The organism is Sandarakinorhabdus sp. (genome assembly GCF_032115815.1).
GTDB lineage: Bacteria > Pseudomonadota > Alphaproteobacteria > Sphingomonadales > Sphingomonadaceae > Sandarakinorhabdus.
In genome coordinates, this window is record NZ_JAUMBI010000120.1 from 1 (window position 1) to 47,335 (window position 47,335).

General features: G+C 64.1%; 48 protein-coding genes. 26 read left to right on the plus strand and 22 right to left on the minus strand.

Features of this window, described 5'->3' with window-relative positions:
• Positions 1 to 749, minus strand: a 749-nt coding sequence (locus RT662_RS07185) for an IS110 family transposase (RefSeq protein WP_313670028.1), incomplete at its 3' end; no start/stop codon positions are given.
• Positions 750 to 1,129: 380 nt separating this feature from the next.
• Between RT662_RS07185 and RT662_RS07190 the strand changes: the two genes are divergently transcribed.
• Entirely contained in the window at positions 1,130 to 1,882 is a 753-nt protein-coding gene (locus RT662_RS07190) for an SDR family oxidoreductase (protein WP_313670029.1), read from the plus strand.
• On the opposite strand, the gene RT662_RS07195 is transcribed toward RT662_RS07190, so the two are convergent.
• From RT662_RS07195 to RT662_RS07270, 16 genes are read right to left on the minus strand one after another with little or no spacing between them, the layout of a single operon-like run.
• Positions 1,883 to 3,427, minus strand: a complete 1,545-nt coding sequence (locus RT662_RS07195; protein WP_313670030.1) for a FadD3 family acyl-CoA ligase — start codon at positions 3,425 to 3,427, stop codon at positions 1,883 to 1,885.
• Positions 3,428 to 3,430: 3 nt separating this feature from the next.
• Positions 3,431 to 3,907, minus strand: a complete 477-nt coding sequence (locus tag RT662_RS07200; protein ID WP_313670031.1) for a MaoC family dehydratase — start codon at positions 3,905 to 3,907, stop codon at positions 3,431 to 3,433.
• Positions 3,904 to 4,689 (minus strand): SDR family oxidoreductase, encoded by a 786-nt coding sequence (locus RT662_RS07205; RefSeq protein WP_313670032.1) that lies wholly within the window; start codon positions 4,687 to 4,689, stop codon positions 3,904 to 3,906. Before RT662_RS07205 ends, RT662_RS07200 begins: the two co-directional genes overlap by 4 nt.
• Positions 4,686 to 5,864, minus strand: a complete 1,179-nt coding sequence (locus tag RT662_RS07210) for an acyl-CoA dehydrogenase family protein (RefSeq protein ID WP_313670033.1) — start codon at positions 5,862 to 5,864, stop codon at positions 4,686 to 4,688. The genes RT662_RS07205 and RT662_RS07210 overlap by 4 nt, the downstream gene beginning before the upstream one ends.
• Positions 5,861 to 6,913 (minus strand): acyl-CoA dehydrogenase family protein, encoded by a 1,053-nt coding sequence (locus RT662_RS07215; protein WP_313670034.1) that lies wholly within the window; start codon positions 6,911 to 6,913, stop codon positions 5,861 to 5,863. The genes RT662_RS07210 and RT662_RS07215 overlap by 4 nt, the downstream gene beginning before the upstream one ends.
• The gene (locus tag RT662_RS07220; protein WP_313670035.1) at positions 6,913 to 7,824 is read right to left on the minus strand and encodes an SDR family oxidoreductase; all 912 of its coding nucleotides are present in this window, start codon (positions 7,822 to 7,824) and stop codon (positions 6,913 to 6,915) included. Before RT662_RS07220 ends, RT662_RS07215 begins: the two co-directional genes overlap by 1 nt.
• A gap of 7 nt (positions 7,825 to 7,831) precedes the next feature.
• The gene (locus RT662_RS07225) at positions 7,832 to 8,983 is read right to left on the minus strand and encodes an acetyl-CoA C-acetyltransferase (RefSeq protein WP_313670036.1); all 1,152 of its coding nucleotides are present in this window, start codon (positions 8,981 to 8,983) and stop codon (positions 7,832 to 7,834) included.
• Positions 8,984 to 8,991: 8 nt separating this feature from the next.
• On the minus strand, positions 8,992 to 9,936 hold the full coding sequence (locus RT662_RS07230) for an acyl-CoA dehydrogenase (protein WP_313670037.1): 945 nt from the start codon (positions 9,934 to 9,936) through the stop codon (positions 8,992 to 8,994).
• Positions 9,936 to 11,099: an acyl-CoA dehydrogenase family protein gene (locus RT662_RS07235; protein ID WP_313670038.1), complete on the minus strand. Its 1,164-nt coding sequence runs from the start codon at positions 11,097 to 11,099 to the stop codon at positions 9,936 to 9,938. Before RT662_RS07235 ends, RT662_RS07230 begins: the two co-directional genes overlap by 1 nt.
• Positions 11,099 to 11,848, minus strand: a complete 750-nt coding sequence (locus RT662_RS07240) for an enoyl-CoA hydratase family protein (RefSeq protein ID WP_313670039.1) — start codon at positions 11,846 to 11,848, stop codon at positions 11,099 to 11,101. The genes RT662_RS07235 and RT662_RS07240 overlap by 1 nt, the downstream gene beginning before the upstream one ends.
• Before the next feature lie 3 nt (positions 11,849 to 11,851).
• A complete protein-coding gene (locus RT662_RS07245) occupies positions 11,852 to 12,919 on the minus strand; it encodes a nitronate monooxygenase (RefSeq protein WP_313670040.1) in 1,068 nt (355 codons plus the stop codon).
• A gap of 12 nt (positions 12,920 to 12,931) precedes the next feature.
• A complete protein-coding gene (locus tag RT662_RS07250) occupies positions 12,932 to 13,831 on the minus strand; it encodes an enoyl-CoA hydratase (RefSeq protein ID WP_313670041.1) in 900 nt (299 codons plus the stop codon).
• The gene (locus RT662_RS07255; RefSeq protein WP_313670042.1) at positions 13,828 to 14,613 is read right to left on the minus strand and encodes a ketoacid CoA transferase; all 786 of its coding nucleotides are present in this window, start codon (positions 14,611 to 14,613) and stop codon (positions 13,828 to 13,830) included. Before RT662_RS07255 ends, RT662_RS07250 begins: the two co-directional genes overlap by 4 nt.
• Positions 14,613 to 15,500, minus strand: coding sequence for a CoA-transferase (locus RT662_RS07260; protein WP_313670043.1), 888 nt, complete (start codon positions 15,498 to 15,500; stop codon positions 14,613 to 14,615). The genes RT662_RS07255 and RT662_RS07260 overlap by 1 nt, the downstream gene beginning before the upstream one ends.
• Complete coding sequence (locus tag RT662_RS07265) at positions 15,497 to 16,438, minus strand: VOC family protein (protein WP_313670044.1); 942 nt, start codon at positions 16,436 to 16,438, stop codon at positions 15,497 to 15,499. The genes RT662_RS07260 and RT662_RS07265 overlap by 4 nt, the downstream gene beginning before the upstream one ends.
• Positions 16,439 to 16,441: 3 nt before the next feature.
• Complete coding sequence (locus RT662_RS07270; protein ID WP_313670045.1) at positions 16,442 to 17,209, minus strand: SDR family oxidoreductase; 768 nt, start codon at positions 17,207 to 17,209, stop codon at positions 16,442 to 16,444.
• On the opposite strand from RT662_RS07270, the gene RT662_RS07275 reads away from it, so the two are divergent.
• Genes RT662_RS07275 through RT662_RS07315 form a run of 9 tightly spaced genes read left to right on the plus strand, consistent with a single transcriptional unit; the run spans position 17,210 to position 24,638 of the window.
• A complete protein-coding gene (locus RT662_RS07275) occupies positions 17,210 to 17,404 on the plus strand; it encodes a hypothetical protein (protein WP_313670046.1) in 195 nt (64 codons plus the stop codon). It begins immediately after the preceding gene.
• A gap of 29 nt (positions 17,405 to 17,433) precedes the next feature.
• Positions 17,434 to 18,645, plus strand: coding sequence for an acyl-CoA dehydrogenase family protein (locus RT662_RS07280; RefSeq protein WP_313670047.1), 1,212 nt, complete (start codon positions 17,434 to 17,436; stop codon positions 18,643 to 18,645).
• A 13-nt stretch (positions 18,646 to 18,658) separates the two neighbouring features.
• Positions 18,659 to 19,477, plus strand: a complete 819-nt coding sequence (locus RT662_RS07285; protein ID WP_313670048.1) for an alpha/beta hydrolase — start codon at positions 18,659 to 18,661, stop codon at positions 19,475 to 19,477.
• Positions 19,470 to 19,964 carry a flavin reductase family protein gene (locus RT662_RS07290; RefSeq protein WP_313670049.1) on the plus strand — a complete coding sequence of 165 codons (495 nt, stop codon included), beginning with the start codon at positions 19,470 to 19,472 and terminating at the stop codon, positions 19,962 to 19,964. Before RT662_RS07285 ends, RT662_RS07290 begins: the two co-directional genes overlap by 8 nt.
• A gap of 47 nt (positions 19,965 to 20,011) precedes the next feature.
• The gene (locus tag RT662_RS07295; protein WP_313670050.1) at positions 20,012 to 20,746 is read left to right on the plus strand and encodes a fumarylacetoacetate hydrolase family protein; all 735 of its coding nucleotides are present in this window, start codon (positions 20,012 to 20,014) and stop codon (positions 20,744 to 20,746) included.
• A gap of 11 nt (positions 20,747 to 20,757) precedes the next feature.
• The gene (locus RT662_RS07300) at positions 20,758 to 21,684 is read left to right on the plus strand and encodes an acetaldehyde dehydrogenase (acetylating) (protein ID WP_313670051.1); all 927 of its coding nucleotides are present in this window, start codon (positions 20,758 to 20,760) and stop codon (positions 21,682 to 21,684) included.
• Complete coding sequence (gene dmpG / locus RT662_RS07305) at positions 21,681 to 22,718, plus strand: 4-hydroxy-2-oxovalerate aldolase (RefSeq protein WP_313670052.1); 1,038 nt, start codon at positions 21,681 to 21,683, stop codon at positions 22,716 to 22,718. Before RT662_RS07300 ends, dmpG begins: the two co-directional genes overlap by 4 nt.
• Complete coding sequence (locus RT662_RS07310; RefSeq protein ID WP_313670053.1) at positions 22,715 to 24,184, plus strand: FAD-dependent oxidoreductase; 1,470 nt, start codon at positions 22,715 to 22,717, stop codon at positions 24,182 to 24,184. Before dmpG ends, RT662_RS07310 begins: the two co-directional genes overlap by 4 nt.
• Positions 24,177 to 24,638, plus strand: coding sequence for a nuclear transport factor 2 family protein (locus RT662_RS07315; RefSeq protein WP_313670054.1), 462 nt, complete (start codon positions 24,177 to 24,179; stop codon positions 24,636 to 24,638). The genes RT662_RS07310 and RT662_RS07315 overlap by 8 nt, the downstream gene beginning before the upstream one ends.
• Here the strand turns inward: RT662_RS07315 and RT662_RS07320 are convergent.
• Positions 24,635 to 25,372, minus strand: coding sequence for an SDR family NAD(P)-dependent oxidoreductase (locus RT662_RS07320; protein WP_313670055.1), 738 nt, complete (start codon positions 25,370 to 25,372; stop codon positions 24,635 to 24,637). The genes RT662_RS07315 and RT662_RS07320 overlap by 4 nt on opposite strands.
• 201 nt (positions 25,373 to 25,573) lie before the next feature.
• Here RT662_RS07320 and RT662_RS07325 point away from each other — a divergent pair, with 201 nt between their 5' ends.
• Positions 25,574 to 26,200, plus strand: a complete 627-nt coding sequence (locus RT662_RS07325) for a nuclear transport factor 2 family protein (protein ID WP_313670056.1) — start codon at positions 25,574 to 25,576, stop codon at positions 26,198 to 26,200.
• A 7-nt stretch (positions 26,201 to 26,207) separates the two neighbouring features.
• On the opposite strand, the gene RT662_RS07330 is transcribed toward RT662_RS07325, so the two are convergent.
• Both RT662_RS07330 and RT662_RS07335 read right to left on the minus strand, forming a co-directional pair.
• Entirely contained in the window at positions 26,208 to 27,899 is a 1,692-nt protein-coding gene (locus tag RT662_RS07330) for an FAD-dependent oxidoreductase (protein ID WP_313670057.1), read from the minus strand.
• Positions 27,896 to 28,606, minus strand: a complete 711-nt coding sequence (locus tag RT662_RS07335) for an SDR family oxidoreductase (RefSeq protein WP_313670076.1) — start codon at positions 28,604 to 28,606, stop codon at positions 27,896 to 27,898. The genes RT662_RS07330 and RT662_RS07335 overlap by 4 nt, the downstream gene beginning before the upstream one ends.
• Between RT662_RS07335 and RT662_RS07340 the strand changes: the two genes are divergently transcribed.
• The 9 genes from RT662_RS07340 (at position 28,568) to RT662_RS07380 (ending at position 36,840) form a co-directional block, all read left to right on the plus strand.
• Positions 28,568 to 28,774 carry a hypothetical protein gene (locus RT662_RS07340; protein ID WP_313670078.1) on the plus strand — a complete coding sequence of 69 codons (207 nt, stop codon included), beginning with the start codon at positions 28,568 to 28,570 and terminating at the stop codon, positions 28,772 to 28,774. The two genes, RT662_RS07335 and RT662_RS07340, sit on opposite strands and share 39 nt — an antisense overlap.
• A 45-nt stretch (positions 28,775 to 28,819) precedes the next feature.
• Complete coding sequence (locus RT662_RS07345) at positions 28,820 to 29,581, plus strand: SDR family oxidoreductase (RefSeq protein WP_313670058.1); 762 nt, start codon at positions 28,820 to 28,822, stop codon at positions 29,579 to 29,581.
• Between the two features lie 142 nt (positions 29,582 to 29,723).
• On the plus strand, positions 29,724 to 30,599 hold the full coding sequence (locus tag RT662_RS07350; protein ID WP_313670059.1) for an SDR family NAD(P)-dependent oxidoreductase: 876 nt from the start codon (positions 29,724 to 29,726) through the stop codon (positions 30,597 to 30,599).
• Between the two features lie 113 nt (positions 30,600 to 30,712).
• Positions 30,713 to 32,251 (plus strand): AMP-binding protein, encoded by a 1,539-nt coding sequence (locus RT662_RS07355; protein ID WP_313670060.1) that lies wholly within the window; start codon positions 30,713 to 30,715, stop codon positions 32,249 to 32,251.
• Between the two features lie 2 nt (positions 32,252 to 32,253).
• On the plus strand, positions 32,254 to 33,138 hold the full coding sequence (locus RT662_RS07360) for an amidohydrolase family protein (RefSeq protein ID WP_313670061.1): 885 nt from the start codon (positions 32,254 to 32,256) through the stop codon (positions 33,136 to 33,138).
• 13 nt (positions 33,139 to 33,151) lie between these two features.
• Positions 33,152 to 34,252: a Rieske 2Fe-2S domain-containing protein gene (locus RT662_RS07365; protein ID WP_313670062.1), complete on the plus strand. Its 1,101-nt coding sequence runs from the start codon at positions 33,152 to 33,154 to the stop codon at positions 34,250 to 34,252.
• Entirely contained in the window at positions 34,249 to 35,760 is a 1,512-nt protein-coding gene (locus RT662_RS07370) for an amidase family protein (protein ID WP_313670063.1), read from the plus strand. The genes RT662_RS07365 and RT662_RS07370 overlap by 4 nt, the downstream gene beginning before the upstream one ends.
• Positions 35,760 to 36,050 (plus strand): hypothetical protein, encoded by a 291-nt coding sequence (locus RT662_RS07375; protein WP_313670064.1) that lies wholly within the window; start codon positions 35,760 to 35,762, stop codon positions 36,048 to 36,050. The genes RT662_RS07370 and RT662_RS07375 overlap by 1 nt, the downstream gene beginning before the upstream one ends.
• Positions 36,051 to 36,102: 52 nt before the next feature.
• A complete protein-coding gene (locus tag RT662_RS07380; protein ID WP_313670065.1) occupies positions 36,103 to 36,840 on the plus strand; it encodes an SDR family oxidoreductase in 738 nt (245 codons plus the stop codon).
• A 2-nt stretch (positions 36,841 to 36,842) separates the two neighbouring features.
• Here the strand turns inward: RT662_RS07380 and RT662_RS07385 are convergent, their stop codons facing one another.
• Positions 36,843 to 37,598: an SDR family NAD(P)-dependent oxidoreductase gene (locus tag RT662_RS07385; RefSeq protein ID WP_409530143.1), complete on the minus strand. Its 756-nt coding sequence runs from the start codon at positions 37,596 to 37,598 to the stop codon at positions 36,843 to 36,845.
• 139 nt (positions 37,599 to 37,737) lie between these two features.
• Between RT662_RS07385 and RT662_RS07390 the strand changes: the two genes are divergently transcribed.
• The 6 genes from RT662_RS07390 to RT662_RS07415 all read left to right on the plus strand — a co-directional run bounded on the left by RT662_RS07390 (position 37,738) and on the right by RT662_RS07415 (position 45,969).
• Complete coding sequence (locus tag RT662_RS07390; RefSeq protein WP_313670066.1) at positions 37,738 to 38,310, plus strand: Lrp/AsnC family transcriptional regulator; 573 nt, start codon at positions 37,738 to 37,740, stop codon at positions 38,308 to 38,310.
• On the plus strand, positions 38,307 to 38,807 hold the full coding sequence (locus RT662_RS07395; RefSeq protein WP_313670067.1) for an Lrp/AsnC family transcriptional regulator: 501 nt from the start codon (positions 38,307 to 38,309) through the stop codon (positions 38,805 to 38,807). The genes RT662_RS07390 and RT662_RS07395 overlap by 4 nt, the downstream gene beginning before the upstream one ends.
• Positions 38,808 to 38,926: 119 nt before the next feature.
• On the plus strand, positions 38,927 to 40,006 hold the full coding sequence (locus RT662_RS07400) for a Rieske 2Fe-2S domain-containing protein (RefSeq protein ID WP_313670068.1): 1,080 nt from the start codon (positions 38,927 to 38,929) through the stop codon (positions 40,004 to 40,006).
• A gap of 180 nt (positions 40,007 to 40,186) precedes the next feature.
• Positions 40,187 to 42,727, plus strand: coding sequence for a TonB-dependent receptor domain-containing protein (locus RT662_RS07405; protein ID WP_313670069.1), 2,541 nt, complete (start codon positions 40,187 to 40,189; stop codon positions 42,725 to 42,727).
• 9 nt (positions 42,728 to 42,736) lie between these two features.
• Entirely contained in the window at positions 42,737 to 43,852 is a 1,116-nt protein-coding gene (locus tag RT662_RS07410) for an alkene reductase (protein WP_313670070.1), read from the plus strand.
• Complete coding sequence (locus RT662_RS07415) at positions 43,849 to 45,969, plus strand: FAD-dependent oxidoreductase (RefSeq protein WP_313670071.1); 2,121 nt, start codon at positions 43,849 to 43,851, stop codon at positions 45,967 to 45,969. Before RT662_RS07410 ends, RT662_RS07415 begins: the two co-directional genes overlap by 4 nt.
• 32 nt (positions 45,970 to 46,001) lie before the next feature.
• On the opposite strand, the gene RT662_RS07420 is transcribed toward RT662_RS07415, so the two are convergent.
• A partial coding sequence (locus RT662_RS07420) for an alkyl sulfatase dimerization domain-containing protein (protein WP_313670072.1) occupies positions 46,002 to 47,335 on the minus strand: 1,334 nt, incomplete at its 5' end.

The window sequence follows — 47,335 nt, forward strand, 5'->3', positions numbered from 1 at the left end:
GCCGCAACAAAGGTCGTCGCGATCAGCGTGCCTACGCCAGGGACGGTCATCAACAGCTGCGCGCGTTCATCATGACGCGCATGCTGGATCACCTTGGTATCAAGCCGCCTGAACTGCTCGACCAAGATAGCCCGAGCCTTCAGCAAGGCGTCGGCAATGTCGGCAATGGCCGGGTTGCTGGAAACGAGATCACGTACGCGCGGCTCGAAGCTCTTGCGGGTGGTCGGCCCCACCTTGAGGCCAAAGCCCCGCAACACGCCGCGGATGCACATCTCGATATCGTGCCACTTCGACTGCAACGCCTTGCGCGCCGTCAGCAACACCCGGGTCTGCTGGGCGTCCTGCGACTTGCAGTGCACTGGCCGGAACCAGCCAAGCCGCAGCAGCTGCGCAATCCCCCCGGCGTCCTTGCGATCTGTCTTCACCGGCATCGACCGGAAAGCATCGCGCACTTGCCGCGTCTCCAGAAGCACGACCGGGAACTTGGCGGCGGTCAGCCCGGCGTACAGCCACTGCGACAGCGGACCAGCTTCCAGCCCAATGCGCTCCATCGGCAAGCCCAACTCGACAAACCAGGCAACCAGCGCATCCGGATCACTGGCCACCTTGGCTTCCTTCACCACTGTGCCAGCCGTGTCCATCACGCACACGTGCGACAGTTCCAACGAGACATCGATGCCAGTATAGTAGCCCACGGTGGCCTCCCCAGATGCTTGGCGCAGCACCATGCCGACGCCGTTCTCCATCATACCGGGAGGTCACCAACCCTTCACAGAGCCGAATACCGCCGGCCCGTTACCCCATCTAGATGGCCGCCCGTTGAACGTGGACATATGGGGTTCTGCCTATGGTAAAGCGTTGCTGGTGCGCTTTCCGCGCCGCCGTATCATGACATTGCAGGCGCTTGATCCCCATGCTGCTCTCTTTGGCCTCCGACGTCAGCGCCGAAGTCACAGGCTTGGTCTTCACTGTCGACGACGGTCAAACGCCCTGACAGCAAGCGGGCTGTCCCTTCTCGTAATTGCGTATCAAACCCGACATAGCCTTACGCGATACGCTCCTGAAATCGGACTGAAGAGATTGATACGCGCGCCCTTGATATATTTATGATACGCACTAAGCTTGATCTATGGCTTATGATTTTTCCACCAAGGTGGCATTAGTGACCGGCGCGGGCGGCGGTATTGGCCGCGCCACGGCGATTGCATTTGCGGCCTGTGGCGCGCGTGTGCTGGTATCAGATGTCAACGATGCCGGCGGCAACGAGACGGTGGCCATGATCGCGGCGGCTGGCGGCGAAGCACTCTACCAGCATTGCAATGTTGCCGATGCCGGCGACGTCAAGGCCATGGTGACGCGGGCGGTGGAGGCATGGGGGCGGCTGGATTTTGCCCACAACAATGCCGGCATCACCAATCTTGCGGCCAGCGAATATGACGATGCCGTGTGGGAGCGCAGCCTTGGCATCAACCTGACCGGCGTGATGCTGTGCATGCGCGAGGAGGCCGAGGTGATGCTGAAGGCCGGTGGCGGGGCCATCGTCAACACATCGTCGATCAACGGTTTGACCGGCAATGCCGCGCAGCCGGCCTATGTTGCCACCAAGCATGGCGTGGTCGGGCTGACGCGGCATGGCGCCCTGCGCTGGGCCAAGGCCGGCATCAGGGTCAATGCAGTGTGCCCAGGCGTCATCGAAACCCCGATGACGGCTCCGCTGACGGCCGACCCGGCAATGCGCAAGATCGTCGATGGCATGACTCCCATGGGCCGGATGGGCCGTGCCGAAGAGGTGGCAGCGGCCGTGCTGTTCCTGTGTTCGGATGCCGCCAGCTTCATTACCGGGCATCCGCTGGTGGTGGATGGCGGCGCCACTGTGCAGTAATCAGACAGCGAGGCGCCGCAGTTCGTCTTTGAGCACCTTGCCGGCGGCATTGACTGGAAGGCGGGCGACGATTTCGATGCGCCGGGGCACCTTGTAATTCGCCATTTCCGTCCGGCACCATTGGCCAAGCTCTCTTGCGGTCGCTGCGCTGCCGGCACGCAGCACCACGAAGGCGGTGCCCACTTCGCCCATGCGCTCGTCGGCCACCCCGATCACCGCCACCTCGGCCACGCCCGGATGCCGCAGCAGCAGCTTTTCCACCTCTGCCGGATAGACGTTGAAGCCGCCGGTGATGAACATGTCCTTCTTGCGATCGGTGATCGCAAGATAGCCGGCGTCATCAAGCCGGCCGACATCGCCGGTGTGCAGCCAGCCAGCGGCATCAAGGGCCTCGGCTGTGGCGACCGGATCATCCACATAGCCCAGCATGACGCCGGGGCCGCGCACCCAGATCTCGCCTGCTTCCCCCACGGGCAATGGTTGGCCTTCCTCATCGACGATAAGCAATTCGTTGCCGGCAACGGCAACGCCGCAAGTGGTGGCGATCCGGTCGGCCGGATCGCCGCGGCGGCAACCGGTGATGTTCGTGCATTCGGTCATGCCATAAGCGGTGATGATATCGGCCATGCCAAGCTCGGCCCTGATGCGCTCGATCAACACGGGCGGCACCACGGCAGCGCCCGTCGTGCCACCGCGTAGCGAAGAGAGATTGAACGGCGCCTTCTCATGCGCCGCCAGCAGCCCCTGGAAGATGGTGGGCGGACCGGGCAGGAAGCTGATGCGATGCTGTTCGATGGCAGCGATGACGGCGTCGACATCGAACATTGGCATAGGTACGATTACGGCGCCGGCCAGAATGCAGGCCACCCAGCCCGCCTTCATACCGAAACTGTGGAAGAAGGGATTGACGATCAGATAGCGTTCACCTGCTGACAGGCCGGTGTTTTCAATCCAGGTGCCAAACTGCGGAATGATGCGGCCATGGGTCATCAGTACGCCCTTGGGACTGCCGGTGGTGCCGCTGGTGAACATGATGTCGGAAATCGTGTCAGGCCCGATGCCGGCCATGGCGGCATCGATGGCGGTTTGCGCTATGGCGGCGCCGCTGGCGAGGAAGTCGTCCCATTCCCGATCAATGCATATCGTGTGGTCCAGTGACGGCAGCGCTTCGCCAGCCAGGAGTGCCGGATAATCCGTGCCGAGAAATTCGCCCATGGTTACCAGCAGCCGGGCCGAGGTGCGCCGCAGGATATCGGCCGCTTCGTGGCCTTTCAGCCGGGTGTTGAGCGGGACGATGGCGGCACCCACTGTCATGGCGCCAACTGCGGCCACGATCCATTCGCGACAGTTGGGCGCCCAGATGGCGACTCGATCACCAGCGCTGATGCCGGCGGCCATCATGGCGGCAGCGCCCGCCCGGCAGTGCCGCGACAGATCGGCAAAGCTCCAGCTCTCGCCGGCATCGATGACCGCAACCGCATCGCCCCAACGCGCACCGGCGGCGGCGACGGCATGGGGAATGGTCTGGGGCAATGGGCGCAGCATGGCTCAATCCACTGGGAAATAGCGGCTGATGGTATCGACCACGCAGGCGGGCCGCTCGGCATCCTCAATCTCCACCGTCACCCGCACGACAGACTGTATCCCGCCCTTTTCCGGGGTAGCTGCGATGATCTCGCCGCGCGCGCGGATGCGCTTGCCGACCCGCACCGGGTTCAGGAAGCGCAGCCGATCAGCCCCCACGTTTACGGCGTGCGCAAAGCCCTGCACCTCGAGCAGTTCGGGCAGCAGCGCATTGACGAGGCTGAGCGTCAGATAGCCGTGGGCAATGGTGCCACCAAAGGGGCCGTGGGCGGCGCGGACCGGATCGATGTGGATCCATTGGTGGTCGCGGGTGACGGCGGCAAAGCCATCGACCATGGGTTGATCAACCAGCAGCCATCCCGTTGGGCCAAGCTGGCTGCCGACGGCATCGAGCAGCGCGGCCGGTGTAGCGAACACCCGAGGGGGCGTGGTCTCGCTCATGCGCGCTGGCTCGACACCGAGATGACCTCGCCGGTCAGATAAGAGGCAAGGTCGCTTGCGAGGAAGATCATCACGTTCGCCACCTCCCACACCTCGGCGGGGCGACCGAACGCTTCGCGGGCGGCCAATTGGCCGAGCAGCTCGTCGCTTGTCACCTTGGCGAGGAACGGGTGCATGGCGATGGAGGGGGCCACGGCATTGATGCGCACGCCCTGGTCGGCCGCCTCCAGCGCGGAACAGCGGGTGAACGCCATCACGCCGGCCTTGGCAGCGGCATAATGGGCCTGGCCCTTTTGCGCACGCCAGCCAAGGACTGATGCGTTGTTGACAATGGCGCCGCACCCGCGTGCCTGCATGTTCGGCAGGAACGCGCGGGTCATACGGAACACGCTGGTCAAGGTCACATCCAGCACCCGGCTCCACTGCGCGTCCGTCATGTCCACGACTGGCACTTCGCCCCCAAGGCCAGCATTGTTGATCAGCACGTCGACATGGCCAAGCCCGGCTTGCGCGGCGGCATGGAGGGTCTGCACTTGATCTTCGACCGTCACATCACAAACACAGGTGAGCGGGGCCTGACCCGTTTCCCTCGTCAGGCGCTCAGCAGCCTCGCCCAGGCGTCGTTCGTGAATGTCGCTGATCAGCAGGCGGGCGCCTTCTTCGGCAGCGCGGCGCGCAACGGCATAGCCGATGCCGGTGCCGGCGGCAGCTGTGATCACCACGGTCTTGCCGGCCAGCAGTCCGCGCGCAGGTGGATAGGGCGGGCTGTTGGCGGCGCTCATGCCTGGCCCCGCGGCTCACGCGGCATGCCCAGCCCGCGTTCGGCAATGAGGTTGCGCTGGATCTGGTTGGTGCCGCCGTAAATGGTGTCGGCGCGCGAATAGAGGAACAGGTTGGGCAGCATATCCCATTCATAATCCGCGTACTCGCTGACTTCGCCGGCTTGCCCCAACACATCCATGGCCAGTTCGCCCAGGCCGCGGCGCCAGCTGGCCCACTGGATCTTGTAGGTCAGGGCAGCGCCGCCGATCGCCGAGTGGTCGGTTTGCGAGAGCATCCGGAGCGCGCCATAGCGCATCAACCTCAGCCCAATCTCGGCCTGGGCGATCCGTTGGCGGATCAGGGGATCGTGGGCGGCACCATTGGCCTTGGCGGCGGCGATGATGCCGTCCAGTTCGTTGCGAAACCCCATTTGCTGGCCCAGCGTGGACACGCCGCGTTCAAAGGCGAGCAGGCCCATGGCAATGCGCCAGCCATCGCCCACCGCACCGATCAGGCTGTCGGCCGGGCAGCGCGCATCGGTGAAGAAGGTTTCGTTGAACTCGGCATCGCCGTTGATCTGGCGGATGGGCCGCACCTCGATACCGGGCTGGTGCAGGTTCATCATCAGGAAGGTGAGACCCTTCGGCCCGGCCGAGCCTTCCTCGCTGCGGGTAACAACGAAGATCCAGTCCGAGATATGGGCAAGACTGGTCCAGATCTTTTGGCCATTGACCACCCATTCCCCGCCTTCCAGTCGGGCGCGGGTGCGCACGCTGGCGAGATCGGAGCCGGCATTGGGTTCGGAGAAACCCTGGCACCAGATTGTCTTGCCAGCGGCGATGCCGGGCAGGAAACGCTGTTTTTGCTTGTCGCTGCCAAAGGCCAGTATCGTGGGGCCGGCCAATTCAACGCCGATATGATTGACCCGGCCCGGCACGTCGGCCCGGGCATATTCCTCGGCAAAGATCACCTGCTGGGCCAGCGTGGCGTCACGTCCGCCCCAGGCCCTGGGCCAGCCGATGCAGGCCCAGCCATGCTCGGCCAGTTGCTGTTCCCACTCGCGCCGGCGCTCCGGCTTGGCGGTCAGCTTGGTGATGCCCTTGATGTCGGAAAATTCGCCAGCCATCTGGCCTTGCAGCCAGTCCGCACATTCGGCGCGAAACGCCTCGTCGGCGGCAGAGAAACCCAACTTCATGCCATGTCTCCCAGCACAATGCGTGCCACCTGCTCGCGGTGCCAGGCGCCGCTTCCCATCAAGGTCTGCAGCGAACGGGCACGCTTAAAGAAGAGGTGCGCATCGTGCTCCCAAGTGAAACCAATGCCGCCGTGCAACTGGATCATGTCGGCGGCGCATTTGAAGGCGGTGTCGGCGGCAAAGCTCTTGGCCGCGTGCAGGGCCAGCGATGCATCGTCACTGCCCTCGTCAATGGCGCAGGCCGCCCAATAGACCGCCGAACGGGCCTGCTCGTTGGCGATCATCATGTCCGCCAGACGGTGCTTGTAGGCCTGGAACGAGCCGATGGCCCGCCCGAACTGCACACGGTCTTTCGCATAGGCGACGGTGCGATCGAGCGCCGCCTGCGCGACGCCGAGGCCCTCTGCCGCCAGCACCACCCAGCCAGTGGCACGCGCTGCGGCGAGAGCCGCCGCACAGTCGGCCAGCGGCTCCGCTGCGACAGCGTCCAGCGTGATGGTCGCCAATGGCCGGGTCTGATCCATGGTAACGGGTGTGTGGGCCTTCACGCCGGTGTCTGCCGGCACCAGCCATGCCTGGTTGCCCTTGCTGACCAGAAACAAGCCTGCGTTGCCGCCATGGGGCACCATCGCGGCGCTGCCGGTGAGGGAAGCACCATCGGGCGCGACATTGGCATCAAGCGCCGCTGCCGCAAGGGTGTCAGCCCCAATCAGGCGGGGAAGCCAATGGGCTTGCTGGGCTTCGCTGCCACCCGCTGCAATGGCACGGGCAACAGCGGCGTGGCCCAGCAACGGCAATGCGGCCACCTGCGCGCCCGCGGCTTCGGCGACGATGGCCAGTTCAACCAGTCCCAATCCGGCACCGCCGTGATGCTCCGGCAAAGCCACGCCCGACAGGCCAAGTTCGCGACAGAAGCCGGACCACAGTGCGGCATCCATGCCATCGCCGGCCATCGCCGCCCGGGTGCGGGCCGATGTTGCCTGCTCGGCAAACCAGGTGCGTGCGGTTTCGCCGATCATCTGCTGCTCGGCGGTAAATGCAAACTCCATCAGGCCGTCCCCCATACTTTGCGCGGTGGCATGCGATTGGCCAGCAGGGTGGCAACGGCGTCGCCGACTTCAGCTGGCACCCAGCGAGTGCCCTTGTCGATGACCGGCCCTTCGCGCCAGCCATCCTCGATCATGATCTTCCCGCCCTCGAGTTCGAACACGCACCCCGAGACATGGGCCGAATGCGCCGATCCCAGCCAAACCACGGTAGGTGCGATGTTGGCCGGGTCCATGACGTCGAAACCCTGGCCTTCGGTTGCCATCTTCTCGGCAAAGGCCTGTTCCGTCATGCGGGTGCGGGCCGATGGCGCCAGCGCGTTGGCGGTGATGCCATACCTGGCCAGTTCCGCCGCCTGCACCAGGGTGAGCGCTGCAATACCACCTTTGGCGGTGGAATAGGCTGCCTGTGCGATCGAGCCCTGCAGGCCGGCACCCGAAGAGGTGTTGATGATCCGGGCGTCAACCGGGTGGCCCGCCTTCTGCCGGCTGCGCCAGTAATCCACTGCGTGCCGCGACAGGCAGAAATGCCCGCGCAGGTGGACATGCATGGTGGCGTCCCATTCCTCGACCGTGGCCGACACGAACATGCGGTCCCGCACGATCCCGGCATTGTTCACCACGACATGCAAATCGCCAAAGGCTGCTACCGCTGCCTCCACGATGCGTCTGGCGGCTTCCCAGTCGGTCACATCCTCATGGTTGGCGATCGCCTGGCCGCCCGCGCGGACGATTTCGGCAACCACGGCGTCGGCAGCGCTGGTATCGCGCCCTTCGCCGTTCAGCGAGGTCCCGATATCGTTCACCACGACATTGGCGCCTTCGGCGGCAAAGGCCAGGGCATAGGCACGGCCAAGGCCGCGCGCGGCGCCGGTGATGATGACGGTTCGCCCTGCGCAAATTGGTCCGGTCATGGCGTCCTCACAGCCGTTCGATGATGGTGACATTGGCTTGGCCGCCGCCTTCACACATGGTTTGCAGGCCGTAGCGCCCCCCCGTGCGCTCCAGCGCATTCAACAGCGTTGTCATCAGCCGCGCCCCGGTACCTCCCAAGGGGTGGCCCAGTGCAATGGCACCGCCACAGACATTGACTTTCTCGTGCGGGATTTCGAGTTCCTGCATCCAGGCCATGGGCACGCTGGCAAAGGCCTCGTTGCATTCGAACAGGTCGATGTCGGCTACGGTCAGCCCGGTCTTGGCCAGGGCATGGCGGGTCGCGGCGATCGGGGCGGTCAGCATCCAGACCGGATCATCGGCGCGGACACTCATGTGATGGATGCGGGCGCGTGGGCTGAGGCCATGATCCTTAACCGCCTGAGCAGACGCGATCAGCAGGGATGCGGCGCCGTCGCAGTTCTGGCTGGCGACGCCCGCAGTGATGCGGCCGCCGTCTTCCACCGGGCGCAGGCCGGCCAGGCCTTCGGCCGTGGTGCCGGCCCGGATGGTTTCATCATGGGTCAGGCCTTCCAGTGGCGCGATCTCACCGGCGAACCATCCTTCGCGCGTTGCCTGATCGGCGCGGGCATGGCTGACGCAGGCAAAGGCTTCCATTGCCTCGCGCGACAGGGCCCATTTTTCCGCGATCATTTCCGCCGAGCGGATCTGGTTGAGCAGCCCCGGGCCATAACGGGCGATCCAGCCCGGCGACGTGTTGAACGGGTTATCAAATCCATAGGGGCTGCCGGCCAGCATTGCAGCTGAGATCGGGATGGCGTTCATAGCCTGCGACCCGCCCGCCACCACCAGATCCTGCGTGCCCGACATTACGCCTTGCGCGGCAAAATGCACGGCCTGTTGGCTAGAACCGCACTGGCGGTCAACTGTGGTGCCCGGCACATGGGTGGGAAGGCCAGCGACCAGCCAGGCGGTGCGGGCGATATCGCCTGCTTGCGGGCCGATGGTGTCGCAGCAGCCCCACACCACGTCCTCGACTGCGCCCGGATCGATCTTGGTGCGGGCCATGAGGGCGGCGATGGGGTGGGCGGCAAGATCGGCGGGATGCAAATGGGCAAGGCTGCCCTTCTTGCGGCCAATGGGGCTGCGCACCGCGTCGATGATATAGGCGTCAGGCATGGGTGTCCTCAGGTGAATGTGTGTTCGGGACCAATGGGATGGGAGCCACCGAGGATGGCATCGTCGAGGCGCGCGAGGTGGAAGGCGCGGTTGCCCCAGGCGCCGCACAGGGCCCAGGTGCGCTTCATCCAGAAATGCAGGTCAACCTCGTAAGTGTAGCCCATAGCGCCGTGTACCTGGATGGCGGTTTCGGCCATGGCCCAGGCCGCATCGCCGGCCGCGAGCTTGGCGTGACCGACATGGATCGCGGCGCTTGGCCGGCCAGCGGCCATGGCGGCTGCCGCCTGCCAGACAACGGGCTTGGCGAATTCGATCGCGACCGCACAGCTGGCCAGTTGATGCTTGATGGCCTGAAACGCGCCGATCGGCTGGCCAAACTGCTCTCGCAGCTTTGCGTAGGCCACGGCCTGATCCTGCATGGCCTCAGCCAAGCCGATCAACTGGGCTGCCGTCATCAGTGCCCCCAGGTTCAGCAACACAGCATCGGCTGCGACATGGGCTGGGGCAGGCGTGAGTCGACGCAAGGGATCAACGCTTTCAAGACCGACCCCTTCGCCATCGCTCACCCACGGGTTGACGGCATGGGGCAACGGGATTGTGCGATTGCCAGAGGCAATATCAGCCAGGACGGCATGATCCGCATCGGCCAGCAACCACGGCACTGCGATGAAGGCCGTGTCCACCAGCGGCTCGGCAAGGCAGGCCCGGCCGCACTCGGCCGCGATCAGGGCGGCTTCGACAAGGCCAAGACCCAGCCCGCCGGCGCTTTCCGGCACCAACAGGCCGGGCAGTCCCATGGCCACCAGGCCCTGCCAGATGGCCGGGTCTCGCCTGGAGCCGGCATCGAGCCGACGCAACACGTCGGGCCCATGGGTTTCGGCAAGATAATCGCGGACGCTTGCGGCCAGCGCCAGCGCGTCGGCAGACGGGGCCGGATCCATCAGCATCTCCATCAGCCGGCTCCCACGCGCGGCAGGCCCAGCAGGCGCTCTGCCGTGATGTTGCGTTGCACTTCGTTGGAGCCGGCATAGATGGGTCCGGACAGCGAGAAGATGTAGCCGTCCAGCCAGTCGTTGGCCGTGCCATCGGCGAACTGCTTCAATTCCGCGGCGGCCCCCAGCAGTTGCATGGCAGTGCGGTGCATGGCGCGATCAAGTTCCGACCAGAAGATCTTGTTGAGGCTGGCTTCGGCACCGATGCGGCCACCGGCCATGATACGCGCGGCCACGGCATAGGTGTTGTAGGCATAGGCCTGCGTGTCCATCCAGGCCTGCAGCACGGCTTCCCGTGCTGCGGGTGATGCGCTCGGCGCATGACCACGGTAGAGCTCCACAAGCCGCTTGGCCGTTGCCTGGAACCGTCCCGGAGAGCGCAGCATGAGTCCGCGTTCGAAGCCGGCGGTTGCCATCGCGACGTCCCAGCCCTTGCCTTCGTCGGCAATGCAGTTCTCCACTGGTACCCGCACTTCATCGAAAAAGAGCTCGGCAAAGCCGGGATGGCCGTGCAGCTGCCGGATGGGCCTGCGGGTGATGCCCGGGCTGTTCAGATCGAACAGGATGAAGCTCAAGCCCTTGTGGCGCTTGCTATCGGGATCGGTGCGGAACAGGCCGAACCCCCAATCGGCAAAGCTGGCGCGGCTGGACCAGGTCTTTTGCCCGGTGATGACATAATGGTCACCGTCACGAACGGCTTTGGTCTTGATCGCGGCCATGTCGGAACCGGCGCCGGGTTCTGACCAGGCCTGCGCCCAAATGACCTCACCGCGCGCCATGGGGGTGAGGAAGCGCGCCTTCTGTTCTGGCGTGCCATATTCCATGATCGTGGGCCCAAGCAGGAAAATGCCGTTCTGATTGGCCCGCAAGGGGGCACCGGCCCGGAAATACTCCTCTTCAAAGATCAGCCATTCAATAAGGTCGAGGCCGCGCCCGCCATACTCTTCCGGCCAGGTGACCATGCCCCAGTTGCCGCTCGCGAGGGTGCGTTCCCAGGCCACGTGCTGGTCAAAACCTTCGCGGCATTCCAGCGTGACAAGCGGCGTTGTCGGGACGTGCGCGGCCATCCAGGCGCGCACTTCGGCGCGAAAGGCCTGCTGGCGGTCGGTGTATTGGAGGTGCATCAGAACTCTGCCGCCTTGCCGGTTTCGACAAAGGCGTCGCGCGCCCTCTGCGAATCCGCGTGCATGTACATTTCCAGCGTGAAGCCTTGTTCCCAGCGATAGCCATGGTCGACATCGCGCGGTTCAAGGCCGTTCAGCGCCTCCTTGGCGATCACCAGTGCCTTGCGCGACTTGGTGGCGATGACGGCGCAAAAGGCGTGGGCCTCGGCGGCAAGCTGATCCCTGGGCACGAGTTTTTCCACCGCCCCCAGCCGCCAGGCTTCCTTGGCCGGGATCTGGCCGCCGGTGAAGAAGGCGGCGCGCACCTTGTGCAGCGGCAGCATGCGCGACAGGTGGCTGGCACCGCCCATGGCGCCGCGATCAACCTCGGGCAGCGAAAACCAGGCATCCTCGGCCGCGATGATGGTGTCGGCCGCCCCGCAGATGCCGATGCCGCCGCCGATGATGAAGCCGTGCGGGGCCACCACCACCGGCACTTCGGCATCACGAATGGCCTTGAACGTGAGGTAGTTGCCGCGGTTGAGCAGGGTGATGCGCTCGGGATGTTTCTGCATTTCCTTGATGTCGACACCGCCGCAAAAGCCGCGACCCTCGGCCCGGATCAGGATGCAATGCACGTCTTCCCGGCGGGCAGCCTCGGTGATCAGTGCCGGAATGCTGTTCCAGGTCGCGCTGTCAAAGGCGTTGACGGGCGGCACATCGAACAGGATTTCAGCGATGCGGTCGTTCACGGACACAGTGATCGGCATGGCTCAAATCCCCCGGGACAGGGCCGCGATGCGGGCGCGGGCGTCGGTTTCGATTGCAGTCAGAAGTTCGGCGCAGCTTGGCAGGTCGGCCAGTCTGCCCGCGACCATGCCGGTGGCCATCAGGCCGCCTTTGGCGTCGCCGCTCACCACCGCGCGCTGGATCAGGACGGGTGCTGCGGCCGCCATCAGGGCCTGGGCCAGGCTCATCTCGCCATGGCTGGTCATGCCGCGCGCGGTGCGCAGGACGTCGCCCCAGCCCATGCCGGTTGCCGACTTCATGGCGAGGCCGGCATCCAATGCCCTGAGCCAGGTCGCAAACGGCCCAGCGCGTTCGATGCGGGCGAGGGCGGCGTTGCGGATCAACCGCTGCGGCACTCCGTCGACCTTGCGGGTCACGATGATGTCATCGGTCCCTGCCTCGCAATAGGCTGACTTTGGAGCTGCCGGCACCGGGCTTTCCCGTGTCATGAGGAACCGGGTGCCCATGGCGATACCGGATGCGCCCCAAGCCAGCGCGGCGGCCAGTCCGGCGCCATCGGCAAAACCCCCGGCAGCGACCACAGGCACGTTTACCCGGGCCAGGACCTGAGGCAACAGGATGGTGGTTGGCACTGAGCCGGTGTGGCCGCCACCTTCGCCGCCCTGCACGGTAATGGCCTCGCAGCCGAGCTGGACCATTTTCTCGGCATGCTTGGCTGCGCCCACCGTTGGCATGCAGATGATCTCGGCCGCGCGAAAACGGGCGATCATGCGCGCATCCGGGCCGCGCCCAAAACTCACCGCTGCCACGCGATCACGATTGGCAAGGATGATGTCCACGATCCGCCCGGCACCTGGCTGGAACGCGTGGAAATTCACGCCAAACCGGTGTGGGGTCTGTTCGCGCAGCGCGGCAATGGCGCGTTCCAGTTCGTCGGGCTGCATTACCGCAGCGGCGAGGAAGCCAAAGGCGCCGGCGTTACTGCTCGCTGCCACCAGCGCCGGCGTTGCCACCCAGCCCATTGCGGTTTGCACCACGGGCAGGCGGCAGCCAAGGAGGCGCGTCAGCGGCGTGACCAGTGGATCTGTCATGGCAATTGCCCGTCAGCCTTCGCCGGCCTGGCGCTTGTTGGCCTTGGCCATGGCCGCGCCGTCGAGTCCGCCCAGGCTGTGTCCGGTGACCAGATCGTTCTGGGCGTGAGCAAAGTGGTGCATGTGAAAGACGGCATCCATCGCAGTGCGCTTGCCGCGGAGGTCTTCCACATGATTGAGGGCCTGTTTGGTCAACCAGTTGCCCAGCCGGGGACGGCTGGCAATTTCGTGGGCCATGGCCGACACCTTGGACTGCAACTGGTCACGCGGCACCATCTCGTTGATCATGCCGAACTGGTAGGCCCGCGCCGCCGGCATGCGCTCGCCCAGCATCAGGAAACCCTTGGCGATGCGTGGCGGCAGCTCGAAACCGTGGGCGAAATACTCCACGCCGGGAATGCCCATGCGTACCACCGGATCCTGGAAGAAGGCGTCGTCGGATGCGACGATCAGGTCGCACACCCAGGCCAGCATCAGGCCACCGGCGATGCAGGCGCCCTGCACCATGGCGATGGTGGGCTTGGCCATTTCCCGCCAGCGCCTGCACATGCCCAGATAGACTTCCTGCTCACGGGTGTAGAGGAGTTCGGCGCCGGGCCGCGTGCTGTGATCCCCAAACAGGAACGCCCGATCAAACGGCACCAGGTGATCGCGCCCTGGCGAGCCGATGTCATGCCCGGCCGAGAAATGCTTGCCTTCGCCGCCCAGCACGATGACCTTGATGACATCATCTGCCATCGCTCGCGCGAAGGCTGCATCAAGCGCATAGGTCATCTGCGAATTCTGGACATTGTGGAATGGTGGCCGGTTCATCATCACCCAGGCGACAGGGCCGTCGGCCCGATAGGTCACCGGCTCTTCGGTTTCGTAGATCGGTGTCTGCGGCTGGCGCGCGACAATCTCCTCGCTCATTTTTCTCTCCTCGCCGGCGGATTGCCCTGGATGACGCTGGCCCTGAAATTGTGGGGATCCAGCGATTGAATGATGGCCAGCGCCTTGGCGTCGGGCAGGCTGGTTTCGGGCACATGGCCTTCGACCAGGACCGGGAAGCCGGTGGCAGTCTGCACGTCTTCAACGCTGACGCCGGGATGCAGCGACATCAGGCGCACTGCGTGGTCCGGCCCGCCAAAATCCATCACGCACAGGTTGGTGATGATGCGGTGCAGATCGATGTTGCCATAATCGGCACCGGGCATGCGTCTGGCCGGGTTATAACCGGCACTCGAGACCATATCGACTTCGCCGTCGACAAAGGTGCGGGTGCCATGGGCCGGCACGAACATCGAGTTGCGGTGGTGGATGGAGTTGCCGGGAAACCCACGCACCCCCAGCATCTGCGTGCGCGGGCGAGCATGGTCGCTGCCCAGGCAGGACAGGTTGGTCTGGCCAAAACGGTCAATCTGGGTCGGGGTCACGATGGCATGGCGCCGGCCTGACCAGACGGCGGCATCGAAAAAGCGCGAGAAGGGCAGATAACCTGCCGGCTGGGGGGCGGTTGTGCGCGGGCCCAGCGGCACCGGCTGCTCGACCAGATAGGCCTCGCCGTCCGTCATCATCAGGCCGGGTGAATGGGTCAGCTTGGCAAGCCCCGCCCCCAGTCGTGGCACTGGGCCGATGCCGGTCGCAATGATTTCCCGGTCCGTGCAAAAGGCCTCGGCGCAGGCGTGGATGCAAAGTTCGGCAAGGGTGACCATCAGTAGATCGCCAGCGGCGTGGCCGCCACTGCCTCCAGGCCGCCGATGCCGGCCATGTAATCGGCTTCTGATTTGCCGACAAACCGCTCTGCCACACCGGCCCAGTCGCCAGGGTCTTTGGCAGCGTCGGAATAGGCCTTGAACCACGCCATGTCGGGCCCGTGGAGCGGTGGCAGGCTGGACGGGTGCGCACCGCCAGGTAGATGCGTCACGCCCTTGACGAAGCTGCGCTCGAACAGGTTGGTCGCAGCATCGGCGGGGAAATGCGTCTCCATCCGGTCAACCAGCACCTCGGTTGACACGTACGTGACATCCGCCGCGCGGGCGAACCATTCATCGTAGTAAAGGTCAGGCCCCAGCAACTGCACATTGCCGCGCCAGTCGCAGCGATTGACGTGCAGCAGGGCAGCGTCAAGGCGCAGCGCCGGCATGGCCACCAGCACCTCACCATCAGCATAGGGCGATTTTACCGTCCTCAGGCCGGCGAGCGGCACGACATCGGTGCCAAGGCCAACGCGTGTCGGCAGGAACGGCAAGCGCAAGGCCGCCGCCTTTAGTCCCCACTGCAGCATGCCTTCATCCAGTTCCATCACCTCGATGGCGCCGGCTTCCCGTGCCTTTCGGAACCAGGCTTCAAGCGGAATGGCATCTAGCGAGACGAATGCAAAGACCAGCTTTCGTACCCGGCCAGCGGCACAGAGCATGCCGACATCGGCACCGCCATACGACACGATGGTCAGATCCTTCAGACCTGAGCGCAGGATTTCCCGCACCAGGGCCATGGGCTTGCGGCGCGGGCCCCAGCCACCGATGCCGATTGTCATGCCATCTTCAAGCCGACCGACGATTTCGGCGGCAGACATGCGCTTGTCGAGCATGGCCGTCATACCGCGGCCTCGGCCTGTGCGGCGGCGGCCTTGGCCATTTCCACCTGCCAGGCCCAGACGTGACCCCATTCGCTGATCCGGGTGTGAGATGTTGGCTGCCAACGGGCAGGATCGATGACGAGACCGTTGCAGCCAACCTCGAGGTCAAATCCCGATGGGGTCTGCATGTAGAAACTGGTCATCTCGTCATTGACGTGGCCGCCAAGGGTCGCGCTTTCGGGCACGCCGGCAAGGCGCATGCGGTCGTGGCAGCGCCCGACATCAACGAGGTTGGTCATCTCCAGCATCAGGTGGATGCAGCCCGACGGCGGCACTGGACTTTCGCCAAAGGCAACGCTGTGATGCCGTCCATTGTCGGCATGCATGAAGACAAACCCCAAGCCCGGATCATCAGGCGGGCCACCGCCAAAATAGAAGCGCGGCACGTCGGTATCGTGAAAGCCGATGACGTCACGATAGAAGGCATGTGATGCTGCCAGATCGGGGGCAGCAACCACCGCATGGCCCATCCCCAATGCGCCGGTGACAAAGCCTTCCACGCCTTGCGCCGAGACAAAAACGACGTTGTCGCGGGTGTCGCCACAATAAAACTCCAGCCCGTTTCCGGCCGGATCGCTGGTGCGAAAGAAGGCATCCACACCGCGTGCAGCGGCCATCGCGGGACTGCCGTGCGCGACGGGATGACCGGCAGCAACCAGTCGCTGCGCAAGAGCCTCCAGCGCCGCGGCATCGCTGATCTCATAGGCGGCAGCCAGCAGGCGTTCGCCGTCAAAGGGTTCGATCCAGAATCGGAAGGGCCGATCATCGAGGCGGTAGAGCTCGGCACCGCCTGGCCCGGAGCCCGCGGGCATGATCCCCACCACGTCCAGGAGAAACCGGCGCCAGGCCGCCAGCTTCTGCGTGCCAATCACAACGTAGCCAAGCGCCTTGATTGCCATCGCTTAGCTTCCTTTCACCAGTTCGAGGAAATAGGGACGTTCGCCGCCGCCATCGACTTGCAGGCGCGCGCCGCTCACCCAGCCGGCATCATCACTGCACAACCAGCAAACGGCACCAGCCAGGTCATCGCCCGTGCCCATGCGCCCAAGCGGCATCGAACGGCCGACGGCTGCTTGCGCCTCGGCATCGCCATAGGTGTGTTCGGCGGTTTCCGTGGCCATCAAACCGGCAACGATGGCATTCACCCGAATGCCATCGCGGCCCCATTCCTGGGCCAGGCTCTGTGTCAGGTTCATGAGGCCAGCCTTGGCCGCGCCGTAAATGGCTGTCCCCGGTGACGGTCGTGCCCCCGAGACGCTGGCGATATTGACGATGCTGCCGCCGCCGCGTTTCACCATGTGCGGGTACGCAGCCTGGGCCAAGGTGAACGGTGCCGCCAAGTTGAGTTTCAAGAGGGCATCGACCAGCCTTGGGCTCGTGCTCTTTGCTGGCACGCCCGGGGATCCACCGGCGTTGTTGATGAGAATATCGATGCCGCCATGGTGCGCCACGACCGCTGCCACGAGTGCCTGCGCCTGGTCCACGTCGCGGATGTCGAGGACATGGGCGTCAATGCCGGGCAGGGGCCCGGCCGCCGCGGTGCGCGAACATACGGCCACATGGCAGCCCTGGGCGGCCAGCGCCTGAGCGATGAGGCGGCCAAGCCCGCGGGTGCCGCCTGTTACCAGTGCGACCTTGCCGTCCAGACCATAGTGCCCAGAAACCCCCACATGCCTCCCCTTCGTGCGGCCGCCGACGATGCGACGGCCATTGCCCCGCTGATTGATGCGGCAATCAGGGCGACTGCTGAATCAGGCGCTCTTTGGGCGTTGAATGAACAGTATCCGATAGCGATGCGCTATTCAATTGACGATTTGCGTAGAGTGAGGCATATTTTTTTACGAACAAACGGCATGATCGCGTGAGTCGATCTGCCTTCGGGAGGAGACGGACGATGGCGACGGCCTTTGCTCATGATGTGGATGCCGGCATTCCGTCGGCCGCGCAGCTTGTCGCGCGAGCCCGGGCAATGATACCGGCCCTCAAGGCGCGGGCGCGTGCCTGCATTGCAGCGCGAGACGTTCCGGCCGAGACCATTGCCGAGATGCAGGAAGCCGGGTTCTTCCGTATTCTGCAGCCACGCCGCTGGGGAGGGTATGAAATGCACCCCAACGTGTTCTTCGAGGTGCAGAAGGCGCTGGCGGAAGGCTGCATGTCGACCGGCTGGATGTATGGCGTCGTGGGTTGCCATCCCTATGAACTGGCCCTCTTCCACGACCATGCCCAGGCCGAGGTGTGGGGTGGCAATACTGGCATGCTGGTGTCGTCAACCTACCAGCCGGTGGGAAAGGTGACCCGTGTCGAAGGCGGGTTCCGCCTCTCGGGGCACTGGGGCTTCTCGACCGGTTCTGTGCACTGCGGCTGGGTCTTGCTGGGCGCGATGGTGCCGCCCGAGACGCCGGGTGGGCCACCCGACATGCGTACCTTCCTGTTGCCGCGCAGCGATTACACCATCAACCGCGATGCCTGGCACGTGTTTGGTCTCCAGGGAACGGGCAGTCATGACATCATCGTTGATGACGTGTTCGTGCCCGATTATCGCACCCACCGGGCTGTCGATGGCTTCTTGTGCCAGAACCCAGGCCAGGCGGAGAATGATGGCCCGCTCTACCGTTTGCCCTGGGCCCAGGTGTTTGTGCGTTCGGTGTCCACAGCAGCCTTTGGCGGCGCGCGTGCCGCGATCAACGCGGCCATGGCGATCATGCAGTCACGCGTGTCGACCAATACCGGCAAGGCCTCCAAGGCTGACCCAATTCTCCACGCAGCCTTGGCCAAGGCCATCGCACAAGTGGAAGAGATGGAAACCACGCAGCGTCTGTCGTTTGATGACCTGATGGCCATCGCCGAGCGCGGGGAACCGATCCCGATGCAGAAGCGGGCCATGTACACCTATCAATCCTCGATGGTCGTGCGCCGCATCGTCGACCTGGTCGACGATGTCATGCAGCTTCTGGGTGGGCGCGCCATTTACACGAGCAGCGACATCATTCAGCCTTGGCTGGATCTGAACGCGGCCAGGGCCCATGTCGCCAACGATCCGGCCAATCGCACTGGCGATGTGGTCGGCACCATGTTGGGTGAGCCGCCGGCCTTCAACTTCCTCTGAAATGGAGGCTGCAATGGTCGAATTGCGTTCGCGCACCCATCTGGTTGCGGGCGGCCACGAGATCCATGTCCAGGATGTGGGTGATGGCCCGCCGGTGGTGTTCCTGCACGGCAGTGGCCCCGGCGCGTCGGGGGCGTCCAACTTCCGCCAGAACATCGAAGCCTTTGTCGCGGCTGGCTGGCGGGTGATCCTGCCCGATCTTATCGGTTATGGCGCATCGTCAAAGCCCGAGGGCATTGATTACACCCTGCAGTTGTTCACCGACACGGTGCGCGAGGCGCTGGACCTGCACGGGATCGGCAAGGCTTCTTTTGTCGGCAACTCGCTGGGAGGCGGGATCGCGCTGCAGCTAACGCTCGACAATCCGGCGGGCACCGATCGGCTGGTGCTTATGGCGCCGGGCTGCGTGGCGGAACAGGCCAGCTATTTCACAATGCCAGGCATCGCCAAGATGGTCTCCAACTTTGGCGGGCCGGATTTCAATCTCGACGAGCAGCGACGGCTGGTGAGCAATCTGGTTCATCCTGATTTTGTGGCCCAGATCCCCGATTGGCTGGTGGAAGAGCGCTTTGCTGTTGCCCGCACCCAGCCCAAGGATGTGCTCGTGCGGATGCGCACCCCAAACCTGGGGTTGAGGCTGACCGAAATCACTTGCCCCGTGCTGGTGATGTGGGGGCTCAATGATGAGTTTTGCCCGGAAAGCCATGCCCGGCTCTTCCTGGACCATTGCCCTGATGCGCGCGCGATGACCTTCACGCGCACGGGCCATTGGGTGCAAGTTGAGCGGACCGCCGAATTCAATACCCACGCCCTCGGTTTCCTGAATGGCTGAAGGCTATCCTCTCGTGCCCGACGACCTGCCGGACTTGTTCAAGGCGGCGATGCGGCGGTTGGCGGCATCGGTGGCAATTGTCGTTGCCAAAGGCAACGACGGGCCGGTTGGCATGGCGGCGACATCGATCACGTCCCTGACGGTTGATCCACCTGCGGTGCTGGTCTGCGTTAACCGCATGACCAGCCTTCACGCCCTGCTGGAGCCCACAGCACCGCTCTCGGTCAATCTGCTGGCCTGCCACCATCAGGAGATTTCGATGGCCTTTGGTGGCGGCAAACCGCGCTCGGAGCGTTTCCGGGTCGGCGACTGGCAGGACGCGGAAAACGGGCTGCCAGCGCTTGCGGACGCGCAGGCCAATCTTGAATGCGTGATTGACGCGATGCTGGCCTACGGCACCCACAGCATCGTTATTGCCCGGGTGATCCGGGCGCAGGTGAGCGATGCTGTCGCGCCGCTGATTTACCAGGATGGGGGTTATCTGTGAGCCGCGCGTCCCTTGCCGCCAGCCACGGGGAACAGTTGTACCGGGCCTTGCGTGAAGGCCGGACACTGCCGCCGCTGGTCGCACGTGATCCATCCCTTACAATCGATGACGCCTATGCCATCAGCCTTGACTTTCTTGCTCGCCGCCTCGCGGATGGCGAACGGGTGGTGGGCAAGAAGATTGGTGTGACCAGCAAGGCGGTGCAGGACATGCTGGGCGTCCATCAACCTGATTTCGGCTTCCTCACCGATGCGATGCAGGCGGGTGAGGTCATCAACATCGCCGCCAAGGGCCTGATCCAGCCGCGTGCGGAAGCCGAGATCGCCTTCATCCTTGCCCAACCGCTGCGCGGTCCGGGCGTTACCGCTGAACAGGTGATCGCCGCCACGGCCGCAATCGCGCCCTGTTTCGAAATCGTTGATAGCCGCATAACCGACTGGAAGATCGCAATCGTTGATACTGTGGCGGACAATGCCAGCTGCGGCGTGTTTGTCCTGGGCGAAGCGCGAGCCGATCCGGCCGCATGTGACCTGGCCGCGTTGAAGGTAACAGTCACCAAGAATGGCCAGCCGCTGTCGGAAGGCTTGGGTTCGGCGGTGCAGGGCCATCCGGCGCAGGCCGTGGCCTGGCTGGCCAACACGCTTGGTCACTACGGTGTGACGCTTGATGCGGGCGATATCATCCTGTCGGGCTCGCTGGTACCATTGGCACCGGCCGCTGCTGGTGACGAATTCATCATGGAACTGCAAGGCGTGGGCGGTTGCACCGTCCGCTTCGTTTGAGGAACGGCAACATGGCACGCGTCAAGGCCGCGATCATCGGATCGGGCAATATCGGCACCGATCTGATGATGAAGATGCTGAAGTATCCGCAGAACATGGAACTGGCGGCCGTGGTGGGCATCGATCCCCAAAGCGAGGGGCTTGCAATGGCGCGCGCGCGCGGCATCGCCACCACGCATGAAGGAATCGAGGGGCTGAAGCGCCTTGATTGCTACAGAGACATCCGCATCGCGTTTGATGCGACCAGTGCTTATGCCCACAAGCTGCATGATGCAGCGCTCAGGGCCGATGGGATCCGCGTGGTGGATCTCACCCCGGCGGCGATTGGTCCATTCACCGTACCGCCGGTCAACATGGACGCCCATCTCGATGCGCCCAATGTGAACATGGTCACCTGTGGGGGCCAGGCGACGATCCCGATGGTTGCGGCGGTGAGCCAGGTCGCGAAGGTGCATTTTGCCGAGATTGTCGCGTCGGTGTCATCAAGGTCGGCCGGGCCGGGCACGCGCGCCAACATCGATGAATTCACCCGCACCACGGCCCGGGCCATCGAGGCCGTGGGCGGGGCTACGCGCGGCAAGGCGATCATCATCCTCAACCCGGCCGAACCGCCGATGATCATGCGCGATACGGTCTTCACCTTGTCGGAAGGCGCAGACGAGGATGTGATCCGGGCCTCGGTCGAAGCGATGGTGGCACGGGTGCAGGCCTATGTGCCCGGATACCGGCTGAAGCAGCAGGTGCAGTTTGAGCGCTTTGGCGACAACAACCGGTTGAAGATCCCTGGTATGGGCGAGTTCACAGGTATCAAGACGATGATCCTCCTCGAGGTCGAGGGCGCCGGCGATTATCTGCCGAGTTATTCCGGCAATCTCGACATCATGACGGCTGCGGCCAAGGCTACCGGCGAACTGATCGCGCTAAGGATGGCGGCATGAGCTTTGATGTCGAACGGGGCGACAAGCTCTACATCCAGGATGTGACGCTGCGCGATGGCATGCATGCCATTCGCCACATGTACGGCCTCGATCATGTGCGTGCCATCGCGCGTGCGCTTGACGAAGCGGGCGTCAGCGCCATCGAGGTGGCCCATGGTGATGGGCTGTCAGGAGCCAGTTTCAACTACGGCTTTGGTGCCCACACCGATTGGGAGTGGCTGGAGGCGGTGGCCGAGGTGCTGGAGCGATCGGTGCTGACCACGCTGATCTTGCCTGGCGTTGGAACCGTGGACGAACTGCGCCGTGCCCATGCGCTTGGCGTGCGGTCGGTGCGGGTGGCCACGCACTGCACGGAAGCCGACGTGTCGAAACAGCACATCGGCATCGCCCGCGACCTTGGCATGGACGTCGCTGGCTTCCTGATGATGAGCCACATGGTCCCGGCCCAAGCGCTAGCCGCACAGGCTGCGCTGATGGAAAGCTATGGTGCCCAGTGTGTCTATGTGACCGACAGCGGCGGCGCGCTTGACATGGATGGCGTTCGTGAACGGCTCGAAGCTTATGACCGTGTGCTGAAGCCTGACACCGAGCGCGGCATGCACGCGCACCACAATCTGGGTCTTGGCGTGGCCAACTCGATCGTCGCCGCGCAATATGGCGCGGTGCGCATCGATGCCAGCCTGGCTGGCATGGGGGCAGGGGCCGGCAATGCGCCGCTGGAAGTGTTCATTGCTGCCGTTGACCGCAAGGGTTGGAACCATGGCTGTGATGTCATGAAGCTGATGGATGCCGCCGAGGACCTGGTGCGCCCGTTGCAGGACCGTCCGGTGCGGGTTGACCGGGAAACCCTCAGTCTGGGTTATGCCGGGGTCTATTCCAGTTTCCTGCGCCATGCCGAGAAGGCGGCTGCTGATTTCAATCTGGATACGCGGGCCATCCTGGTCGAACTGGGACGGCGCAAGATGGTGGGCGGACAGGAAGACATGATCGTTGATGTCGCGCTCGACATGGTGAAGGCGAAAGGGGTGGCATGACCGGCGCCTCGCTGCACAGGCCGCTTCCGCTGGCCGACGTCCCGCATTGGGACCTGGTTTGCGATGTCGCAGTCGTGGGCTTTGGTGCGGCGGGTGCTTGTGCAGCGCTGGCCGCGCGCGAAAACGGCGCAGCTGTCATGTTGTTCGAACGCAATGCCGGAAGTGGTGGTGCCTCTGGCCTGTCGGGCGGAGAAATCTATGTCGGCGGCGGCTCGCCGGTGCAGAAGGCGGCGGGCTTTGACGATGATGTCGCCGATTTCGCCGCTTATCTGAAAGCGGCTGGCGGCCCTTGTGTCGATGTCGCCAAGTGTGACCTCTATGCCCGCGAGGCCGTGGCGCATTTCGCTTGGCTGCAGGCGCAGGGCGTGCCCTATCGCGGCAATTATCTGCCGGGCAAGCATATTGAACCCACCGACGATTCCACCCTCATCTGGTCGGGCAGCGAGGCGGCTGCGCCCTATGTGGACCAGGCCCGTCCAGCCCCGCGCGGCCACGTCGTGCAGCACATGGGCTGGGGCGGTGGGCGCACGTTGATGGACCGGCTGGACGCGCGTGTGCGTGCCGTCGGCGTGGACGTCCGCTGCAATGCCCGCGTCGTGTCGCTGGTGGCCGATGGAGTGGCCATCGTGGGCCTGGTGGTGCGCATGGACAATCAATTGTTCCATGTGCGCGCCATGGGTGGCGTGGTGCTGGCGAGCGGCGGCTTTGTCATGAACGAGGATATGCGCCGCCGCTATTGCCCCGACACGTTCCGGATCAATGATCCCATTGGCGACAAGGACGATGGTGCCGGCATATTGATGGGCATGGGCGCCGGCGGTGACGCCATTCACATGGAGCAGTTTTTCACCACCTGTCCGTGGACCATCCCGGAAAGCCATGCCCAGGGCGTGTTCGTCAATGTGGCCGGCCAGCGCTTCATCAACGAGGATTGCTACCACGGCCGGGTGAGCCGCGCGGCCGTCGATCAGCCCGGCGGGCGGGTCTATCTGCTGCTGGACAATGCCCGTTTCCAGCAGCCGCCGGATTTTGCCCGGATGAGCATCGCTGGCACCGGTGACAGCTGGGAGGAGGTTGAGGCTGAACTAGGCATGGCCACGGGCACGCTGAGCGCGACCATGGCTGTGTACAATCGCCACGCCGCTGAAGGGCGCGACCCGCTGTTCGACAAGCGCCCGCCCATGCTGGTCCCGCTGGACCAGGGGCCGTTCGTTGCCCTGGAGCTGAATTTCCAGACCAGTTACTTCAGCTTTTTCACGCTGGGTGGGCTGGCAACCAATACGGATGGCGTCGTGCTTGACCGGGGCGGCGCGCCGGTGCGCGGGCTGTATGCGGCCGGTCGCTGCACATCAGGCCTTCCGGCCTGGGGCCATGGCTATGCCTCGGGGCTCAGCCTTGCGGACTGCACCTTCTTTGGCCGCCAGGCTGGGGCTGCGGCCGCGCGCCATATGACGGGCCATGGCTGAAGCCACGCTGGCGGCCCGGCTGCAACGGCTGGAGGATCTGGAGGCGATCCGCACGATCATCGCCCGCTATGGCCCGCTGGCCGATGCCGGTGCGGCCGATTCGGTTGCCGGCTTGTGGGCGGAAGATGGCCGCTATGCCGTGGGTGGCATGCATGAAGCGGTCGGTCGGGCCGCCATCGCGGGTTTCATCACGGGGCCCGTTCACCAGGCACTGATGGTGACAGGCTGTGCCCATCTGCTCGGCCCGGTCGCGATCACGCTGGATGGCGATGGCGCCACGGCCGTTGGCCACAGCGTGTTGTTCGAGCAGCGCCCCGGAGGCGTGGCGGTGGCCCGCATCGCTGCCAATCGCTGGCAGTTGCGCCGCAGCAAGACCGGTTGGGAAGTGGTGCGTCGTGACAACCGGTTGCTGGACGGCAGCGAAGCGGCGCGCGCCCTGTTTGCTGGGGTTTAGCCGGCCAGCTGGCCGCCATCGATGACCAGCAGACTGCCGGTCATCCGTGCGGCGGCCGGGCTGGCCAGATAGGCGATGGCTTCGGCCACATCGGCAGGCGGTAACGTCCCGTCGGGCAGCTTGGGCGCGTTGCGCATCACCAGCGCCCAGTCGGCCACGCCGGCCGGCGGAGCCTGGCGTCCCATGGCGGTATCGACATGGCCTGGGCAGACCGCATTGATCCGCACCCCGGCAGCGGCATATTCAATGGCCAGGCTCTTGGTGATGGCGGCGACCGCATGTTTCGAGGCGGCATAGGCTACCGTATAGGCAATGCCCTGCAAGGCGGCGGTGGAGGCGGTGTTGACGATGCAGCCGCGGCTGGCAACCAGCAACGGCAGCGCCGCCCGGCACAAGGCATAGGTTCCGGTAGCGTTCACGGCCATGACAGCGGCAAAATCCTCCGCACTGAAATCGGCGGTTGGGCCCCATTTCAAAATGCCGGCAATGTTGAGCAGCACATCGAGCCGGCCATCAAGCGACGCGATCAGGGTTTCGCACGAGGTGATGCTGCCTGCATCATGCTGGCGGGTCGTGACGGGCTCGGGCAGCAGGGTAGCGGTGTCCGCCAAGCCCGTTGTGTTGATGTCAGCAAGCACCAATTCGGCACCTTCGGCGGCAAGCAGCTGTGCCGTGGCGCGGCCAATGCCACCCCCGGCCCCTGTGATCAGCACCCGCTTGCCGGCAAAGCGCATGGCCCTCTCCTGTTATTGATCCTGTTGGCGCGGGGCCTTGATGCGTAAAGCATACATGTCACGATTACGCGTAACGCCTATTGAGTGCAAATGATAACCTGATAACGTAATTTATAAGACCCGTTGATGCGCACTGTGGTCCGGTGTCTGCACTTGGCCCTGCGGCCGCAATCGCCTGAGGGCCAGCCCGGAGGAGTGAACATGACCGATACGCTTGCTGCCCGCATCGACCGACTGGAATCCCTTGATGCCATCCGCCAACTGCCGGCCAAATATGCGCTGGCGCTCGACATGCGGGACATGGATGCGATGGCGACGCTGTTTCCCCAGGATGTGAAGGTGGGCAAGGCCGGCAGCGGACGGCTGGCGCTCAGGGCCTATATGGATGCCACGCTGCGGTCTCCGTTCACCGGCACGTCGCATCATATTGGCGGCCATGTCATTGAGTTTGACGACACAGATCACGCCCACGGCGTCGTCTATTCCAAGAATGAGCATGAGACCGGCGATGAATGGGTGATCATGCAGATGATGTATGCCGATGACTATGTCCGCCAGGGCGGGCGCTGGTATTTCGCCCGCCGATTGCCGCTCTACTGGTATGCCACCGATCTCAACAAGCCGCCTATCGGCGACAACAAGATGCGCTGGCCCGGCACCGATTGGACGGAAGGCAACTTTCACAAGCTGTTCCCAAGCTATGCCGAGTTCTGGGCCCGAGGTGGCGACCATGGTGGCCCGGTCGCCGAACCGGCCCCGCTCGGGGGGTTTCTGAACGCGATGCGGCGTGGCCAGGCCGCGCCGAGGGTCAAGGTCAGGGCCGATTGATCCGACGTCAGCCGTTGGCGCCGGTCATGTTGCGGGCGGCCAAATAGGCAAATGTCAGCGCTGGGCCGATGGTGACCCCGGCGCCGGGATAACTTTCACCCATGGCCGATGCGGCATTGTTGCCAACGGCATAAAGGCCCGGGATCACCACGCCCTGCTCGTCGAGCACACGTGCCTCGCCGTCGGTGACCAGGCCGCCGTTGGTGCCGATGTCGCCAGGGTAGATTGGCATGGCATGGAAGGGGCCGCTGTCCAGCGGTGCCAGGCATGGATTGGGTGCGATGCGGGCATCGCCATATAGCTTGTCATAGGCGGCCTGGCCCCGCTGGAAATCCGGGTCCTCGCCTTTGGCGGCGCCGGTGTTGAAGCGGGCGATGCTGGCCTCCAGCGCTTTTGCCGGGACACCGATCCGCTGCGCCAGCGCAGCGACGGTGGGCGCACTGTGCACCATGTCGCGCACGGCCTTGCGGTGCAGCCACTTGGGCAGCAGCGGGTAGAGCGGCCCGACCGGATAGCGGTGGCGATAGCGATTGTCGAAGATGAACCAGCTGGGACTGGCATCGCCATGATCGCGCTGGCGGCGGGCCATCTGCTGCCCGACGATATGGTAGGATGCGGCCTCGTTGAGATAGCGCTCGCCGCGTTGGTTGACCATAAGGCAGCCGGGCAAGGCCCGTTCGATGGTGCAGAGCCGACCGCGATCCTCGCCTGGCACATGGAACACCGGTGCGGCCCAGGCCGATTGCAGATTCATGGTGGCTGCGCCGACGGCAGTGCCCGAGCGAATTGAATCGCCAGTATTGCCCTCGACCCCACCCGACAGCAGCGCCTTGTCATAAAGCGGGCTGTGCGCATCGCGCATGGCCTGGTTCTTGTCGAAGCCGCCGGCGGCCAGCACGACCCCCTTGCGCGCCTCGACCCGCAGCCGCTTGCCATCGTGTTCGATCACGGCGCCGACAAGGCGGCCATTCTCGCGCACCAGTTCGCGCATCGGGCTGTTCAGCCAAAGCGGCACGCCGCGTCGGTTCAGCGCCAGCCGCAGGCCGCCGGCAAGGGCATTGCCCAGCGTCAGTCGGCGATCCTTGCGCGATTTCAGGCGGAACGGCACGTCCAGCCAGTAGCGGGCAAGAGACTTGGCAAGGTGCAGCCACCACCGTGGTGCGCGAAAGAGCAGGATATAGGTCTCATCGAAATGCCAGTTGAGATAGCCGAACAGGCTGGCGGCCGGTGAGGCAAAGCGCAACGTTTCGACATCGCGGCCCAGCTGACGGCCGTCCATGGGCAGCGGCATGTGCGTGCGGTAACCCGTCGGGCTGCCACCGGGATTTTCGGCATGGTAATCAGGATAGGGAAAGGCCTGGTAGTTGATGTCGGTGTTGGCGGTGAGCCAGCGCAGCATGGGCGCTGCATTCTCGACGAAGGCCCGGATATTGGCATCGGGCACATTGTCCGCCGACAGGGCGCGCACATAGCGAAAGGCCGCCTCGGCGCTGTCCTCGAAACCGGCGGCCCGGGCCTGGTCGCTGGCCGGGATCCAGATGCCTGCGCCGGAGGTGGCCGACGTGCCGCCCCATTGTTCGGTCTTTTCGATGACCAGCGCATCGGCACCAGCATGGCTTGCCACCAGCGCCGCCATCATGCCGCCGGCGCCAGAGCCGACAACCAGCACGTCGACACTCTCATCCCAGGTTTGGCTCATGACGGCAGGTACAGCTGGGCGGCCTTGCCGCCGTCAACGGGCAGCGCCACGCCGGTGACATAACTTGCAGCGTCCGACAGCAGGAAGGCGATCACTTCTGCAATTTCGTCGGGCTGGCCGCCGCGCTGCATCGGGATGGCCTCGGCCGTGCGGCGGGCAACGTCCGGCGCCCGGGCGGCGAAATCCTCGTTGCCGGTGGTCTGTACCTGGCCAGGAACAACGGCATTGACGCGCACGCCGCACGGTGCCGCCTCCATGGCGGCAACGGCTGAAAACTGGATGAGTGCGGCTTTCGATGCCGAATAGCTCGACATCATCGGTGCGGCCTTGATCCCGCAGGTCGAGGCGACGTTGACGATGCTGCCCTGACCGGCCTTGAGCATGATCTTGAGGGCGGCACGGGTGCCGACGAACACGGCATCGGCATTGACCAGGAAATCCTTGCGCCAATGGTCGAGCGTCAGCCGGGTGATCGGGGCGTAATGAACTGACATGGCGTTGTTCACCATCATGTCGAGCCGGCCATGGCGCGCCGCGACATCGTTGATCCAGGCCTCCAGCGCGGGGGCATCGCCGACGTCAAGTGCCATGGTCTCGCTGCTCCCTGCTGCAGCAAGCGCGGCGCCAGCGCTCGCTAACCGGTCGGGATTGCGCCCGCACACCGCAACATGGGCGCCGCGCCGGGCCAGCAACAAGGCGGTAGCCAAGCCAATGCCGTCTGTGCCGCCGGTTATCAGGGCAACCCTTCCGGAAAGGTCGCCGGCCTGTGCCTTGTTTGCCATGGCTACTCCTTTGGCGCTGAAAATCTCGATTGGGCCCGCATTATTTATCGCAATCCTTGGCTGCCTATGGCAGGATGTCAACATAATGCGTAACTAAACGCGGAAAAAATTACGTGAATCGAAGATTGAGGCGTGGCAATGACCGATTTGACGGGCAAGATTGTCCTGATCACTGGCGCGGGCCAGGGCGTGGGGCAGGGGATTGCACTGGCCATGGCCAGTGCGGGTGCCGCTGTGATGCTGTGCGGGCGGACCCTTGCCAAGCTGGAAAAGACGGCAGCGGTAATCGAAGCGCGGGGCGGCACCTGTGCCACGCAAGTTGTCGATGTGAACGATGCAACGGCGCTGGCCGGGTTGGTCGCCGCCACCGTGGCGCGATTCGGCGGGGTAGACATTCTGGTCAACAATGCGCAGCAGGCCCCGCTCGGGCGTTTGTTGGAAGTGAACGATGATCAGTTCATCGCCGGCTTTACATCTGGACCACTGGCCAGTTTCAGGCTCATGCGCCTTGCTCAGCCGATCATGGCCGCCCGTGGCGGCGGTGTGATGTTCAATCTCGCTTCGTCGGCGGGCATCCGGTGGGATATGTCGGGGTATGGCGCTTACGGCGCGGTCAAGCAGGCGACGCGCGCCCTGACGCGGGCCGCTGCCGCCGAATGGGGGCGGGACGGAATCCGCGTGCTGACCATCGCGCCCCACGCCGAGTCGCCCGGCCTCAAATGGTGGATTGCCAACCATCCAGCCGAAGCGGCTGAATTTTTCAAGACTATCCCGCTTGGCCGAGTGGGCCATCTCGAGCAGGATATTGGTGCGGCCGTTGTGGCGCTGTGCGATCCGGCCATGGCCTATCTGACAGGCGCAACCGTGCCCCTCGACGGTGGCCAGGCCAATTTCGATTAGGCGGGCCAGCGACGGTTGCGCATAATCGCCGCTAGACCCTCGATAAATCGCATAATGCGTAGCGCAAAGGGGCTTTCAATTTCGCGTTTTGTGGTCAATAATCCAAAAAAAGCGCGATATGCGTTGCGAACGGGGAGGGTCTATGCCCAATCATGAACGGGTGGCGCTGGTCACCGGTGCCAGTCGCGGCGCTGGCGCCGGCATTGCCCGCGGCTTTGGCGAGTTGGGCTATACGGTCTATGTGACCGGCCGCACCAAGGCGCCGGGCGATGCGCGCGGTTGGGATGGCACTGTCCTGCCTGGCACCGTGGCGCAAACCGCAGCGGCGGTGACGGCGGCCGGTGGCCGTGGCATTCCAGTGATGTGCGATCATGGCGACGATGCCCAGATTGCAGATCTGTTTGGACGCATTGCAAGCGAGACTGGTCGCCTTGATGTGCTCGTCAACAATGCGACCTTCATCCACCACCAACTCATCGAGAAGAAGCCGTTCTGGGAAAAGGAACTCGACGCTGTTCGCATCCTCGATGTTGGTCTGCGCTCGGCTTATGTCGCTGCTTGGCACGCGGCGCGGATGATGGTGCCAGCCGGTCGCGGTGTGATCGCCTTTGGCTCTTCGTTTGGCGGCTCCTGCTATATGCATGGCCCGGCCTATGGCGCGCAGAAGGCCGGGGTGGACAAGCTTGCACATGACATGGAGCATGATCTGCGCGGGACCGGGGTGATTGCCGTCTCGATCTGGATGGGGCCGCTGGTGACCGAACGCTCGCTTATCGCGAGCCAGACCAATCCCGAGCAGTATCGCGATTTCATTGCCAGCGCCGAAAACCCGGAGTTCACCGCTCACATCATCCACGGCGTCGATGCATCGCCGCAGCGGGATGAATTGTCCGGACAGACACTGGTTGGGGCCGAGATTGCCGCGGCGCTGGGCGTCAAGGATCGCGGCCATGACCGGCCGTCTTACCGGGACATGCTGGGTGATCCCCGCCCGAAAAACCCTGCGGCGGTGTACTGATGACGGCTGAAGCCCCCGTCGACCCCATCCTGCAGCGCCTGACGGCGCCCGGTCAGCCCTTTGCCATGGCAGAGCAGGATGGCCGCAAGCATTTCACGGCGCTGCCGCCTGATGTGAACCTGCTGATCGAGGCGGCGCGCCGGCATGGCGATGCCACTTTCATCGTGGAAGGCGACCAGCGGTACAGCTACGCCGATGTGTTCGCCCGCCGGGACGCGCTTGTCCCGCTGCTGGGCATTGCCCCCGGTGACAGAGTGGTCATTTCGATGCGCAACCGGGTGGAATGGGTTATCGCGTGCCTCGCCGTGTGGCGGGCGGGTGGCGTGCCGGCACTGGCCAACAGCCGAGGGTCGCCTGCAGAGCATGCGGCGGCTGTAGCCGAGGTCTCCCCCGCTCTTGTCATTGCTGACGCCGAGCGGGCCGACTTGCTGATGGCGGCTGGCCATGGCGGGCCAATGCTCCTGGCAAGCGATTTTCCGCCGCCGGCGGCGCACGCCTTGCCGCCGCCGGTGCCGTGCCGCGCCGATGACCCTGCAGTCATCCTTTTCACGTCAGGGACCACCGGGCGCTCAAAGGGTGCCGTGCTCACGCAACGGAACCTGATCACTGGCATCATGGCCATGCAATTGTCGGGTCTGATGATCCTGCACGACAAGGCAGCACAGCTGGGCATCAGCCCGGAACAGATCATCGCGGCCATGCCGCAGGCGGCCGTGCTGGTGGTGTTTCCGCTCTTCCATATCTCCGGTCTGGGTGCGGCCTTTCTCTCGCCTATGTTCTCCGGGTCCAAGCTGGTGATCATGCGCCGCTGGGATCCAGAAGAGGCGCTGCGCCTGATCGAGGCGGAAAAGGTCACCCAGTTTACCGCTGTACCCACCATGCTGTGGGATGTGCTTAACCGTGCGCACGTGGCCGCCGCCGACTTGTCATCGCTGCGCAGCGTTTCAAGCGGTGGCCAGGCGCTGCCGATCAATTTGCTGGAGGCGATCCGCAAGGCCTGCCCGCAGGCGGTGATGGGCACTGGCTATGGCATGACCGAGACCTCCGGCAGTCTCTCCATGGCAATCGGCGAGGATTTCATCCGGAAGCGTGCTTCGGCCGGACGGGTTCTGCCGCTGGTCGAGATGCAGATTGTTGGCGAGGATGGTCAACCGCTGCCGCGTGGGCAAGCCGGCGAGATTGTCGTGCGCGGCGATATGGTCATGCAGGGTTATCATGGTCGCCTCGAGGAGACTGCAGCCGTTCTGTCCCCGGACGGCTGGTTGAAAACCGGCGATATCGGGCTGATCGATGAGGAGGATTATGTCTTCATCGTCGATCGCAAGAAGGACATGGTCATCTCTGGCGGCGAGAACATCTATTGTGCCGAGGTGGAGCGCGTTATCAACGAAATGCCGGAGGTGTCCGAATGCGCAGCGTTCGGCATCCCGGATGAGCGGCTCGGGGAATTGCTTGTGGCTATTGTGGTGGCCGATGGCCTCGATGGAGCCACCATCATTGCCCGGGTTGCCGACGCCTTGGCGCGTTACAAGGCGCCCGGCCAAGTGATCTTCTCCGACAATCCGCTGCCCCGCAATGCCGTGGGCAAGATCGACAAGGTGCAGCTGCGCGACCGATGGTCGGCGCTGGCCGCCACCAAGGGAACAGAGTAATCATGAGCGACACAACCAACCCGATCCCGGCTGGACTTGGCATCATCGATTGCATGCTGGGCATTCCCGAAGCCGAGGATCGTTCCGATTGGTTTGCCGCATTCCGGCCGCTGATCAAGGACGCAGAGACGCTCAAGCAGTTCTCCATGCCCGCCCAGTACATGTTCAAAGACGTGCCACAAACCGGCAATCCCGGCGATTTTGTGGCTTGGACGGTGGCGCAGATGGACAGGTTCGGGATCGAGAAGGCGCTTGTCGGCTGGAATGACAATGAAACCTCGCGCCGCGCCAAGGCCGAATTCCCCGATCGTTTCTTCTTCGATCTGCCCTGCAATCCTAATGATGGCATGGCTGAGGTGGCCCGCATCCGTCGCATTCATGCCGAAGTGGGCTTGTCGGCCATCAGCGTGTTCCCCGCGGGCACCTGTCCGCAGGTGCCGCTCAACCACAAGTATATGTTCCCGCTCTACACAGTGGCCAGCGAACTGGGCCTGCCAGTGTGCCTCAACGTCGGTGTTCCCGGTCCCCGCATCCCCATGGACACGCAAAAGGTCGAGTATCTCGATGAGGTGTGCTGGTTCTTCCCGGATCTGAAGATCGTGATGCGCCACGGTGCGGAGCCATGGGAGGCCCTTGCCGTCAAGCTCATGCTCAAATGGCCCAATCTTTATTATTCGACCAGTGCCTTTGCGCCCCGCCATTATCCCAAGGCCATCATCGATTTTGCCAACACCCGCGGCACCGACAAGATTATCTATGCCGGCTATTTCCCGATGGGCCTGTCGCTGGACCGCATCTTTGCGGACATGCCCAAGGTGCCCTTCAAGCCCGAGGTCTGGCCCAAGTTCTTGCGCGAAAATGCGCGCCGCGTCTTCAACCTGATCTGAAAAGGTGTGAGCCATGAGTAGTGAAACCACCGATGCCCGCACGCCCCCGGTGGCGGTCTGGCAGGTCTTGGAACGCATGAGCCGGGAGGAATTGCTGGCCTGGCGCACGGCGGAGGTGACGGGCCGCCCCAGCGCGGCTGAACGCAACCTCGACATGCCCTACCCGTTTGGCTGGTACCCCGCGCTTCTCTCTGCTGAACTGGCGGTCGGCGAGGTGCGGCCCTTGCGCTATTTCGGCACCGACCTGGTGATCTGGCGCGGCGAGGATGGCCAAGTGCGGATGCTCGATGCCTATTGCCGGCATCTCGGTGCCCACATGGGCCATGGCGGCAAGGTCAATGGCAACAATATCGAATGCCCTTTCCACGCCTGGCAATACAACGGCGAGGGTATCGTCGAGCATATTCCCTACTCGCGCACGATCCCGCCGCAAGTGAAGCGTCCGTGCCCGACCCAATGGCCGGTCGTCGAGGCCAACCGCTGGATCTGGTTCTGGTATCATCCCGAAGGTGCCGCGCCTCTGTGGGAGGTGGAACATGTGCCCGAGGCCACCGATCTGGCGTGGACCGATTATGATGTGTTTGAATGGAATGTGTGGGGCAACCTGCAAAACATGGCTGAAAACGGGGTTGATGCCGCCCATTTCAAATATATTCACGGCGCTGCCAACGTGCCGGATTATGAGTTTTCCTGGGACCATTTTTGGCGGTCTGCGCGCCTCTTCGTCCGGCTTGGCACGCCGCAGGGCGAAGTGAACGGTGAAATCGCCTACAAGAATATTGGGCCCGGCCAAAGCTACACGCGCTTCACTGGTATCTCCGAAACCCTGCTCATCGCCTGCATCACGCCGGTCGACAAGGATCATTGCGTGGCGCGTTTTTGTTTCACGCAGCCCAAGGCACAGGCCGCCGGCCCCAGGGCAGGCGCTGCCCGGGCCATAATCAAGGACATTTGCAAGCAGTTTGACCAGGACAAGGTCGTGTGGGATCGGCAACGTTACCTGGACAAGCCGCTGGTGTGTGCTGGTGATGGTCCCATCGCCCAATTTCGGCAATGGTACGCCAAGTTCTACATCACGCCGGGCGCTGGCCCAGCGGCGCTGGCGGCGGAATGAGCGAACCGACCCGTCGCGCCGTCCTTGCCGGGGCGGCCGCTTTGGCGGCGGCGCCGACACTGGCGGCGACCGGGTCGTTGCCCGGTGATGACCTGCTGCAGCATGATGCGTTGGCCCTTGCAGCCCTGGTGCGCGCCCGCAAGCTGTCGCCCCGCGAACTGCTGGATACGGCGATCGCGCGGGCTGAAGCACTTGATCCTCGCCTGTCCTTCTTGGCTCAGCGCCTGTTTGACCGTGCCCACCGCCAGCTTGTCGAACAGCCGCCGTCAGGTCCGTTTGGCGGCGTCCCGTTCCTGCTGAAGGATCTGAACACCCATATCGACGGTGAATTGACCGAAGGCGGCAGCCGGCTGTTCAAGGGCTTTCGGGCAAACGCGACCTCCGAACTGGTGTTGCGCCATCAGCGCGCCGGGTTGGTGATCTTCGGCAAGACAACCTCTCCGGAATTTGGGCTGACCGGAACCACTGAAAATCGCCTTACTGGCGCCACCCGCAATCCCTGGGCGCCGGACCGCATCGCTGGCGGCTCGTCGGGCGGTGCTGCCGTGGCGGTGGCGGCCGGCGTGGTGCCTGTCGCCCATGCCACCGACGGCGGTGGTTCCATCCGTATCCCCGCTGCCTGTTGTGGCCTGTTCGGCCTGAAGCCCAGTCGGGGCCGGGTGCCGATGGGGCCACCCCGCAGCGAGGGCTGGGGCGGGCTTTCCGCGCACCATGCGGTTACGCGGTCTGTGCGCGACTCCGCGGCCCTGCTGGACGTGACGGCCGGCATCGAGCCGGGCAGCCGCTACAGCGCGCCGCCGGCGCCTGCAGGGGGCTTCCTGGCCGCTGCCCGGCGCAAGCCGCGCGCGCTGCGATTGGCCCTGATGACCCGGCCATTCAGCGGCAGCCCGGTGGACCCGCAATGCGTGGCCGCTGCAGAGGCGGCCGCCCGGTTGTGTGAACAACTTGGTCACCATGTGGAGATCGCCGCGCCCGCCATCGACCCGGCTGCCATTGGCATGGCCAGTTTTGCCATTATTTCTTCGGCCGTTGCTGCGGATATCGAAGACCGCGCAAAGCTGCTGGGCATCGCGCCGGGGCCGGATGTTCTGGAACCAATCACCTTGGCCTTCCTGGCCTATGGGCGCTCCGTTAGTGGCCGAGACTTGGCGCGGGCCAACAACTCGCTGCAGACCGCCGCGCTGACGATGGCGCAATTCCTCGCAACGCATGACATGATAATCTCGCCTACCCTGGCTACGCCGCCGCTGCCACTTGGCCAGATCAATCTGTCCCCAGACTGTGATTTCCAGACGTGGGGTCAGCGTGCTGCGGCCTTTACACCCTTCGCCCAGATCGCCAACCTGACCGGCCAGCCCGCCATGTCGGTGCCCTTGGGCACCAGTCGCGATGGCCTGCCATTGGGCGTGATGTTCACCGGCCGCTATGGCAACGAGGCCGGCCTGCTCCAACTCGCCATGCAATTGGAAGCCGCCCAGCCCTGGGCACAAAGAAGGCCAAAGCTCTGATGCTCGACACACTCGCGCCTTTTGTCGGCCTGATCGGCCTGATTGGTCTCTCTGGCCTGGCCGGCCTGCGCAATCCCGTGGCCAAGGACCGACCTGGTCTTTTCATGCGCGTCCTTGGTCTGCTGGGCTTTGCCGGCTTGACCGGCATCTGGATTGATGGCGCTGGCGCCACCGGGGCTTTTGGCTCGCTCGGCCTTTGGAACCACCAGTCGCCGACGCTGGCGCGCTGGGGCCAGGCCGGGCTGCTGGGCGTGGCCGGCATACCCTATTTGCTGCGCGCCGTGATGTGATGGTCAGGCTGGTTGCTGGGGAGATGATGTGATGCGGGGTTTGGCAGACAAGGTGGCCATTGTGGCCGGCGGCGCACGCGGCATTGGCGCTGCAACAGCGCGTCGCCTGGCGGCGGAAGGTGCGTCCGTGGTGATTGGCGACCTTCTGGTCGAGGAAGGCGAGGCTGTGGCCGCCGCCATCAATGCTGATGGCGGTCGGGCCGTTGCGGTTCGCCTGGATGGCACCGATGCTGCCTCGCAGGCAGGCATTGTCGACGCAGCAGTCAAGCATTTTGGCGGTCTCAATATTTATCATTCCAATCTCGCAGGTGGCACGCAGGGTGACATCGACGCCCTCAATTGCTCTGTGGAGGTGCTGGAACGCAGCTTCGCCATCAACACGAAGAGCCATTTTCTGGCGACCCAAGCGGCGCTGCCTGTGATGTTGGCTGGAGGCGGCGGCGCCATGATTTTCACGTCCTCGGGGGCCGCTTCGGGTGGCGCGCCGTGGCAGGTGGCCTATCCGATGACCAAGAATGCCATCCATGCGCTGGCGCGCCACGTTGCCAGCAAGTGGGGCAAGAAGGGGATAAGGGCCAATGTCATTTGTCCCGGCGTCGTGCTGACCGAGGCAGTCACCCAGCATCTTACCGAAGAATATACCGCCCGTGCCCTAAAGGCCCTCCCGCACACACGGCTCGGCAAGGCGGTCGATATTGCGGCAGCCGTTGCGTTTCTCGCTTCAGAAGATGGCGAATGGGTTAACGGGCAGGTTTGGCACGTCAACGGCGGTGCCCAGATGCGCGATTGAGATCAGGCGTTTGGGTTTTTCGGCGCACCGGGCATCGTCATGTAGTAATGCCCGGCGTTCAATCCGCCGTCGACCGACAGTTCGGTGCCGATGCAATAGGCGGCATCGTCGGAGGCGAGATAGGCCGCTGCAGCGGCCACGTCGGCCGGATCACCGGATCGCTGGGCGGGGTAGATCCAATATCCGCGGTCATAGAGATCACGCGGAATGCCGCCTGGGTTGGCCATCTCTGTCAAGATGCCGCCGGGGTGGATGCTGTTCACCCTTATCCGGCGCGGACCCAACTCCATGGCCAGCGCCTTGGTGAATCCCCGCACCCCAAACTTCGAGGCGCAATAGGCGGTCAGTGAGTTGGCGCCCGATAGGCCATCAGCGCTGCTCATGTTGATGATGGTGCCGCCGCCGGCCCGCTCCAGAGCCGGGATGGCGGCCTGGCAGCCGAGCATCGTGCCGATCAGGTTCACATCAATGATCTGCCGCATCATGGTCTCGTCCAGATCATCAAATCGACTGAACCGGATGATGCCTGCGTTGTTGACCAGGCAATCGAGCCGGCCGAATCGTCGCTCCGTCTGCGCGATCGCCTCGGCCCAATGCCCTGACTTGGTGACGTCCAGCGTGGCGACGTCCAGTTGCGCACTTCTTTGATGAGGAGAAACCGGAAGCACATCGCTGGCCATGACCTGGGCGCCTTCGGACAGGAACCGGGACACGATGGCTGCTCCGATCCCGCGGGCCGCGCCCGTGACCAGCGCCACCTTGCCAGACAGCCGCTGCATTCGCCTGCTCCTTTCTTGCCCGCAAATATCATCGAATTTGATGATTGCGTAAAGTTCACAATCGATTGATACGAATGACGCCAATTTACTGGCGATTTTATCCTGTGTATGCGCAAATATGCTGCTCGACGCTGGTGGCGCTGTCAATCGGTGCCGGCTCGCGTTGCCAAAAGCACTTGCCACGCCGTGGGGTGGCTGGCGTAATGCCGCAATGGGACAGGAATTCGTGCTGGACGACATCGACCGCGCTATCGTGGAGCAGCTGCGCAGCAATGGCCGCTCTTCCAACCAGCAGATCGCTGATCAATTGGGTCTGACGGCGACCACTGTTTCGTCCCGCATCCGCCGCATGGAGGAGGCCAATCAACTGCGCGTGGTGGCCGTTTCCGACTTTTCGGCACATGGCTACAATGTGCTGATGCAGGTGGCAATTGAGGTCGAGGGTCGGCCTGCATCTGACGTGGCGGCCGAACTCGCGCAGTTTCCGGAGGTGTTTGCGGCCCACTTGGTGACCGGTCGCTACGACATCGACCTCTTGGTGGTGCTCCACGAGTTTGACGAGCTGCCCGCCTTGTTGTTCAACAAGTTTGGCCAGGTGCACGGAATTCGTTCGATGCTGCCGGCGATTGCGGTCGATGTCATCAAGTACAAATTTGACGTCGCCCCCATAGAGGATCGTGCAGCTTCATGAGCGTTCCGCAACTGGATGATCTCGACCGCCAGCTGATCGGTATTCTCGCCAAAGACGCGCGTGTGTCCAATCGGCGTATCGCGGCTGACCTGGGCGTGACGGAGGGTACGGTCCGCGGTCGCATCAAGCGGTTGCAGGAAGAACGGCTGATTGCGTTTACCGCCATCACCGGCTTCGGTATCAATCGCGCGGCGCGGTTGGCATTCATTGGTGTTCAGGCGCAGGTGGCTGATGTGCGCGCAGTTGCAAAGGCAATCGCCGATGTCCCACAGGTCAATGCGGTCATGGTGACGATGGGGCAATTCAACATCCTTGCCATCTGCCTGTTCGACGAGTTGGAGAGCCTTGTCCTGGAGACGTCGGACCGCATCCTTGCGCTGCCCGGCGTGCACCATGTCGAGACGTCCATTGCGGTCAAGACCTTCAAGTACGATCCACGCGTCGTGCGAATCACGGCCGCTCCCCTGCCGTCGGCGGACGCTGACGATGATGCGTAGGTAGCCTTCACAGAAATTACGCATAATCATGGTCAAAGACCCGAAGTGACGCTTTTTTCGTTCAAGCCATTGCCCTAGAGTTACGCTCTTGCTATCTTCTCTAAAGGGAGGACGGCGAGATGGCGACGACAGTGGAATATGGCTTGGGCGAATTCACTTTTCCCCGTGGCTGGTTCATGATCGGTACGTCCGCCGATGCTACCACCACACCCTTGGCAGTGCGCTATTTCGCCCAAGAAATGGTACTGTATCGCGGCCATTCCGGCCGGGTGTTCCTTGTGGAGGCCTATTGCCCACACATGGGAACCCATCTTGCCCGCAACACGACGTCCTATGTCGTGACGGACGGCAAGCATGTAGAGGGGGACAATATTCGGTGCCCTTATCACGCCTGGCGCTTTGGTCCCGACGGCCGTTGCAACGAAATCCCGTATTCACCGGCACCCATCCCCAAGGCGGCTTGCTTGAAAAGCTGGACCGTGGTCGAGCGGGCTGGCTGTCTCTGGGTCTGGTATGACATTGAAGGTGGGGACCCGGATTACGAATTGCCCGCTTTTGAGCATGCCGGCGCGCCGCATTGGGTCAACTGGAACGTGGCCTGCTTGGGCGAGCTGGCCTGTCACCCGCAGGAGATTGTCGACAATATCTGCGACAAGGGTCACCTGGAGCCCGTGCACGGGTCTGTTGACCTTGTGCTTTTTGACAATGTTTTTGACGGCCATGTCGTCCGCCAGGTTCTGACGGCGGGACACAAGACGCTGGCGGGCAGCGGGGCCGGTCCGATGACAAATGACACGTGGTACACGGGGCCGGGCATTCTCCAGTCCACCATGGTTGGTGAGTATCCCAGCCTCATGCTGATCACCCACACGCCGGTTGATGATGGTCTGGTGAAGGTTTGGTACGGGCTGGCGGTGAAAGTGGCCGCGGCAGAGCCGGGCGTGGACGATCTCGCCGCAGCGCGCGGCTACGAGGAGGCGGGGCGCGTTGCCTTCGCGCAGGATTTCGAGATCTGGGCTCACAAGCGGCCGTGCTTGCAGCCGCTGGCCGTGCCAGGGGATGGGCCGTTTGGCAAGGTCAGGATCTGGTATCGCCAGTTCTTCAATTCGCGCGCCCGGGCCGGCGAGTTCCATGCGCGGGTCAACGGAGTCGTGACCACGCGGGGCACGCAACGCGACCCTTGGGGAAAAGTGGCGTAAAAGCGCAACACCCCTGACAATTGGTTACGCAAAATATCGCATGCGTAGCTTGTGTGGCCGATAATGCGTAAAACAGTTTGACCGTCATTGCGCTTTCCGTCATTCATGTAAACTACCGACGCGAAGACCCTGCAGCAAAGCTGGGCGCGTGTTCGGCAGAGCGAAGGGGAGGATAAAGGGATGATCACGCGCATCGTCGTGACCGCGTTGCTGGCCGGAACATCGGGAGCCGCGCTTGCCCAGCAGCAAGCCGCCGCCGAAACGGACCAAGGTATTCCGGAAATCGTGGTGACAGCCGAACGCCGCAGCCAAAGTCTGCAGCGGGTTCCGATCTCGATTTCGGCCATCACGTCGGAGCAGCTTGAATTCCGGCAACTCACTGAAGCGCGGGACTTGTCCGCGATTGCGCCAAACATCGCGGTCAATGGCGGCACCACCAACGCCGCTGCGGCCGTGGTGACGATCCGCGGGATTCCGACGAATGCCGATGAAAGCATGGGCTTCGACTCCCCGATCGGCATGTACCTGGATGGCGTCTACCTTGGTCGCTCTTCCGCTTCGACCTTCGAGGTTGCGGACATTGAGCGGGTTGAAGTGCTGCGCGGTCCGCAAGGCACGCTGTTCGGCCGCAACACGACCGGCGGCGCGGTCAACTTCGTCACCAAGGCTCCGGCCGAGGAATTCGGCTTTGCCTTGCGCGGAGGTCTCGGCAATTTCGACCAGCGCATGGTTCGCGCATCGATCAACAGTGGGCGCATCGGCGACGCGTTGCGTCTGTCAGCTTCCTACTTGCACCGTCGCCGCGATGGTGTGGTGGACAACATCCTCCAGCCTGACGGCGCGCTGGATCCTGGCGGCTTCAAGACTGATACGGCGCGCGTTGCTGCCGTTTGGGATGTTGCCGACAACCTGAAGATCAGCAATACCTTCGATTGGACCCGAACCAAGGGCGTGCCAATGGCCAACCAGTTGACGGGTGTTGGCGACGGCGTGTTCCGGCCGAATGCCGTCATAGACGGCGTGCAGGTGCCGCGTGTGCAGCCGGCCAATGTACGGGGCTATTTGGCGGCGGCAACCGCCGTGCAGCCGCAATGCGGTGCGCCGCTCAACTCGGTGACCACGCAGCGTTTGTCCAGCCTGTGCCTCGACCAAGCCCGCCCTTCCACTGACACCATTTGGGGCAATCTGACCCGCCTCGAATACAGCGGTGAGGCCGTGACCATCCGCAGCAGCACCAGCTGGCGCAAGTGGCGAAACGTGATCGAGGGTAGTGATCTCGATGGCCTGGGCACTATCCGGGGTCCCGCCTTCACCCAAGCCACCACGCTGAACGGGCTGCCGCAATCGACGCTGGCGCTGTTCCAGCCGGCGGGCACCGCCGCTTTCCTGGCGTCGCAGTCCGTTCCCACGACCACCCAGCCGCTGTTCCAGGCCAGCAATGATCGCCGCCAGACCCAATTCAGCCAGGAACTGGAACTGATCTCGGCTGGCGATGGGCCTTTCCAGTGGGTGTTGGGCACCTTCTACTACAGCGAGCGCGGCTATGAGCGGAACCCGCAGGATTTCGCCTTCGTGCTCGACACCAACCAGGCGGTGTTCAGCAGCGCCAACTTTGGTGCTCTCGCGCCGCTGCTGCAGGCCGGTAACCCAGCCCGGTTCCGCGCCGTTGTCCAAAGCTCGACACTTGGCTATCGTGCGGGTGGTCGTTCGGTCGCTGTCTACGGGCAGGCCAGCTATCGGCCGGAATCGCTCGACAGCAAGCTCGGTGTCACCCTTGGCCTGCGCTACACATGGGATCGCAAGTGGGTTGACCGCTTCCAGAACGGGGCTGCCCCGACCACCGGTGCCGAGGTGGCTTTGAACCAGCGCAACGTCAGCTTCTCGGCGCCCACCGGTCACTTGACCGTGGACTATCGGGCGACCGATGACGTCAATCTCTATGCCCGCGTGGCCAAAGGTTATCGCTCGGGCGGGTTCAACCTGCGCCAGTCGACCAGCGTGGCCAACAATGTTGGCCTGATCCCCTTTGAAGAGGAAAAGATCTGGTCCTATGAGATCGGGACCAAGTTGGAACTGTTCAACCGCCTGCGCATCAATGCGGCCGTCTTCCACAACAACTATTCCAACCTGCAGGCCACGGTGCCGATCCCGATCACGGGCGGCGGCAGCTTTGGTACCCAGGTCGTGAACGCCGGCAAGATCGAATATACCGGCTTTGAAATCGAGGGCCAGTTGCGGATTAGCAGCATGTTCTCGATTGATGGCGGTGTTGGACACGTCGTCCCACGGGTGAGGAACTTCCCCGGCACCAGTTCAACGGGTGCGACCGTGAACATTGCCTCATCTGCGACTCCTGGAAACGCACCGGCCTGGACGGGCAACCTTGCCGGTAACGTGCGCGTGCCGCTGAAGGATGATGTCCGCATGGTCGGCCGTGTCGGCTGGTCCTATGTCTCCAGCCAGGAATATTTCGGCAACCCGCTCAACACGCCCTTTGCCGATCAGATCCGCGGCAATGCCCGCAGCCTGCTTGACGCCCAGTTGCGTTTCGAAGGCCTGAAGGTTGGCCCGGTGAAGAATGCTGCCCTGACCTTCTGGGGCAAGAACCTGACCAACCAGGCCTATGTCAACCGCGGCATCGACTTTGGCCAGCTCGGGTTTGGCTCGGTGATCTTCGGTGATCCGCGCACCTATGGCATGACCCTCGACATCGCCTTCTGATCGGCTGCCATGACGCCTGTTGACGCCGCGTTCGCCACAACAGGCACGGAAGACCTGGCCGCATCGGCGCTGTTCGCGCCGGTGCGGCTTGGCGATTTGGCGTTGAACAACCGGATTGTCATGGCCCCGATGACCCGTGGTCGCGCCGGGCCCGGTGATGTGCCCGGCGATCTCGTGGCGTTGCACTATGCCCAGCGCGCCAGCGCCGGCCTGATCGTGACCGAAGGCGTGCAGCCCAGCGCTGAGGGCAAGGGCTATTGGCGCACGCCCGGCATCTGGAACGAGGCCCAGCAGGCCGCCTGGTCGCGGGTGGCCGATGCGGTCCACGCCGCTGGCGGGCGCATCGTCATGCAGCTGATGCATTGCGGGCGGGTCGTGGTGCCTGCCAATCGTGGTTATGCAGCAGACGTCGTCGCGCCCAGTGCGCTGGCCTGCCCTGATCCGGTGCCCGGCCCCGATGGCACGCCGCAGCCCTGTGCCATGCCCCGCGCCCTTGCGGTTGACGAACTGCCGCGGATCGTGGCCGAGTTTGCAGACGCCGCGCGCCGCGCCAGGGCGGCCGGGATTGACGGCGTCGAACTGCACGCGGCCAGCGGCTATCTCATCAACCAGTTCCTTAATCCGGCCAGCAACCGCCGTGACGATGATCATGGCGGATCACCCGAACGGCGCGCGCGCTTCCCGCTGGAGGTGTTGGGGGCCATGGCCGACGTCGTCGGGCCTGGCCGGGTGGGGGTGCGGATTTCGCCCGGCAACCCCTACAACGGCATGACCGTTGACGATCCCGAAGCCAATTTCGCGCCGTTCCTGCACGGCGTGGAGCAACTGGGCCTCGCCTATGTGCACGTGGTCGACATGTCCCTACCCGAATTCGACGTCCTGACCTGGTTGCGGCGCCACGGCCGCCGGCCCATCATTGCCAACAACAATCTCGATCGGTCCAGCGGTGCTGCGGCGATCGCGTCGGGCCGAGCCGACGCGGTCAGCTTTGGCAGGGCCTTCATCGCAAATCCCGATCTGCCTGCACGACTGGCGGCCGGAGCGCCGCTTGCCCGGCCCGACCGGCGCGGCTTCTATGTGGGCGAGGATCGGGGATACACGGATTATCCGGTGATGCAGCCATGACAGCCAGCCACACGTATCTCGCCAGCCCGGGCCAAATTGGCCGCCTGACCTTGCGCAACCGCATGGTGGTTGCCGCCATGGGGGTGAGCCTCGCTGAGGAAGACGGGTCGGCCGGCGAACAGTTGATCGCCTATCACGAGGCGCAGGCTGCCGGCGGGGTTGGCCTGATCATCTGCGGCGTGTCAGGCGTCGCCTGGCCGGTGGGCGCCGTCACCTGGCGGCAGACGGCCATTTCCGATGATCGCTTCCTGCCAGGCCTCACACACCTGTGCGAACGGGTTCATGCCCATGGCGCCCGCATCGCGGCCCAGCTGCATCATGGCGGCCTGGTGGCTGGCTATTCCAGTCGGTGGGATCATCCCCTGTGGGCCCCATCGGTGCCGCCGCCGCCTGCGGGCAATTTCCTGTCAAGCTTCCTGCCGGAAGAGATGACTGCCTTTGCCGGCATGAAGCCGCCGCAACTGAAATTGCTGACACCGCAGGATATCGCGCACGTAGTCGGCCAGTTTGGCGATGCCGCCGACCGGGCTCGCCGGGCTGGCTTTGATGCAGTGGAGATCCATGCCGGCCATGGCTATCTCCTGTCGTCCTTCATCTCGCCAAAGACCAACACGCGCACCGATGAATATGGCGGCAGTATCGACAACCGCCTGCGCATCCTGCGCGAAGTTCTGGCCGAAGTCCGCCGCCGTGTCGGCCCTGATTTCCCGATCATTGTGAAGCTGGATTCGCGCGAAGTCGGCAAGGATGGCGGCATCACGCTTGATGATGCCATCCTTGCCGCCAGCCAGGCCCAGGCGGCCGGTGCGGATGCCATTTCGGTTTCGGCCTATCATGAGACCGGCAAGGGTGAACTGCACAGCGAATCCAACATCCCTCATATCGAGGATTTCAACCTGCCGGCCACCGCCGCCATCCGGGCGGCGATCAACATTCCCGTGCTTGCCGCCGGTCGGATCGAGCTGGATTCCGCCGAGCGCGCGCTGCAGTCCGGTCAGGCGGATTTCATCTCCATGGGCCGCAAGCTGCTGGCTGATCCGGCGCTCCCCACCAAGGTCTGTCGTGGTGATGCCGCGCGCATCCGGCCCTGTATCTATTGCTATACCTGCGTTAGCGCCATCTATGCCGGCAGCCACGTCCGCTGCGCCGTCAACACCGATCTGGCGTTCGAGCACGAGGGCGACCTGCCTGCCACCACGGACCGTCGCCATGTCGTGGTGGTTGGTGCCGGGCCCGGCGGCATGGAGACCGCCCGCTTGCTGGCCGGGCAGGGTCACCGGGTGACCCTGCTGGAACGCAGCCGCCTGATGGGCGGCACCTTGCGCTTTGCGGCACTCGCCTATGAGCCGAATGGCCGCCTGCTCGACTGGCTGCAGGCACGGGTCGCCGAGGCTCGGATTGATGTCCGTCTGGGTGTGGAGGCGACGCCTGCCCTGCTTTCAGACTTGAAACCCGATGCGGTGATTGTCGCGACAGGCGCGCGCCGCGCCATGCCGGATTTGCCCGGCAGTGATCTGCCCCACGTCCTGTCTGGTGACGATCTGCGCGGTCTGCTGCTGGGCGATCATGGCGAGGATATTGCGCGCAAGACCGGATTATTGACGCGGTTGTTGACCAAAGTCGGTGCGGCCACCGGTCTCAGTACCGATCCGGCCAGGGCCCGGCTGGCGAGCCGGGCGTGGATGCCCCTTGGCCAGCGCATTGTCGTGATCGGTGGCGAACTGGTTGGCCTTGAACTGGCCGAGTTCCTGGCCGAACGCGGCCGCACTGTGACCGTGGTTGATGAAGCGCCCGTGCTGGGCCGCGGCCTCACCGTGGTCAGGCGCATGCGCATCGTGCCTGAACTGGCCCACCACGGGGTGACCTTGTGCAAGGGCGTCAAGGATATTGCCATCACTGCCGATGCGGTGCGCTTCCTTTTGAAGGACCAACTGCAGGTGGTGCCGGCTGATCAGGTGATCGTGGCCCGTGGCGCCACAGGGGACAGCACGCTGGCCGATGCGCTGGCGGCTGCCGGGTGCAAGGTCCAGCTCATCGGCGATGCGGGTGGTGTTGGCTACATCGAGGGGGCCATGCGCGGAGCCCGTGCGGCGGTGCGGCAACTGGCCGGGCTGTGATCGCGCCGCCCGGCCACCGCCCGCGGCGCCGATCAGGGCTCGACTATGTTGAAATCAAGGCTTGGCCGGCTCAGCATCGGCACGAGCTGGCTGATCTGGCTGCCATCACCGGCCAGTTGCGCTCTGCCGCTCTTGAGCGCGGCGTCCAGCGGCAGGGCGCCGAACAGGATGCCCAGGATCATCGGCTTGGGCGCCGTCAGCGTCGGGGCATCGGCATGGGTCTGCCCCGGTTCGGTCACCAGCACCTGGTTGGCCAGCCGCACCGCCACGCGATCACCGGTGCCACTGTCGATCAGGTTGAAGGCCAGGGTTGTCGTGCCGGCCCGGTCAGGCACGAGCGTGGTTGCCACCAGATCCATGAAATTGTGCAAAGGGGTCGCCAGGCTGAGGAAGTTCGGCCCGGTTTCGCGAACCGTGTCCGGATGGCCCTGGCGCAGCTCGCGGGCCCCGGTGAGGTAGATGTTGCGCCACACCGCGCTTTCCGCCTGATAGCCGAGCTGCTCATAACTGTCGGCCAGAACGGCGCGCGCGGCCCTGTCCTCGGGATTGGCAAAAACGCCATTGTGCGCCAGTTCTGCCGACCAGCGATAATCGCCGGCGGCGAAGGCCCGCTTTGCTTCCTGCAGCAGCCGCGCCGGCCCGCCCATGGCCTGCACCAGCCGCTTGGCCCGTTCCACCGGCGGGTGGCGGTTCAGATTGGCCGGAACGCCATCATACCAGCCCATGTAGCGGTCATAGACAGCCTTGGCGTTGTGATTGACGGTGCCATAGAAGCCGCGCAGGGCCCAATCGCTCCGCAGCGGCGCCGGCAGCTGCAATTGCTCGGCAATCTCGTCGGGGGTTTCGCCCATGTTCATCAGCCGCACCGACTGGTCGTGGATGAACTTGTAGGCATCACGCTGCCGCCCGAGATGCTCGCGGATCACCCCATTGCCGAAGCGCGGCCAGTGGTGCGAGGTCACCAAAACCTCAACCTTGTCGCCCCACATCCGCACGGCTTCGGTCAGATACTCCGACCAGGCCTTGGCATCGCGCACCTTGGCACCGCGCAAGGTCTGGACATTGTGCAGCGTGCCCGTCGCGGTTTCCGAGTTGACCATCGCCTTGAGCGCCGGCAGCCAGACGTTGAATTCGGACGGAGCCTCCGTCCCCGGCGTCATCTGGAACACCAGTTCAACGCCATCGATGGTGACACTCTGGCCGGTGCGCTCGATCTCCAGCGTTGGCGGCACCAAAACCTGTTTGCCGGCCGCAATCGCCGTGCCCATGCCCATGCCAACATGCGCCTGCGGCCCTCGCGGCAGGAAATAGCCGAACTGATAGAAGGCGCGCCGACCCATGGCGGTGCCGGCGATCATCCATTCGC

Bases quoted from the DNA above. Each gene is read 5' to 3' on its own strand.
- RT662_RS07410 (WP_313670070.1), top strand. From the start codon at position 42,737: ATGACGCCTGTTGACGCCGCGTTCGCCACAACAGGCACGGAAGACCTG.
- RT662_RS07395 (WP_313670067.1), top strand. From the start codon at position 38,307: ATGAGCGTTCCGCAACTGGATGATCTCGACCGCCAGCTGATCGGTATT.
- RT662_RS07370 (WP_313670063.1), top strand. From the start codon at position 34,249: ATGAGCGAACCGACCCGTCGCGCCGTCCTTGCCGGGGCGGCCGCTTTG.
- RT662_RS07290 (WP_313670049.1), top strand. From the start codon at position 19,470: ATGGCTGAAGGCTATCCTCTCGTGCCCGACGACCTGCCGGACTTGTTC.
- RT662_RS07200 (WP_313670031.1), bottom strand. From the start codon at position 3,907: ATGAGCGAGACCACGCCCCCTCGGGTGTTCGCTACACCGGCCGCGCTG.
- RT662_RS07400 (WP_313670068.1), top strand. From the start codon at position 38,927: ATGGCGACGACAGTGGAATATGGCTTGGGCGAATTCACTTTTCCCCGT.
- RT662_RS07405 (WP_313670069.1), top strand. From the start codon at position 40,187: ATGATCACGCGCATCGTCGTGACCGCGTTGCTGGCCGGAACATCGGGA.
- RT662_RS07360 (WP_313670061.1), top strand. From the start codon at position 32,254: ATGAGCGACACAACCAACCCGATCCCGGCTGGACTTGGCATCATCGAT.
- RT662_RS07230 (WP_313670037.1), bottom strand. From the start codon at position 9,936: ATGGAGATGCTGATGGATCCGGCCCCGTCTGCCGACGCGCTGGCGCTG.
- RT662_RS07300 (WP_313670051.1), top strand. From the start codon at position 20,758: ATGGCACGCGTCAAGGCCGCGATCATCGGATCGGGCAATATCGGCACC.
- RT662_RS07220 (WP_313670035.1), bottom strand. From the start codon at position 7,824: ATGACCGGACCAATTTGCGCAGGGCGAACCGTCATCATCACCGGCGCC.
- RT662_RS07235 (WP_313670038.1), bottom strand. From the start codon at position 11,099: ATGCACCTCCAATACACCGACCGCCAGCAGGCCTTTCGCGCCGAAGTG.
- RT662_RS07390 (WP_313670066.1), top strand. From the start codon at position 37,738: ATGCTGCTCGACGCTGGTGGCGCTGTCAATCGGTGCCGGCTCGCGTTG.
- RT662_RS07265 (WP_313670044.1), bottom strand. From the start codon at position 16,438: ATGGCAATCAAGGCGCTTGGCTACGTTGTGATTGGCACGCAGAAGCTG.
- RT662_RS07280 (WP_313670047.1), top strand. From the start codon at position 17,434: ATGGCGACGGCCTTTGCTCATGATGTGGATGCCGGCATTCCGTCGGCC.
- RT662_RS07240 (WP_313670039.1), bottom strand. From the start codon at position 11,848: ATGCCGATCACTGTGTCCGTGAACGACCGCATCGCTGAAATCCTGTTC.
- RT662_RS07195 (WP_313670030.1), bottom strand. From the start codon at position 3,427: ATGCTGCGCCCATTGCCCCAGACCATTCCCCATGCCGTCGCCGCCGCC.
- RT662_RS07310 (WP_313670053.1), top strand. From the start codon at position 22,715: ATGACCGGCGCCTCGCTGCACAGGCCGCTTCCGCTGGCCGACGTCCCG.
- dmpG (WP_313670052.1), top strand. From the start codon at position 21,681: ATGAGCTTTGATGTCGAACGGGGCGACAAGCTCTACATCCAGGATGTG.
- RT662_RS07210 (WP_313670033.1), bottom strand. From the start codon at position 5,864: ATGAAGTTGGGTTTCTCTGCCGCCGACGAGGCGTTTCGCGCCGAATGT.
- RT662_RS07260 (WP_313670043.1), bottom strand. From the start codon at position 15,500: ATGACGGCCATGCTCGACAAGCGCATGTCTGCCGCCGAAATCGTCGGT.
- RT662_RS07285 (WP_313670048.1), top strand. From the start codon at position 18,659: ATGGTCGAATTGCGTTCGCGCACCCATCTGGTTGCGGGCGGCCACGAG.
- RT662_RS07315 (WP_313670054.1), top strand. From the start codon at position 24,177: ATGGCTGAAGCCACGCTGGCGGCCCGGCTGCAACGGCTGGAGGATCTG.
- RT662_RS07225 (WP_313670036.1), bottom strand. From the start codon at position 8,983: ATGCCTGACGCCTATATCATCGACGCGGTGCGCAGCCCCATTGGCCGC.
- RT662_RS07215 (WP_313670034.1), bottom strand. From the start codon at position 6,913: ATGGAGTTTGCATTTACCGCCGAGCAGCAGATGATCGGCGAAACCGCA.
- RT662_RS07190 (WP_313670029.1), top strand. From the start codon at position 1,130: ATGGCTTATGATTTTTCCACCAAGGTGGCATTAGTGACCGGCGCGGGC.
- RT662_RS07320 (WP_313670055.1), bottom strand. From the start codon at position 25,372: ATGCGCTTTGCCGGCAAGCGGGTGCTGATCACAGGGGCCGGGGGTGGC.
- RT662_RS07415 (WP_313670071.1), top strand. From the start codon at position 43,849: ATGACAGCCAGCCACACGTATCTCGCCAGCCCGGGCCAAATTGGCCGC.
- RT662_RS07325 (WP_313670056.1), top strand. From the start codon at position 25,574: ATGACCGATACGCTTGCTGCCCGCATCGACCGACTGGAATCCCTTGAT.
- RT662_RS07255 (WP_313670042.1), bottom strand. From the start codon at position 14,613: ATGGTCACCCTTGCCGAACTTTGCATCCACGCCTGCGCCGAGGCCTTT.
- RT662_RS07245 (WP_313670040.1), bottom strand. From the start codon at position 12,919: ATGACAGATCCACTGGTCACGCCGCTGACGCGCCTCCTTGGCTGCCGC.
- RT662_RS07365 (WP_313670062.1), top strand. From the start codon at position 33,152: ATGAGTAGTGAAACCACCGATGCCCGCACGCCCCCGGTGGCGGTCTGG.
- RT662_RS07350 (WP_313670059.1), top strand. From the start codon at position 29,724: ATGCCCAATCATGAACGGGTGGCGCTGGTCACCGGTGCCAGTCGCGGC.
- RT662_RS07375 (WP_313670064.1), top strand. From the start codon at position 35,760: ATGCTCGACACACTCGCGCCTTTTGTCGGCCTGATCGGCCTGATTGGT.
- RT662_RS07340 (WP_313670078.1), top strand. From the start codon at position 28,568: ATGGGCGCCGCGCCGGGCCAGCAACAAGGCGGTAGCCAAGCCAATGCC.
- RT662_RS07330 (WP_313670057.1), bottom strand. From the start codon at position 27,899: ATGAGCCAAACCTGGGATGAGAGTGTCGACGTGCTGGTTGTCGGCTCT.
- RT662_RS07275 (WP_313670046.1), top strand. From the start codon at position 17,210: ATGCCTCCCCTTCGTGCGGCCGCCGACGATGCGACGGCCATTGCCCCG.
- RT662_RS07250 (WP_313670041.1), bottom strand. From the start codon at position 13,831: ATGAGCGAGGAGATTGTCGCGCGCCAGCCGCAGACACCGATCTACGAA.
- RT662_RS07345 (WP_313670058.1), top strand. From the start codon at position 28,820: ATGACCGATTTGACGGGCAAGATTGTCCTGATCACTGGCGCGGGCCAG.
- RT662_RS07205 (WP_313670032.1), bottom strand. From the start codon at position 4,689: ATGAGCGCCGCCAACAGCCCGCCCTATCCACCTGCGCGCGGACTGCTG.